Raw genomic sequence first — 46,040 nt, forward strand, 5'->3', positions numbered from 1 at the left:
CTATCGCTGCATATTTTCTTTGCTCTTTTTCAGATAAAGACTGATGATGTTTTCGCATTAAATCAGTAATTTCGTCTGAGTAACACATAAATTAATTAGTAACAAATGATTTAAATCAAAAAATCCTGGGCGACATAAGAAGAACCAAGTAGGTATAATATTTGACATCTCTACCGCAACATAAACCTATTCATATTCACTCATTTATTTATTATACATCGCTGATGTTATTAAATTTTCATTCCTTAGAAAGTCCTAGTTACGAAAGCAGGCAATCTCTCAGAAACTTATTGAGAGACATTGATGGGTTGCAAGGGGATGACTACCGCAATTTTAGGTGGACGACGGTGCGCTTTGTCCGCAGCGGAGATTTACTAAAGCTAGAGTATGCACTGCGGTGTTTCGTAGAGCCAGATTTTCCCTATTGGGCTTACAAACTAGCTAGAGAATATGTAGAAGGTTATGGATTGCAGTCTGGTTCGGGTATCGTTGCTGAATCCGTTCGCCTTGGCGATTTGGCGAGAAAATAACCGATGCTGGTTTTTTTTTGATGGGCGGGTGACAGACGGCGCAGAGTCAATACCCTTAAAAAGGTTGTTCTACTTGTTCGAGATTACTAATAATTCCTTCTAAGTATTCTTCATTGAGAGACCTTAATAAGTATCCGCTAATTTTTCCTCTTTTTTTATAAATTTCTGCTAGTAATAAACTTTGAAGCTCCTTCAGAAAATTTAGCTCATCAACTAAAATTTTCACAAAATTTGGGCTGCTATATCTGTTTCTTAGACAGTAAAAAATATAGCTCATATCCTGATAAGGCAATATCAAAAATGTTTTTATAAAATCTTCGGGAGGTAAATATTTCAAGATGGGATAATCATAATAAGATTTTTGCCCTAAACTATCGAAATTGCTGCCAGCATTAAAAAATATTGTATGTTGAAACATAGCGATGTTATTTTGCATCATATCTAGTATCTTTTTAGCTTCATTGGGCATATTTTGAATCCTTACTTCTTCTTGACATTGCTTAATATAATTATCAAATTCTTTAAAGCCTGGATCGTCTTTACTGTTAAATTCAATACTCATATAAACATCTCCGAATGGATTAGAACGATACTCTGTATCTAGCCTGCCAGAATTCTTTAGTTGATCAATATATTCTTTAGCTTCATCAATAATAGATTTTTTGTCCTTGTCGTATACCTTAATATCAGAAAATAGTAAGAATAATCCGGTAATATGCTTGATTATTCCGATATCTTCAAAAGCCCTATTCAGATACTCTGATTTAACTAGATCAAGTGTTTTATCGAATTCTCGATCGGTAAGCATAGTATAACGCAACAATTTCATCCAATTGGGTGCGTTTTCCTCTTGGAAAAATTTGGAATTTGGCAGTGATTCTTCAAAATATTGCCGATCGATCAGACCTTTGTCAAAAAAAGCTTCCCACCATAATAAGCTAGGGTACAGTCCAGAAAAAGGTAGCAATACATTAAAGTAAGAGAATTTATAAAGGTTTTGATACTTTTTGAATATAGAATCTTTATGTTCAGCATTAGCATTATTTTTTTCTGTTAAATTACTATGGTTATTGCTTCTTCTCTCTGACATCATTTCTTTAGCTAACTCCTGATCTATTCGACTGATTTCTTGGGGATGAAGTCTTGCACAAGCAATTTCAATAGAAAAAATTATTAATAGTTCTAAGACTTCTTCTACTAATTTTGATTTATTCTGAGCTTTTTCTGGTAAGCCTTCAAAGATTCGTTGAAAATCTAAGATTACTTGGTTCAAAATTTTTAAATTTTTACATTCTGCTTGCAGGTACAACTCTTGAAGGAGAGCCAAGTTTTTTGTCAAAATTTCTTTGACTTGCGAATTAGATATTTGATTGATGGTTATATTTAATGCCCCTGACAAATCAGGAAAAACATCAAAAGTTTTCCCAATTAGTTTTTCCTTGGTTTTGTTGTATTTTTCTTGTTTGTCTCGATCGTTATTTATTTCATCTTCATTTGCAATTATGACTACTTTTAAGTCTTGGGAATCTACAAAATTATTGATATATCCCAATATATTTTCAATATTTATGCTACAACGTTCTAAGTCATCAAATATTAAAAGGCTAAATTGAGAATCCTTAAATTTTTTATCTATGTCTATATCTGGAATAGAAAAACTCCATCTTCCATCTTCTTGACCATCATTGTCTAAATCAATTTTTAATGCGCCTTTTAGTAAACCTTTACAGATTTTACCCACTATCACCATCTCTTTAGATGCAAGTAAATGATTCAAAGGATTCAATTGTTTGAAAAGACTGTCTTCTATTTCTGAATAATTAGTGATGCCATATAGGCTAATATATAAAGATTTTTTACCTTTTGTTTTTAATTTTTCACGATACTGATTTATAAACCATGTTTTGCCACAACCCCATTTTCCTTTAAGCAAAATAGCGAATTTAGGGGACTGAGGTAATTCACAGTAATAGTCTAAGTATTGTTGGATATGCTGATTTGGCTCATAAATATACTGATTATTTGTGCTAGTTATTTGGTCTGGCATAAGTTTTTTTGTTGGTAAAATGAATAAGGTCAAGAAGTATCAATCATTTAATTCGATCGACCGTCCTGCAATAATCTTTATTTTATCAGTCGCCGTAAAGAATTGTACGATCGCCTATTTTGCTTAACGATCGGCTATTATATCACTATCACTGCATTAGTCTTCAACATCATTGGCCAGGAAGTAGGCTGATACCGCGAGTCAAGAAAGAGCGATCGCCACCAAATGCCAGCAGTACCCCAGACATTCCACCAGGAGGGCAAAACCGAAAATGCAACGATGCCATCGCATCGACCTAATTCGCCCGCCACCCTCGCCATCACCTTCAGCAGCAGCTAGAGGGTCAAACCTTCAAACTGAAGTACAAGCAGCAGATAGATTTTGGGTGCATATCTCCAGCAAAACCATATCCAAGCTAAACTGATAATCACCCTAATTTTTAGAATTATCTATGGGACAAGAAAGCGCAATATGATATCTGGGGAAATCAAAAGTCAAATAGATAAAATCTGGGATGCCTTCTGGTCTGGTGGTATCTCCAATCCCCTCGAAGTCATCGAGCAAATTACTTATTTGCTGTTTCTGCGTCGTCTCGACGATTTACAGACTCTGGAAGAAAACAAAGCTAATCGGCTCAAGCGCCCAATGGAACGCCGGATTTTCCCAGAGGGGGAAGATATCAAAAAACGCTCCTACGAGGATTTGCGTTGGTCGAGGTTCAAGAATTTTGCACCGAAGGAGATGTTTGAGGTCGTCAACGATCATGTTTTCCCTTTCCTGCGGACTTTGGGAGGCGATGGTTCGACTTACGCACACCACATGAAGGATGCCCGCTTCACAATTCCGACACCGGCCCTGCTTTCTAAAGTGGTGGATTTGCTCGATGGTGTACCGATGGAAGACAGGGACACTAAAGGCGACCTTTACGAATATATGTTGGGCAAGATTGCCTCCGCTGGACAAAACGGACAGTTTCGCACACCGCGCCACGTTATTCAGTTGATGGTGGAACTGACTGCACCCAGCCCAGGCGATGTGATTTGCGATCCAGCTAGTGGGACTTGCGGTTTTCTGGTGGCTGCTAATGAATATCTGCGATCGCATCACCCGGAAATTCTGCGCGATACCAAGATGAAGCAACATTTTCACCATCAGATGTTTCACGGCTTCGATTTTGACAATACCATGCTGCGGATTGGCAGTATGAATATGCTTTTACATGGCGTAGAAAACCCGGATGTTCGCTATCAGGATTCGCTGGCACAGGAACATTCTGGTGATGAAGAATCTTATAGCCTTGTCCTCGCTAATCCACCCTTTGCTGGTTCATTGGACTATGAGAACACGGCTAAAGACTTGCAGGCGATCGTCAAAACCAAGAAAACTGAATTACTATTTTTGGCTCTGTTTTTGAGATTGCTCAAGCCTGGGGGACGGGCGGCAGTTATTGTGCCAGATGGGGTGCTTTTTGGTTCTTCTAAGGCACATAAGGAATTGCGACGCTTGTTGGTGGAAGAGCAGAAGCTTGATGCTGTAATCTCTCTGCCTGGTGGTGTATTTAAGCCTTATGCGGGTGTTTCTACTGCGATTTTACTATTTACTAAAACTAACTCAGGTGGAACTGATTCTGTTTGGTTCTACAATGTGAATGCTGACGGGTGGAGTTTGGACGATAAAAGAGCGCCTTTGCTTTCTGAAGATAAATTAGGTGCTGTACCGACTGCCCCGCTAACAGCAGAGGAACATACTAAAAATAATCTACCGGATGTGTTGACTCGTTGGCAACTGCGGAATACTACAGAACGAGAGCGACCGCGCACTGCTCAGAGTTTTTGTGTACCGAAGGCTGATATTGCTTCTCAGGGGTATGACCTGAGCCTGAATCGTTATAAGGAAGTGGTGCATGAAGAAGTGGAACATCGCGCACCTAAAGACATCCTTGCTAATTTGGCAAGGTTAGAGGTGGAGATTCAGCAGGGGATGAAGGAACTAGAGGGGATGTTGGGATGAAGAATCTCTCTACATCATGGACAGAGGTTTCACTAGGTGAAATTTGCGAGTTTAAGTATGGTAAAAGCTTACCTGAACTCAAACGAACTGGAGGTAATATTCCAGTGTTTGGCTCAAACGGGATTATTGGGCAGCACCATGAAGCAATTACAGATGGATCTACCATCGTGATAGGACGTAAAGGTTCGTTAGGTGAGGTTAATTTCTCCAATGTTTCCTGCTGGCCAATTGATACTACTTACTACATTGACAAAAGCGCTACAGAAACTGATCTCAAATGGCTTGCTTACCAGTTGTCGGGTCTCGGTCTAACAAAACTTAACAAGGCGGCGGCAGTCCCAGGGTTAAATCGTGAAGATGCTTACCGCCAGCGACTCTTACTTCCCCCCTTGGAAGAACAGAAGCGGATTGCAGAGGTACTCGATCGCGCCGAAGAACTCAGGTCTAAACGTCGGGAGGCGATCGCACAACTCGACACCCTCACCCAAGCCATCTTCATAGAAATGTTTGGTGATCCAGTTACAAATCCTAAGAATATAAAAACTCTACCTCTTGCTAAAGTATGCAAACGAATTACCGATGGAACTCATCAACCGCCAAAATGGAGTACATCAGGTTATCCATTTCTATTTGTAAGTAATATTATTTCTGGCGAAATAACTTTTGATACTGCAAAATTCATCTCTAGTGAAACTCACGAAGAATTAACACGGAGATGTCCAATTGAAGTCGGCGATGTTCTCTATTCCACAGTTGGATCATACGGTGTTCCTGTAATTGTCAAGACTCAGCGTAAGTTTGCTTTTCAGCGCCACATTGCACACATTAAACCTGATTCAAATCTCATAGATTCACAATTTTTATGTGCGATGCTTGCTTCACCATCTTTAAAGCGTCAGGCTGATCGATCTGCTCGTGGAGTCGCGCAGAAAACGGTTAATCTTGAAGAAATCAGAAAATTTATAATTTTTTGTCCATCCATTTCTCTGCAACAAGAATTTGCCCGCCGCGCCGAGGCCGTAGAAAAACTCAAAGCAGCACACCGCGCCTCACTGTCAGAACTCGATGCCCTCTTCGCCTCCCTCCAACATCGTGCATTCCGAGGAGAGTTATAGTTATGCGTAGAGAATTCCTTGGAGTTTGGTTTGCCTCTAACTATCCAGGAATCAGGCATGGAGGCAATTCTAATGGTGTAATTAAGGACATTGAAATGCGCGATATGGTAGCGGTGTCTATTCTTGTTGCTGGTTTTACCCTATCTAACAGACAAAATCAACGCCGATATTATTTACCGAGGAGAGTTATAACATGAAAGCCACCGAAGCCAAACTGCTTGCCTTTATCAAGAAGTCCCCGCAGTTCGTTATCCCCATTTACCAGCGTACCTACTCTTGGACAGAAAAGGAATGTCGGCAATTGTGGGATGACATCCTGCGTACTGGCTCCAACGATGACATTACTACTCACTTCTTTGGCTCTATTGTCTACATCGAAAAAGGACTTTACCAAGTATCAAGCCAGTCACCACTGCTGGTAATTGACGGACAGCAACGCCTAACAACAGTTACATTATTAATTACAGCACTGGCTAATGCCCTTGATGATACTGAGCCAGTAGAAGGTTTTTCACAGCGCAAATTACGAAACTATTATTTACTTAACCCTGAAGAAGATGGAGAACAGCACTTCAAACTGATTCTTTCGCAAACAGATAAGGATTCACTTATAGCCATTCTCAATAAATCCGAGCAACCCAAAGACTATTCCATCCGCGTGACAGAAAACTTAAAACTTTTCGACTCGTTGATTAAAGATTCTAAGGATAAGCTAGCGACTATATGCAAAGGACTAGCAAAACTGTTAGTTGTAGATGTTGCCCTTAGCCGAGATCAGGACAATCCACAACTCATTTTCGAGAGTATGAACTCAACTGGTCGCGAGCTAAGTCAAGCCGATCTAATCCGTAACTACATCCTCATGGGACTCGAACCTCAGCTCCAGACTAAGCTTTATGAGCAATATTGGCGACCTATGGAAGTAGAGTTTGGACAAGAGGCTTATGGTACACAGTTCGATAGCTTCATGCGCCATTTTTTAACGGTGAAAACTGGTAATATTCCTAATCAGGGAGAAGTTTATGAAGCATTCAAAGCTCACGCGCGATCGCCGGATGTAGCTAAGGCTGGGGTGGAGCCAATGGTAGCGGATCTTCGCACGTTTGCCCGTTACTACTGCGCCATGACATTGGGCGCTGAACCAGACCCTGACCTTAGATTAGCCTTCCAAGACCTGCGAGAGTTGAAGGTGGATGTAGCTTACCCTTTCCTCTTGGAGCTTTATCACGATTACGCTTCGGGTGATTTTCCCAAGGCGGACTTTTTGACAGCAGTACGGCTGGTTGAATCCTATGTATTCCGTCGTGCCATCTGTGCCATCCCTACTAACTCGCAAAACAAAACTTTCGCTACCCTCACAAAAGCTGTTAAGAAAGATCGCTACATCGAAAGCATTCAAGCTTACTTGCTTCTATTGCCATCATATCGGCGCTTTCCTAACGATGAGGAGTTTAAGCGCGAACTGCAAACCAAAGACCTCTATAAATTCCGCAGTCGCAGTTACTGGATGCGTCGTCTGGAAAATCACAAGCGCAAGGAACAAGTGTTGGTGGACGAGTACACCATCGAGCACATTCTGCCCCAGAACGAAAACCTTTCTTCAGCCTGGAAGACAGCACTGGGCGTAGAGTGGCAGCGAATTCAGCAGACTTACCTACACACCATCGGCAACCTGACTCTTACCGGATACAACTCGGAATACAGTGACAAAACATTTGCTCAAAAGCGTGATATGCCAGGAGGCTTTAAAGAAAGTCCACTGAAGCTAAATCAGGGGCTTGGAATGGTAGAACAGTGGGATGAAGAGGCCATCCGGCAACGGGCAGACCGACTTTCTACCATAGCACTCGATGTCTGGGCAGCCCCTAAGTTAGAAACCAGCGTGCTTGAGTGCTATAAATCCAAGCCCGCCCAACTAGGCTATACCATAGTAGATCACCCATATTTGGTTTCGGGAACAATGGCAGAGGTGTTTAAAGTCTTCAGGAAAGAAGTTCTGGCGCTTGATGACTGCGTGACCGAGGAATTTCTCAAGCTTTACGTTGCCTACAAAGCAGAATCCAACTTTGTGGATATAGTACCCCAAACCAAGCGGTTACGCATCTCGTTCAATATGCCATTTCCCGAAATCAATGATCCCAAAGGCGTTTGCAAAGATGTATCGAGTGTAGGGCGCTGGGGTAATGGTGATGTAGAGGTTGGTCTGGCATCGCTTGATGAGTTACCTTATGTGATAGGGTTGGTGCGACAGTCACTTGAGAGACAGATGGGAGGCATAGAGTAGTCCAATGAGTAACTTTGCTTTCCTCCAAGCTGAATTCCCTACAATTTATGAATCCGCCACCAAAGCAGTTGATGCAGTACATCCCGACCCTCGCACTGCCTGCTTTTATGCGCGTCGAACTTTGGAGTTAACCGTAAATTGGTTATATAAGTACGATAATTCCCTAGAACTGCCCTATCAAGATAATCTAAGCGCTTTAATTCACGAACCTACTTTTAAAACCTTAGTAGGTGAAGGAATATTTAACAAAGCAAGAGTCATTATCAAACTAGGAAATCCGGCAGTACACAGCGCCAGACCTATCCCTGTTAATGATGCTATAAATGCTGTACGAGAGTTGTTTCATGTTACATATTGGTTAGCCCACACCTATGGACGCAGTAGCAAACCAAATGCGGGGCTTACCTTCAACTCTGACGCATTGCCCAAGACTGCACCAGTTCCTAAGCAAACCATTGAACAACTTCAGAAACTAGGAACTCAACTACGAGATCGCGATGAAAAGCTCTCAATACTTCTAGCAGACAAAAACGCAATTGATGAAGAACTGAAACAACTACGTGCAGAATTGGCAGCAGTCAAACAAGCCAGTGTCACCCAACCCGATACCCATGATTATTCAGAAGCAAAAACCCGCGATATTTTTATAGACCTTTTGTTAAAAGAAGCAGGATGGAACTTAGATCGACAACGCGATCGGGAGTTTCCGGTTACAGGGATGCCCAATTTATCAGGTCAAGGTTTTGTTGATTACGTCCTCTGGGGCGATGATGGTAAACCTCTGGCAGTCGTAGAAGCTAAGCGCACCCGAAACGACCCCCGCATCGGGCAACAACAGGCTAAGCTATATGCCGATTGCCTAGAAAACCAATTTAATCAGCGTCCAGTTATTTTCTACTCTAACGGTTACGAGCATTGGCTGTGGGATGATACTAATTACCCACCGCGACAGGTGCAAGGATTTTATAAAAAAACTGAATTACAATTACTTATACAGCGCCGAACTACCCGTAAATCTTTAGCAGCAGCCACCATTAACCCTAGCATTGCCGAACGATATTATCAAACTCGTGCCATCCGTCACATTACCGAAGCCTTAGAGACTGATAAAGACCGCAAAGCCCTGATAGTTATGGCGACTGGTGCAGGCAAAACCAGAACCGCGATCGCTTTGGTCGATCTGCTGATGCGTTGTAACTGGGCGAAACGGGTTCTATTTCTAGCGGATCGTGTAGCTTTGGTAAATCAGGCAATCAATGTATTTAAGAAACATCTCCCCGATGCCGCGCCAGTAAACTTAGTCACAGAAAAAGATACTGAAGGACGAGTATTTGCTTGCACCTATCCCACCATGATGGGATTAATTAATGATACCCGTGACGGTCAGCGTCGTTTTGGGGTAGGGCATTTTGACCTAATTATTATTGATGAAGCTCACCGATCGGTTTTTCAGAAATACCGCACAATTTTCAACTACTTTGATTCTGTCCTGCTAGGGCTAACCGCTACACCAAAGGATGAAATTGACCGCAACACTTACGGACTCTTTGACTTAGAGAATGGCGTACCTACCGATGCTTACTCGCTTGAAGATGCCGTAAAGGATGGTTATCTAGTCCCGCTTAAAGCTGTATCAGTGCCGCTTAAGTTTCAGCGACAAGGCATTAATTATGGTGAACTCTCTGAATCCGAAAGAGAAGAATGGGATGCGCTTGAATGGGATGACGAAGGTAATGCCCCTGAGCGCGTAGAAGCAGAAGCAGTCAACAAGTGGTTATTCAATAAAGATACCGTGGATAAGGTGCTAGAGCATCTGATGACTAGGGGGTTAAAGGTTGCTGGGGGCGATCGTCTCGGCAAAACCATTATTTTCGCTAAAAATCAAGATCATGCAGAATTTATTGCTGAGCGGTTCAATGCCAACTACCCACACCTTAAAGGTGAGTTTGCCCGTGTCATTACCTTCAAAACCTCCTATCCTCAAAGTCTGATTGATAACTTTTCCCAAAAAGATAAAGAACCTCATATCGCAATCTCGGTGGATATGCTCGACACTGGGATTGACGTGCCAGAGGTAGTTAATCTGGTGCTGTTCAAAATTGTTCGTTCCAAAACTAAGTTCTGGCAGATGATAGGACGAGGTACGAGGCTATGTCCTGACTTATTTGGGCTAGGGCAAGATAAAGAATTTTTTTACCTGTTTGATTATTGCCAAAATTTAGAGTTTTTTCAACACAACTCCGAGACGGTTAATGCACCAATAACTAAATCATTGGGTCAGCAACTGTTTACCGCTCGATTAGAATTAATCGGAGAGTTAGATAAAAAAATACCTGAAAATCAACCCATTAATTCAGCAAAACTGAATCAGCTTCAAGAGTATCAATCTGCCTCTAAAGAACCCAAGACCAATGCAGAATTGCGCCAGGAACTAGCCAATTTACTCAATACCGAAGTGGCGGCTATGAATCCTGAAAACTTCATAGTGCGACCTAAACAACGATTCGTAGAGAAATATGCTAATTCCGCAGCATGGGCGTCGCTATCGATCGATGATTTTCTGGAACTTAGTCAAGAAATAGCTGGTTTGCCTTCCCAATTGGAAACAGAAACAGAAGAAATAAAAAGATTTGATGTTCTGATGCTGAAGTTACAATTAGCAATCCTGCGCTCTGACTCTACGTTTAAGCGTTTACAAGAACAGGTAAAGTCACTTGCAGGACTGCTAGAGGAGAAATCTGCCATTCCCTTCGTGCAAGAACAGTTAGCCCTGATTCAGGATGTACAAACCGATGAGTGGTGGCAAGATGTGACATTACCAATGCTGGAGGTGTTACGCAAACGCCTACGGGGGTTAATCAAGCTAATTGAGAAACAAAAACGCCAACCTATTTACACCGACTTTGAGGATGTAATGGGGGATGAAATAATAGTAGAGTTGCCTGGTTTTACAGCATTAGATAACTTTGAGAAATTCCGTGCAAAAGCCAGGGCTTTTTTGCGATCGCATCAAGATCATGTGGTCATTTTTAAGCTGCGAACTAACAAACAGCTCACTCCATCCGATTTATCTGAGTTAGAGAAGATATTGCTAGAAAACAAATTAGGCGTAGAGGAGGATATAGACCGTGCAAAAGAAGAGTCACACGGGTTAGGCTTATTCGTCCGTTCCTTAGTAGGACTCGATCGAGAGGTAGCCAAGCAGGAATTAGCGAGGTTTATATCTGGCAAAAATCTTAACTCCAATCAGATTGAGTTTGTGGATATGATTGTGAATTACCTAACCGCACATGGCGTAATGGATGCAGCAATCCTCTATGAATCTCCATTTACCGACATTACGCCACAGGGGCCAGAGGGATTATTTACCTCGACTCAGCTAGATGAATTATTTTCTATTCTTGAAGAAGTTTCTACACGGGCTGCATAAGACACAGCAGTAAAACCTGGGGCGTTACAAATAATCTTGGCTGAAGGACAATTGTGATTGCAGTGAACCCTGGCTTTTGGTGTTGAGGAACACGGGAAGTGGCAGTTTTCCTCGCTCTTGAATGTTTAAAACCAAAAATAGCTAACCTCCAGATTGTAGGAAAGACCTCAACGGACAATTATTTTTCTGTTCTTCCAGGTGAATACAAATAGGGATCAGAAACGATCGCTTACCCTGCTAAACTAAGCTAGATTATCGATTCCAGGCTTGTTACCATCCTTGCATCTGTGCGATTTCAGCGCTCTGAGATGTGATGATTGACTGAGCCAAAGTACGGATTTCTGGATGAGAAGCACACTCAGATGCCATCTGAGCCATCATCACCCCCATTTGATGATGGGGAATCATTTGTCGCACAAATTCCTTGTCAAAGTCCGGGGCTTTCTTGAGCGCGTCGAGGTCGGTTTTCATGCTCATCATGCCCTGGCCCTGACCCATCATGCCCTGACCCATCATGCCCTGACCCATCATGCACTGACCCTGACCCATCATGCCCTGACCCTGACCCATCATGCCTGAGCCTGTGCCCTGCCCTTGGTTGTGGTGGTCTCCCATCATGCCCATGTCATTCATTGAATGGGCAGGGACTTCTTTGCCGAACCACTGTTTGTACCAGCTACGCATCTCTTGAATTTCACGAGTTTGGTCTTTTTTAATCGCTTGGGCTAATTTTTTAACTTCTGGGCGTTTGGCGCGACTAAAAGCAAGATCAGCCATTGCGATCGCATCTTGGTGATGCGGGATCATCATTTCGATAAAATGCCGATCGACTCGAACCGATCTGGGTTGTTGAGGATTTTCTGGTGCAGGTAATGACTGAACTTGTTCGCTGTTGATAAGGACAAATCCAGTAATAGCACCACTACTAAGTAGCCCGACTAAGCTGTACACCAAAAACTTCTTATTCATAACTCCACCTGATTTGAAGAATAACTAGGTTTCAATACTGGCTGCTGCAAAGCAAGACGCGATCGCTCATGCAACAGCCACTGCGCTAAATAAATGGTTTTATGCCGTTGCTTTAGCCATCTGACGGCAAGATTCAGCACAACGACGGCAGGCTTGAGCGCACTTCTTACACGGCTCGTGGTCGTGCTTCTCACATTCAGTCGCACAGCGATCGCACGCTTCTGCACAAACCGCACACATTTGAGCGTGCAGGTCAGAATTACGAGCCATGAACCGAGCGCAGAGGGCGCAGGTATCAGCGCAATCGCGGCATAGCTTAATACATTGAGCCATCATCTGCACCATGTCACTGGTTAAGCAAGCGGTTCCGCATTGCTCACACTCACGAAGACAGTCGAGGCAATTCTGAATGCAGGTTTCTAGCAGAGATTGATGAGATTTAGTAGTAGTAGTAGTCATAGTTTTAAGCTCCTAAAGAATCAACACAACGAAGAACAGATTGTTATGCCCTTCACCTTGGTTAGGGGATGACTAAGTTCTTATATCTCTCAAGCTACGCTCAGACTATGAGAAACCTATGAGCGATTCAAGGTTTACGTCTTTAGGAAGATTTTTCCAGATTTTTGGCGATGAGCAATTCTTTTCATCCTGATTTCATTATTTCCCATTATTATTGGAGGATTCCGACCACCTGACCCAGCCTGTAAAGGAGTTAGACTGATGAAAATTTTGGTGGTAGAAGATGATGAGGCAATTGCCGACCTACTTACTTATATGCTCTCCAACCAAAATTACGTGGTTGAAGTTGCTAACGATGGTGAGGCAGCTTGGGAACTGATTGTTATTTATAACTATGATTTACTGCTGATAGATATTACGCTCCCTCGTTTAGACGGAATAAGTCTCTGTCGTAGAGTCAGAGCGCACGACTATAAAATGCCAATTCTGGTGGTAACAGGGCGAGGCAGTGGTCACGATCAAGCGATCGGGCTAGATGCAGGTGCCGATTCGTACCTGGTGAAACCGCTCGATCAGGAGGTATTGATTGCTCGAATTCGAGCCTTGCTGCGTCGCACAGGAACGGCTTTTCAATCTGTGCTGGAGAAGGGTAATTTGCGGCTCGATCCGACAAGTCGTGAAGTTACTTACGCAGGGCAACTTCTATCCTTAAGTCCCAAGGAGTTTTCGATCCTAGAGTTCTTTTTGCGGAATGGTCGTCAAGTCTTTACCTACAGCGTAATTTTGGATCAAATCTGGGCTTATGGAGAGACTCCTAGCGAAGATGCCGTGAGAACTCATATTAAGGGGCTACGGCAGAAATTTAGAGGGGTCGGCGCTCCCACAGATTTGATTGAAACGGTTTATGGACTGGGTTATCGGCTTAAACCCTTGGAAGCGATCGCTGATTCAACCAAGACGGCTCAACTCACGTCTCATGAAGCGACTCAACCGATTCAACCACAAACCATCAGCGCCTTATCCAAGCGTCAAGAAATCGATCGCGCCTCAAACGACTTAACTACAGAACGAATCGAGCCGGAAGAGTCTCTGTTTGCGGATGAGCGTCCTTTGTTATTGATCGTCGATCCCGATCGCCAACTGGCCCAACAGTTGATGAATGAAGCAGTGGACTGGGGATTTCGGAGCGCGATCGCCACGACACTTTCCGAAGCCGAAACGAAAATTGAGCAAGATGCGCCTACCGTTGTGCTACTCGATCCCGACATTACTCATCCCACAACAGATAGTTTAAGGCTGCTGGCAAAGCTCAGTCATCAAACTCCTTCTGTGCCAGTTCTAGTTTTAACCAGTCACGATCAATTAACCGATCGCCTAGAAGTTGCCCAACTCGGCGGACATAGTTTTTTACACAAACCTTTGCCCCCGGCTCAAGTGCTGAAAGCGATCGCACAAGCGGCACAACAAGCAGAGACAGCAAAGCAACGGGTGATGGTCGTCGATGCTGATCCCCAGATTCTCGCAACTTTAAAAGAGTTCCTAGAACCCTGGGGATTGAGCGTAACAACGCTGAACAATCCTCAACAATTTTGGGAAACGTTGAAATCCTGCTCGCCGCATCTGCTAATTTTAGATGTGAAAATGCCTGCTGTGAGCGGCGTTGAGCTTTGCAAAATTATCCGCAACAATTCGCGCTGGGGGCGCTTGCCGATCATTTTTTTGACGGCGCATACCGATGCTGCGATCGTCAATCAAATGTTTTCAGTGGGTGCAGATGACTTTGTGAGCAAGCCGATCGTAGGGCCAGAATTGGTCAGTCGCATCATCAATCGCCTAGAACGGATCAAACTCCTTCAGAATGCTGCTGAGACAGATTATTTGACCAAACTCTCTAACCGCCATAAGTCAACCCAAGACTTAAACAAATACCTTCAACTTGCAAATCAACAGGAGCAGCCGCTCTGTCTAGCAGTTCTGGACTTAGACAATCTAAAAGAGATCAACGATCGTCACGGGTACAATACTGGCGACATGGTGATGCGTCAGTGGGGACAGTTGCTCCGGCAGACTTTTAGGCAAAATGCAGTCGTTGCTCGCTGGGAGAGCGATGAATTTGTGGTTGCCTTATCTAGCATGATTAAGGCAGATGGTATTCAAAGACTCGCTCAATTATTAGCAACGCTCCACCACAGAAAATTTGTTGCTCCCGATCAAACTCAATTTCGGATCGCATTTAGCGCTGGCATTGCTCAATATCCAGATAATGGAACGGATTTGCATTCTCTTTATCAAGCCGCATCCGAAGCCTTGCATCAGTCTAAAATTGCTGGGTGTGCCTGTATTTTTTCTGCGGGAGACTCTAGGGCTGTTCTCAAACAAACGAAGTCTTAATTCATTATTAAAATTCTCAAACTCAAACTTTTTTTAACTCCTTATAAGTTCCTCAGATTGTTTTATTACAGTCAAATAGGAGTAACCACTCGGTAAATCAGGCTCTATTGGCGAACTTTTTGCGCTACCAATAGCATAGTCAAGATTTTCACAACAGAACGCGATCGTCAACCCCGACGAAAACTGCATGGTCGGTCACTACCCATCCAAAGCATCCTACGTGGGAAATATCTATGTTTGAAACGCTATTTACGCCCAATCCCAGTGTTGAAGCTAAAGTCAGTATCCGTCCTCGCAAAGGTGTCATTATTGGTGCCGGGCAGGTGGGAATGGCGTGTGCCTACTCAATGATTATCCAGAACTGCTTTGATGAGTTGGTTCTTCAGGATATTCAGACAGAGCGGCTTCAGGGAGAAGTCATGGATCTGATACATGGCACTCCCTTTATCGGTTCTGTCAATATCAAAGCTGGAACCGTTACCGATGCAGGGCAGGATGCAGACCTGGTTATTATCACGGCTGGAGCTAGCCAGAAGCCGGGAGAGAGCAGACTGGATCTGGTTGAGCGTAACGTAGTCATCTTTAAAAGCTTGATTGCAGATGTGATCAAATATTGTCCCAATGCCACCCTACTGGTTGTGAGTAATCCAGTAGACATAATGACATACGTGACCCTTAAACTCTCTGGATTTCCTGCGGCCAGGGTAATAGGCTCTGGAACAGTTCTTGACTCTGCCCGTTTCCGTACCCTGCTGGCAGAGAAGATGGGAATTGATGCACGAAGCGTTCATGCTTACATCATTGGCGAACATGGCGACAGTGAAGTACCCGTCTGGAGCAAGGTGAATGTTGCCGGAATGCCTCTCTATAATGAGCAGGGTAGCCCATCGCCAGACAACGCCAATCTAAATGAGATTTTTGAGCACGTCAAGAACGCTGCCTACGAAATCATCAAACTCAAGGGGTGCACTTCCTATGCGATCGGGCTGGCAACGACCGAAATAGTCAAGACCATTCTTCACGGTCAGGAACGCATCCTTACGGTTAGCAACCTTGTAAATGGGTTCTACGGCATTCACGATGTATGTCTCAGTCTACCCTCTGTTGTCAATGAAAAAGGTGTGATTAAAACTGTCAACCTCACCCTTAACGACACGGAGCAACAGCAACTCATTCATTCTGCACAAGTCCTACGTGACATTTTTGACAAGCTGACGCTTTAGTGCCGCGCCAGCTTTGTATGAACGAAACACTTGATGAACAACCTCTCTTAACTCCTCATAAGTTCCTCAGATTGTTTTATTACAGTCAAAGTGGGTATGTAAGGACTGTTGCATACAAGCACCTCCAAATTAACAAACTTGTCCATCGTGCGGACAAATTGCAACCAAGGAAACCAACTCATGGCATATACACATACGATTGTTGCTTCTTTCCCATCCCATGCAGAAGCAGAAAGGGTGGTATTGGAGTTGCAAAAAGAAGGCTTCGATATGGAAAAGCTCTCGATCATTGGCAAAGACTACCAGACTACTGAAAATGTGCGCGGATTTCTAACCTGGAAAGATACAGCGAAAGCTGGAGCCGCAGGAGGTGGTTATTGGGGTAGCTTCGTGGGAGGTTTATTTGGCATTTTAGCAGGGGCTGGAGTGCTGTTTATTCCCGGAATGGCTCCGCTCATTATTGCTGGCCCCGTTGCTGGAGTGTTGGCGGGTTGGTTGGAAGGAACGCTTGTTGGTGGCGCTGGTGCTGCTGCTGTAGGAGGACTAGCGGGTGCCTTGGGAGGATTAGGAATCCCGAAGAACGAGGTACTGAAGTACGAGACTAAAATCCAAGCAGGGGAGTTCACGATCCTTGTGACAGGCAGCGAGGATGATGTCAGTCAGGCGAAGCAGAGACTAGAGAGAATTAGCCATGAAATCAATATGTCTGTGGCTGTTTAAGGCTTTGAACTAACAGCAATAAAATAGTGAAACTTAGCAACTATTGTATTGCTCTTTTTGTTTTTAAGATTTTTTCACAAGGAATGATAATGACATGACAAATAAAATTGACATCAACAAATCTGTGCCGAGCGAGCGATGGGGTGAATTTTTCGATCAGTTTTCAGATGGTAATCGCGGACGGCATATTTCCATCGAAATCCTCAATTCAGAACTCGGTGATGCAGAACTGATTCAGGACGCACCTCTTCATGCGATGGTTTACGATCGCCCTGGCAAGGGGGATGATTTGGTGATTGAAGTGGGTAAAGATGAGGTGACTTATGCTCACACGATCGATTCACCAACTGAAGTCTTGACGGGACAGGACTCAAACGGCGTGATGATGGCGGTTCGGATTAGTGACGTTGCTGGTGCACAAACATTGATTAAGCTACAAGCTAGTTGAGCTGATTGAATAATGCTGAGTTTAACTGATTTCAGCATCCAATGTTTTATGACCCACACTCAATAACCCGCAGCAGTCAATATGTCTGAAATTCAAAACAAAGTGGTAATTATCACCGGAGCCAGCAGTGGATTAGGTGAGGCGACAGCACAGCGACTTGCTGCTAGTGGAGCCAAACTGATGTTAGCTGCCCGCCGCGAAGATCGGCTCAAAGAATTGGTTGACGCGATCGCCCGATCGGGGTGGACTGCAACCTACCAAGTGACGGATGTGACCGATCGCGCACAGGTGGAAGCATTGGCGCAAAAAACTTTGAGTACATACAGCCGGATCGACGTACTCATCAATAATGCCGGCTTGATGCCACTCTCTGCCCTCGACCAAGTAAAGGTGGAAGAATGGGATCGGATGATCGATGTCAACATCAAGGGCGTTCTCTATGCGATTGCTGCCGTATTGCCGATTATGTGTCAGCAAAAGTCGGGTCACGTCATTAATTTATCGTCTGGCCGGACATAAAGTGTTTCCGGGGTCAGCGGTCTACTGTGCTACTAAGTACGCAGTGCGAGCGATCTCTGAAGGGTTGCGGCTAGAGTCAAACGGCGAAATCCGTTCGACTAATATCTCACCAGGAGCCGTTGCTACTGAATTGACCACCATGATTACCGATGAAGATACAGCAGCCAGAATGAACGCATTTTATAAAATAGCGATTGATGCAGATTCTATTGCTCGTGCGATCGCCTTTGCGATCGAGCAGCCCAGTGATGTTGATGTGAATGAAATGATCGTCCGTCCGACACTTCAGTAATTTGAGAATCAAAGAACATGATGAAACAGCGAAAACGAAGACACGATCGAAATTGCGTAGATCGCAGTAATTAAAGGAGTCACCATGAAAGGTTTTGTGCAACACATCGAGAGTATCGCGATCAAAAATGAGGATTTTCGCCGAGTCCTTTACACAGCAAAGTATTCCCAGCTTGTCGTTATGGCCTTAAAACCTGGGGAAGAGATCGGCGCGGAAGTCCATAAGCTCGACCAGTTCTTTCGTATAGAGGAGGGAAGAGGTGAGGCAGTTCTTGATGACGTGCGATCGCCTATTAGCTCGGGCTTTGCGGTAATCGTACCCGCTGGAACGAAGCACAACATCATCAATACCGGCGATATGTTGATGAGGCTCTACACGATCTATTCGCCACCGAATCATCGGGACGGCGTAGTCCACCGCAACCGCAGCGACGCGGATGCCGATCAGGAACACTTCGACGGCAAAACTACGGAATAGAAAGCGTTTAAATGAGTTTTGCACCATTTGAAATAAGCCTTTTATGAGCTGGCTAGAAGCAACGACTCACAATAAAATTAACTTTTTGGGAATAGGCATTTTGCCTGTTCTTGAGAAGTTATTCCATCTCATTTTAAATCAGTTTTGACGGTAATTTAGGATAAAATTATGACAGATATCATGAGTCGCGAAATTCACCTAGTCTCCCGCCCCAACGGAATCCCAACCGCAGCTAATTTTACGATCGCCCAAACCGAAATCAAGCCGCTGCAAGACGGACAAGTGCTCGTTCGCAATCTCTACCTTTCGGTAGATCCGTATATGCGCGGTCGCATGAACGAGGGGAAATCCTATGTTCCGCCCTTCGAGTTGGGCAAAACGCTCGAAGGCGGTGCAGTCGGCGAGGTCATCGAGTCCCGCGCCCAGGAATTCAAGTCGGGTGATGTTGTCACTTCTAACTATGGCTGGCGTGAATACTTCATAGCTGCACCAAAAGATTTACATCAGGTCAGCCGCGATATTCAACCCCCCTCGGTTTACCTCGGTGCCCTCGGTATGACGGGTATGACTGCTTGGGTTGGATTGAATTTGGTAGAGGTCAAAGCCGGCGATGTTATTTTTGTTTCGGGAGCCGCAGGCGCGGTGGGAAGTGTGGCTGGACAACTGGCAAAATTGCGCGGCTGCCATGTCATCGGCTCAGCCGGTTCAATGGAAAAAATCAAATTTCTGCGGGAAGAATGCGGATTTGATGTCGCCTTCGATTACAAGGCCGGCCCTATTCTGGAACAACTAAACCAAGCAGCACCCGACGGAATTGATGTCTATTTCGATAACGTCGGAGGCGAAACGCTGGAAGCGGCGCTCTCGGCATTGCGCGTGCACGGCCGGATTATCGCTTGTGGCAGCATCTCCGGTTATAACGATGAAAAACCGCAGCCGGGCCCTTCCAATCTATTTAATATGATTGGCAAACGCTTGACGATGAAAGGGCTAATCGTTAGAGATTGGCTCGATCGCCAGAGTGAATTTGAACAAGAAGTGGGCGGCTATTTCCAAGCTGGCAAACTGAAGAACCAGGAAACAGTGGTGGCAGGAATCGATCGAGCAGTGGATGCGTTCATCGGTCTTTTTGAAGGCAAAAATGTTGGTAAAATGGTGGTAAAATTGGATTAGGTAGCCGCTAATTGAGTGGGTAATTGCTTCATTAATTCGAGCAGGTTGAAACCCTAGCTCGCTTATACATTAATTGGTTTAAGAAAGTATGGATCTCCAACTATCAGATCGGATTGCATTGGTCAGCGGTTCCACTGCCGGAATTGGACTCGCGATCGCCACGACACTTGCCCAGGAAGGAGCAACTGTCATAGTCAATGGCAGAACGCAAGAGCGCGTAAACGATGCCCTCAAAAGCATTCAGCAAAGCGTCCCCAATGCCAAACTTCAGGGAATTGCTGCCGATTTGGGAACAACCGCAGGAGCTGAATTGTTGTTTCAACAAGTGCCAGAAGTCAATATTTTGGTCAACAACTTGGGAATTTATGGCGCTAAAGCATTTGAAGATATCTCCGATGAAGAGTGGATGAACTTTATGGAAGTAAATGTGATGAGCGGTGTCAGGCTCTCCCGTCATTACTTACCGCTGATGCTAAAAAAAGATTGGGGACGAATTATTTTCATCTCTAGTGAATCTGGCTTGAATATTCCCGTTGAAATGATTCACTATGGCGTTACCAAGACTGCACAAATAGCCGTGAGTCGTGGTTTAGCTGAAACAACCGCAGGCAGTCGTGTCACGGTGAATACCGTATTGCCAGGGCCAACTCGTTCCGAAGGAGTGGAAACTTTCATCGAGGGACTCGCCAAGGATCACAATATTTCACCCGAACAAGTTGAGAAAGAGTTTTTTACCAAGACTCGTCCATCTTCACTGATTCAGCGATTTGCTTTAACGTCTGAAGTTGCTGCATTAGTTGCATTTGTTGCTAGTCCTTTAGCCTCTGCAATTAATGGTGCTGCCTTGCGAGTCGAAGGTGGAGTGGTGCGATCGATTGTTTAATGAATTCGCCTATTGAACCTAGATTGTAGGGTGCGTCAGTCCCAGTTATTGATTGATAAAATAGGGTTTTACCTCTGACGCACCCTACAAATGTTCGCTCGTTTCCCACTTACCGAACTTTTTTATGATTACTCATCCATCTCAATCGATGCAGCCCGTCGCGCCACTTGATGACAATAGCGAAATGCTGCTACAAGAAAATCGCGTTGCAGTATTGCTTGCAGGGTATGGTGAAGTAGAATCTTATCGCGATCTGAGTCGTTATAACCAAGCTGCAACTAAGTACATTGCAGCTCAGTTTGTGTCGATTCCAGACTGGCTATATCCTCTTGCTGGTTGGTTTCTCACACTTCAAGATTTATACAATTTTGGAGTGAAACACGATCGTTTCATGTCACCTGAAAATAAGATTTTTGAAAAACAACGTCTTGGTATTGAGGAAGAGTTACAAGAGAAATGGGGAAATCGCGTACAAGTATTCAAAGGCTTTTATTTCTGTCAACCTTTTGTGCAAGAAGTTGTAGCAGATATCATTGAGCAAGGCTTTGAGAATTTGCTAATTTATCCTTTGCTTGTAGTCGATTCTGCATTCACGAGCAAAATAGCTGTAGAACAAGTCAATGAGGTGATTGCAGCAAAATCAGCTCAGAATGAGTCTCAACATTCGACCTTTAAGAAAATTCGATATATTCCAGCCTTTGCGACTGAACCTAGCTACATTGATTTGATGGTAAGTCAGATTAAGGAAAGTCTAAAACAGCCCCTCGCAAGTGGCTTTTTTGAGTCTCAGATTGGCATTATATTAACGGTTCACGGCGGCCCAGAAAAAGCGCAAGGACTGTTAACTGGAGTGATTGATGGACAAGTTCTTTACGATCGCGTACAAGCGCAGTTGCAGCATCAATATCCGCTAGTCTCGATCGGCTGGATAAATCATGACACGCCTTTCATGAATTGGTCACAGCCTAATCTGAAACAAGCTGCTAAAAGCCTGATCGAAGCAGGTGCTAAAACCATTCTGTTTAAACCCCTCGGCTGGGCAACTGAGAATTTTGAAACCATTCTCGATGTGGATGATGTAATTCAATCTTTGCAGCGTAAGTATCCAACGGTGACTTACACGCGGCTCGATTGTGTTAATGACGATCCTGATTTTCTGAAAATAGCAGCAGAATGGGCAAATCCTGACATTGAAGCAATGCTGTCAGTGCTGAAACACCATGAGCACATTCAAACTAGAAGACTTGATTTTGACTGAACTTTATAATGATTGATCTAAAAAAGGGGTTACAACGATCCAGCGAAATTGTCCATCAGACTAAACAGATTTCTCTCAATACGCTATGGGATTCAGCAACATCTAACGATCGCATATTCCACTCAGATCAACTCTCTCACCTGCCAGAAACAGCAAGACGATATCTCGAACACGCGATCGCACCTGGAACTAAGCTCGCATCTGCGGTTCGATTGCAGATGCACGGTGAAATCAAATTGAAGAGTTGGATTCCATTCAAAGCAGAGCAAGTAATTTGTTGGGATCATGGACTAATTTGGAGTGCTACGGCATGGATGAATGGCTTACCAATTATGGGTTCCGATCGCCTCATAGACGGCGTAGGTTCTATGCAGTGGAAGCTTTTAGGAATTTTCCCGGTGATGATAGCTTCAGGTACTGATATTACGCGATCTGCTGTTGGTCGTCTTCAGTCTGAGTCAATCTGGTTGCCATCTGCATTGTGTGGTGATGATGTGTCATGGACAAGCATGGATTCATCACATTTACATTCTAGTTTTGTAGTGCAAGGTGAGAGAGCCGAACTAGATTTTACCATCGATCGAACGGGTCGGCTCAAGACCTGCAAGCTACCGCGCTGGAATAACCTTGATGGCTCTGAGTTTCATTATATGGACTTCGGTGGAATTATGGAGGAAGAACGCACATTCTTTGGCTACACTATTCCGACTCGTCTGCGAGTTGGATGGTATTTCGGTACCGATCGGTTTGAGTCAGAAGGCGAATTTTTCCGAGCCACAATCGATGATGCAATCTATCGATAGGCTCATACACCGGGCGACTGGAAGTCGCGGCTACACAGGCAAAACCCGGATGTGCGCGGGTTTCAAACCCTTAATTTTGAGTTAGTCCGCGCACCATCCAGACTTGGTTTGTATAGCCGCGATTTCTAATCGCTAGGGCTAGGTGGAATCTATCGGTAGAACGATCGAATATCAAAGAGTCTGTTACGGCTAGCGGAGCCTGATTTATGCAGCAGGAATTTCTATTTGCTCTAACACTATCAGCTTTGCCCGTTGTCAGCAACTTCATGGGAGCAATGATTGCTGAAGCCTTGCCGACATCAAAACAAACATTAGGACTTGCACTGCACGCTGCTGCTGGCGTACTGCTGGCGATCGTATCTACCGAACTGATACCTAAAGTCGTTATCGCTAAACCTGTTTGGGCAACGGTTCTAGCATTGTTTTTAGGTGGAGCTTTTTTTGTATGGGTTAATCAACTTCTCAACTTAAGCAAAAATCGACTGCGTGGCATCGATCTCAATACTGTGAGTTTGGCAATTTTTCTGAGTATTGCGATCGACTTATTTGGCGATGGATTAATGATTGGCACCAGTCTGACGATCTCGCCTCATTTAGGAGTAGTGCTGGCATCGGGGAGAGTTGTAGCTCACATTCCAGAAGGATTTGTCACTAATGCAGCGTTTAAGAGTCAAAATATGCAGCGAACATTGCGATTTTTGTTACTTGCGGCATTTATTATTCCTGTTTGGCTGGGCACGACGCTGGGCTATTGGGGATTGCGCGGACAAGCCGAGCTTCCCAAGCTAGTTGTGCTTGCATTTACAACAGGCACTTTGATGGTGGCGATCGCTGAAGAAATTATTCCTGAAGCGCATCAAACTCAAGACACAAACTGGTCTATCTTGACATTTATCGGGAGTTTTGCACTTTCAATACTGTTCTCGTCTTATCTTGAATAGCAGAGCAACTCTACGCCTTTGATTAAACAAATTAAACTTAAGAAGGACACTGATTATGAACAGAATAAGATTTATCGGTATTGCTGGTGGTACAATAATTGCAATCGTGACAACATCTTATTTATTAAGCGATAAAAGTAATCTTTTAAGGACGGATGTGAAACAGTCAAACGATAACAATGAAACTCTCAAGCCGGACGAAAAAGAGATTTTGTTTCTCGCCTCACTCGCGCCAAGCGGTCACAATACACAACCTTGGTTTGTCCAATATCTCGAACCTTATCACTGGATTATCGGCAACGATAAAAGTAAATGGTTGCCTGCTGTTGACCCAACTCAGAGAGAAACGATTTTATCTATCGGCGCTTTCATTCAAAATCTGGAATATGCTGCTGGTTCTTTTGGCTACGTTTGCCATTGGAATTTGTTAGCTACAACCAATCAAGACGAACAGATAATGGAAGTAAAACTGATCGAAGAAGCATCAAAAAAAGATTTTGATATCGCCAAAATTAAAAATCGCCGAACTGTTCGTTCCGATTTTTTAAGTGCTGTGCTGAAAAAAGAAGATTTGGAATATATTGTCGATTCTGAATCGGAATATATTCATTATCTGCCTACTACCAGCAAAGAAAGTCAATTTATAAACGAACAAACTATTGAAGCAAATCGCATTCAATCCGATCGCAACCCAGCGCAGCAAGAGTTAGCCAACTGGATCAGATTTTCCACAAAGGATGCCGATAACTATCGTGACGGGCTGACAACAGCAAGTATGGAAATAGAAGGATTTTCTGGATGGGTGGTGCGGAATTTCTACAGCAAAGACAATGTGATGACAAAGGATTTTCGAGAGACAGGGCTTGATAAAGTTAAAAAAGAAGTATCGGCATCGGCAGGTTGGATTCTAATTACTAGCAAAGATAATTCAGTAGCGACACTGCTAGAAACTGGCAGACGAATGCAAAGACTTTTCCTGAAAGTGCGGGAAAAAAGTATCGCCATTCATCCGATGACTCAGATATTGGAAGAATCATCAACGAGGCAACAACTGAATCAATCAATTGGGATAGATGAAAATATTCAATTTATCTTGCGAACAGGTTATTTGAAGAATTATCCACCGTCGGTTTCACTACGCCGTCCAGTTGATTGGTTTATGAGGAAATGATGTATTCACTCATGTATGTCTAATTAGAGATGACATTTTAATCAAAACTGTTCCAATTGATAGATGATATTTAAAATTTTTAATTATAATATAAATAGGACTTACCCAAAATCACAGTACGGTCGCCATCTTGGCGGTGAAGGAACCGCCAAGATGGCGGCGTTAAGTAAACCGTGCGTTAGTCCTGATAAAAAACAGCTAAAAATTAATAATAGGGTTCAAATTCGGTATCAACAAATATTTGTATAAGCACTTTTGCAAAATAATTCCCATAATTACTAACGCTACATCAAAGCTTTTGATGGGTAATATTAAAAATCTGCCCTTACTAGCAACCACAAAATAACCAGCAATTGAGAGGTCAGTAATGCCAACGGCAACGGACTTTAAAGACTATTATGCCATCCTGGGAACGAGCAAAACGGCAACCCCTGAAGAAATCAAACGGGCTTACCGCAAACTGGCCCGCAAGTATCATCCTGACCTCAATCCTGGGGATAAAGATGCAGAGGCAAAGTTCAAAGACTTGAACGAAGCAAATGAGGTACTTTCCGATCCTGAGAACAGGCAAAAGTACGATCGCTTTGGTCAACATTGGAATCAGCCGGGATACACTGAAGCACCAACCTCTAGAGGAACTAATGTTTCGGCGGAAGACTTCGATCGCTACGAGGACTTTGATTCATTTATCAACGATTTGCTGGGGGGAATGAAAGGTGGATCGAAACGTAGAACCCAGACCTATCAAACTGCGACCAATGGTTTTAATGATTTTGGGGACGGATTTCGTTCTCAAGCGCCCGCGCCGGATACCGAAGCTGCGATCGCACTCACATTTTCCGAAGCTTTTCACGGTGTCCAGAAACGGCTACAACTCGACGATGAAACAATCAACGTCCGCATTCCCGCAGGCGCAAAACCCGGTAGTCGCATTCGACTCAAAGGTAAAGGTCGTCCTAGTCCATTTTCTCAACAGCGCGGCGATTTGTATTTAACTATCGAGATTTTGCCCCATTCCTTCTTTCGATTCGATGGTGATGACCTAGTTTGTGACATTCCAATTCGCCCCGATGAAGCCGTTTTAGGGGCAGAAATCAGCGTGCCAACTCCCGATGGTAGTGTCACAATGAAAGTACCCAAAGGAGTGCGATCGGGACAATCGCTCAGACTGCGCGGCAAAGGCTGGACATTGCAAAAAGGGGGACGCGGTGACTTACTCGCCAAACTTCTGATTGTCACGCCAAAAGACTTAAGTGCGATCGAGCAAGAATGCTACGAAAAAATCCAGGCAAATACGAGTTTTAACCCGCGTACTCAGTTAGAGGAAATTAAGTTATGAGCTTTAGCCTTTCAAAAATTGTGGTTTCACCCGAAGGTGAGCAACTCTATACCTTTGAATATGCTGCATTGCTAACAGAGACTTCGATTACGCTGGTGAAGGTTTATGTTGAGTTAGGGGTAATTGAGCCGATCGGCGACCTGCTGCATCCCCGCGAGATTGCTCGAATTGCTCAGATTCAGCGGTTGCGTCAAGACTTGGGGCTGAACTTAGTCGGAGCCGCAATGGTGCTCGATATGGCTCAAGAAATTGCTCAATTACGGGCACAGCTCAAGGCGCATCAGTCTCGGTCACGGAACGAGTTATGAGGTGTCTAAAGCAACCAGAATCGGCGTTCGATCGGGAGATGTAAAGTTTTGACACAAATCTTTGTTGCTTGCTTTTAGACTTATCTTGACCTATAATTTGAACTATGAACTACCGAAATTACATTACGCTCGAACCCAATAAACGCAGTGGCAAACCTGGTGCGCGCGGCTTGCGAATTTCGGTTTATGAAGTGCTTGAGTATTTGGCTTCCGAGATGACCGAAGCAGAGATACTTGACGACTTTCCTGATTTGACACGGGAAGATTTAAAAGCCTGTATTGCTTATTAGACCAGCCGAAAAAACGAATTATGAGCTATCAGAAGCAACCCGAAAAATTGGCGTTTGATAGAGAGCGCAGCGAGGTGCTGCAACAGTGGGAAGATTGGCTAGAAACACCAATGGTGGTGCTAAGCTTTGCTTGGTTAGGACTGTTTATCGTTGAGCTAGTTTGGGGACTAAATCCTCTATTAGAAGCGATCGGCATTACCATTTGGATTGTCTTTATTGTGGATTTTAGCATCAAATTTCTCCTCGCTCCTCGCAAACTTTCTTACCTCAAGCACAACTGGTTAATTGCCTTCTCACTGTTCATCCCAGCGCTACGAACCCTTCGGATTGTGCGATTCATACAGTCTTTGCGATCGGTTCATGCGGTTCGAGGGTTACAGTTGTTGGGAATGATGACACGAACCAACAGAGGAATGCGATTACTCGCTGTAAGTGTTCAGCGTCGAGGGTTTGGCTATGTGATGGGATTAACTGCGATCGTTATCTTAGTTGGAGCGGCTGGAATTTATACGTTTGAGCGCGAACTTCCTAATAGCAATATCACCGACTATGGTACTGCGCTGTGGTGGACGGCAATGCTGATGACCACGATTGGATCTGATTACTTTCCGAAAACACCGGAAGGGCGGCTGCTATGTTTTTTACTGGGATTGTATGCGATCGCAGTATGTGGTTATGCGACAGCAATGTTAGCAACATTCTTTGTAGGTCAGGATGCCGAGGATGATGAAGCAGAACTAGCAGGTGCAAAATCAATTCAAGCCCTGCAAGCAGAAATTGCGGCATTGCGAACTGAGGTTCAAGCCTTAGCAAAACGAGATTTAAACCAATAACTTGCTAAGACTAGCAAGTTAAATATAACCCGGATTTCATAAAAACTATTCCTTAAGAACGATACCCTCGCCAATGATAAAGGGTAGGCTAACGATAAAATACATTGCGGTGGCAATAACGAGCGCCATATTAGTCACTTCAACTTGTTCTTTAACAAGCTTAGTCCAATAATAATTGAAGTTAAAGGGTGAAGTGTATTTACTTAAACCCATTCATAAGCACAAGCAAAATTATTGTCACAGCTCATTTGCTTCTGTGCCTAATCAAATCAAGAATACAGAATTTAAGAATGCGAAATTAATTTTGCATAGTACACATTAGGTGAAACTCGTTAACAAAGGAGATATAAATGAAAACAAAAGTAGGGCTGTGGATTGACCATAGGAAAGCTACTGTCGTGGCAATTACAGAGAAAGGAGAAGAGATAAAAGAGATAATTTCTGAGGTGGAAAAACAGCCTCGGCGTTCTGGTGATTCACCTCTTAAGGGTACTTATGAATCGCGTCAGATTCCCGCTGATAATACACGCCAGAGAACTTTTACAGGAGAACTCAATATTTACTACGATCGGGTAATTGCGTATATTCGTGATGCAGAGTCTATTCTAATATTTGGGCCGGGTGAGGCAAAAGATGAACTAAAAGAACGTCTTGAAAAAAATAACCTCAGTGGCCGCGTTGTAGGTATTGAAACAGTTGACAAAATGACTGATTCTCAGATTGCGGCGAAGATTCGACAGCACTTTGCCGAGTAGCGATCGGCTGTGATAGAGAACCCACGCAGTCAAGGCTTTTATCAAAATTATTGGGCTAAGTTTGCTCCTGATTTCTGTGCTTGTAGAAACGCCGAAAAAGAAAGCGAACCATTCCGATCGGGAGTGATAAAATGATTTACTTTCCTTAGTTTTTCCATCTCAATTAACTAAGCGCGATCGCAGGTTGACAAAGAATTCCCTCAGCTTCCGATAGAATTCTTTGTCCTAGAAATTGAATCTAATTACCCGGCAGCAGGCCCATTCATCGAAGTCAAAATCTTCTGTACAATTTGCACCCCTGTCACGGCTTGCCAACCAAACAATCCCAGTAGAATCATGTTCAGCAAAATATGGATGCTGCGAACCCAGTCATGCTTCTGCATAAAGGGAACCAGCGCAGCAGAAGTGGAAATTAACCCCACCATTCCTAAGCCTGCAAATAAATGAGGGCCGATTATAATCTTGCCATTATTAAGGTAGGTAACAGTGATTCCCCCGATCGCCCCAATTACCATCAATGCTAGGAGAATAGAGCCAATTTGGTGATGGCGGATAGCAAACCGACCTTTAACCATTTCTTTCTTGAGATCACCTTCTGCTAGTCTCGTCCGTCGAACTTGCACACCCAAGTACAGGACATAGAGGGCAACAACCAGCAATATCCACATAGTAATGGGGTGAAAAAAGCTGAGATAGGGCTTGAGAGCCGCTAAATTTTCCAAATTCATACGGTTATATCCAAAGTTTTCGTATCTATTAAATTTATCTTGGCATTGTATATAGCAATTTCAAGTTACCCATAAGATAGATTTTGTTTAAATTTTATCCATAAACATCATTTATTATGACAACTTAGAGCGGCTTTCTGTAAAAAATTTGTTATAATAAAAAGAGTTAGAAAATAAAGTGTTGCAATATTTTTAGAGTCGCTTTTTACATGACTGCACCAGTTTTTTTGCAATCAGTTTTACATTGGAGATTACAGCTATGAAAACGAATGTTGGTTCCCTCGATCACCTGATCCGCCTGTTGTTGGCTTCGGTGTTATTTTATCTAGGACTTTTCCTTTACAGCGGTACAGGATTGGGGATTGGTCTAGTCGTTGCAGGTAGCGTATTGCTGGTGACGGCTCTGGTCGGTTTTTGCGGTCTTTATAGCCTTCTGGGAATTCGTACCAGCCAGACGAAAGAGCAACTTTAGAAAAATTCATTCATGAACTCTTAAAGAGTTTCATCATGGACAATAGTCTTCCTCTCGAAAGTCCATCTCTATCGCGGTGGCAACTACTCAATTTCATCACCGGAGCCGCCGTCGCCGCTACCGCAGGTGCCGCGCTCTATCCTGTTAGCAAATTCTTCATTCCGCCGGCAGAAACGGGAGCGGGGGGAGCCATTCTTGCTAAAGATATTTTAGGAAACTTAATTCCAGCCTCACAAATCCTGGCAGAACCGCCGGGAACCCGTGCCCTGGTTGCAGGTCTAGCAGGAGAACACACCTACCTGATTGTCAAAGAAGATCGCACCCTAGACAGCATCGGGATTGTTGATAATTGCACTCACCTCGGTGGTGCGTGGCCCTGGAACCCAATGGATCGGCAGTTTCAATGTCCCTGTCATGGTTCCCGCTATGCCCCTGATGGGACGGTGGTGCGTGGCCCTGCTCCTCTACCGCTGAAGATTGTCCAGGTTGTGGCGATCGATAACAGCATTTTGATCTCACCTTGGACGCAAAACGATCCCCGCACTGGAGAAAAACCCTGGTGGGTTTGAGGATGAAGTGATATCGAGAAAATCCATTTCAGGAGAAATCCATGAGCTTTAAGAAATCAATTCAGACCATATTGCTGGGATTTGCACTATGTTTTTGCCTCTTGGTTAGTATTGGGCAAAACCCGATCCTCGCAGCAACTCTCATAGAAACTAAACCAATTTTTCAAGAAAAAATGCAAACAATGTCTGAAAAAACCGTGAATCTGGAATCGGGAGTCGATCGCTTTCTCACGTCGATTCCAGCAGGCTATTACACGATCGCCAATGTCAAAGGGTTGAAAAGCCTCTTAGAGAACCCTCAAACCCTGTTGGTGGATGTGCGAGAACCATCTGAGTATCGATCGGGACATATCGCTAATGCGATCGATATTCCGCTCCGAACACTAACACACAATCTGGATCGAATTCCGCGCGATCGCCCCATAGTTTTGTACTGTTCAACGGGCTATCGATCGGCAATGGGAGTAATGACATTGCACCTATTAGGCTATGAAAATGTCCAGGGATTTCCGCCAAGTTTTGCAGGCTGGAAAAACGCAGGAGAGGCGATCGCCTCTAGTTAATGCACAAAAAAATGAGGATTAAAATCCTAATTGTTTACTCTGGAATTGCAATACATTTTAACTTTCTGAGGACTTTTGTGATGAACTCTATCTACTTTAACGGGTCTAAAATTCGCCCGATGCGCTGGCTGCTGGCTGCTTTGATCTGCATTTTACTGATTGTCTGTATTCCCTTACCTGCTTTTGCTACTGTGACGCAAATCGAAGAATATCCAGGGCAAATGCTTTATCAATCCCGACAAAAACTGCAAGATCAGAACGGAAATTCCTGGCAGGCGATCGCCTTCAAGCGCATCCATCCTGAAGGTAGTTATACTGTCTCTCTGCGCGTCGTGGGCTTTCCTGGTGCGTTGGAATTCGATCGCACTCAACCGCTGATTCTGACAACATCTATGGGCGAAACTCTAACCGCCAAGGATATTTCTAGCGAAATTTCTAAGGACACACCAACCCCAGCGAATGTCGCAGAATATGACATTAAAACTGTCCTACCGCAGTTGCAGGCTGAAATTCCCCTTCAGCTAACTTTACCAGTGGTAACTGGCTCAGCGATCGAGTTACAAATCCCATCGACGGCGATTCAAGAGTGGCAAACAATTTCTGCTCATTAACTAACTCCAAAAAATCAAACCGATGAATTACGATATCTTTGACGAACAATACTACCTCTCGCAATATCCTTGGGTCAAACCAGCCATTGATGCCGGAGTCCTCAAATCCGGCAGAGAACACTTTCAAAAATACGGTCAAGCCGCCGGCCTCACAAAAATATCGCGTTATTTTGACGAAGCTACCTACCTTGCCGACAATCCAGAGATAGCACCCTTCGTCAGCACAGTCAACCCAAACGCGCCCTTTGCGACCGGACTAGACCACTTTATCCAATACGGTTACGAACAGGGTCGCAGCCAAGTATCGCCTGAGTATGACGAAGCCTTTTATGTAGCAAATAACCGAGATTTACTGCCGTTTATTCAGAATGGAACTTTTAAAAATGGCTACCAGCACTTCATTCAATTCGGAATCAAAGACGGTCGGTTTGGAACTTCATTTTTGGAATCGGAATACTTACAGAAAAACCGCGATATTGTGCCGTTTGTCAACTCTGGAGCCTTAAAAACTGGTCGCGAACACTACTTCAAGTTCGGAAGTTCCGATCCAAGCCGCTCTGCGACTTTTGTTGGAACTTCGGGCAATGACATTATAACTGGTTCCGGGGTGGGGAATGCCGAATTATTTGGAGTTGAAGTAGGTATAGAACCTCATTACGGCGCCCGATTGTATGAAAGTGATGGCAGCAATGAATTTGATACTCTCATTGGCGGTATCGGTCGTGATAAATTTGTGTTAGGCGAATATCAAGCATTCGCCCGTAATGTGTCATTGCGTGGAGTACAGTATTACATCGGGCCGGGTTTTGCTACAATTCGGAACTTTACCCAAGGTCAAGATAGCATCCAGCTATTAGTGGATTCCTCAGATCAGTTATTGGTGTTTCCCATCAACAATAATCGAGATTTAGCTATCCAAAGGAAAGGCTATCCCACCTTTGAGAATGGAGTTTCTGTTCCCTCAACCAGTCCATTTGATACAATTGGTGTTATTGAAGGTGGCGGAAATCTCAGTTTGAATCTATCACCAGGATCTGGTTTCACACGTTTACTTACGTAGAAATCTCGAAGCTATTCAGGATTTGCCTGATTGCTGCTGTCGCTGCGATCGCACTTTTTTATTGGCTTGGGTGGAACAGAAAGATGGCTTGTTTATCCAATTGTGCTATGGATAACAGGCTTAGGCGGTTATTTGATGAACATAACAACAACCAAAAAAATTGGCGATCAGCACCTATAAAATAATTTTGTAAAAAGTTAAGGAGAGATAAAAATATGAAACAAAAGAAGCGATCGCTAAAGCAAATTAGATTTTTTCTACTTTACACTTTTGCCATCACATGGTTGTGCTGGATAATTATCATCATTGGCAACAGATATTTTAATGCTCTTTGGTATGGTGAGCCTTTATTATTGATACCTTACTCAATCGGTAGTTTTGGGCCAGCCATTAGTTCTTATATTATTTATCGACAGTTCACTGAAGATTTTGGTGAAGAATCTTTTGTTAAGTATATCTTTGGTGAAAAAATTGATAAAAAAGTATGGCTGATATTTGGATTATTTTTAATGTGGCGTCTATTTATGGTTTGGATTGGCTTTGGAATCAATAAGCCTATATCAATTCTTTCTGTAATTATTAATCTACCACTGCTTATTCTTTTAGGTGGATTAGAGGAATTAGGTTGGCGTGGAATTTTGCAACCTAAATTAGAAAAGGTAGTTAATTATTTACCTTCTATCCTTATGGTAGGAACTATATGGAGCATATGGCATTTGCCGTTATGGTTTATAAAAGGGACAATTCAAAGTTCATTTCCATTTGGATTGTATTTATTCTCAGGCATAATTTTAACTTCCAGTTTTACAACTCTGTATAAATACACAAGCAATTTATTTCTCTGTGTATTAAGTCATGCCTGGTTCAATGGATGTATTGGCTTAGCTTTGTATATAGGTAATAACGGAGCCTTGCAGCTAAATTTGAATGGGAAAGTAATTTTTGTTTTTTCCATCGAGCTAATAGTATCCGTTATTTTAGGAATAGCATATAGTCGTAAGAAAGCCCTTCTGTGTTAAGCAATACTTTCAATTGAAACAATTACTAACGTATTTCCGACTTGCATACTTAATCCCTTGGATGATTTGGTCAATTATAAGTCATCTCATTCAAACGTTATTCACAGTTTCTTCATTTTTGTTCACTATCATGAGAGATAGTTAATTTTTTGGTTTTTGACGAGGATGAAATCTATGAAATGGCAACAATTAATTCTGGCTTTTATAGCTACCATTTGCTTAATATTTGCAGGCAATGCCCTGGCGCAGACTGATATCAATATCAACAATACCAACCTCATCCGCTTTGGTGGAAGCGTAACCGTACCAGAGAACCAAGTTGTCGAAAATGCCCTTGCTTTTGGCGGGAGTGTTACGGTATCCCCTAATGCCAAAGTTGTAGATACTGCGATCGCGTTTGGCGGAGATGTCATCCTGCAAAAAGGAGCGCGGGTAGAAGGGGATGCTTACTCATTTGGCGGCAAAATCGTACAGGAACCAGGTGCCATTATTGGTGGTGAACGCGCTACATTCAGCGATCGACATGGCATGATGTATGGCTCCGATCGAGGCAGAAGTAGCTTCTTCGCGCAATATTTCTTCAGTACCATTTTTAGAACTTGTTCCGCTGTAGTAGCAGCTATTCTCGGACTGATCATCTTACAAACCAGCCCACAGTTCCTGCCAAATTTGGCGACAAAATTGGGTCAACACCCCGGTTTGACTGCTCTATGGGGAATAGGGGCGATCGTTTCCTTTGTCTTTGCTACCGTGTTTTTAGCGATTACGCTCATTGGTATTCCTCTGATTCCACTCCTGAGTCTGACTGCGGTGATTACTGCTCTAGTGGGATCATTAGGCGTAGCACTTTTTGTCGGTCAACGCCTATTCCGTAATGGTAATTGGTCTTTACAGCAGCAGTTCTTGGTGGGTTTGGCGATCCTGACAGTTATGACACTAATTCCCTTTTTCGGAGGGTTAGTAGTTTTCCTAGTCAATCTGTTGGGCTTGGGTATCATCTTGCTGTGGCAATTTGGTAGAGAAAAACCCCAAATAGCTACTTAGTGAGTAGGGCGGTATAAATGTTGATCGGGGTGAACAAGGTTCTGACGAAGGCAACGGCCAAAAATGTTGAAGGTAAATTTTAAAAATGAGAAATCCCCAGAAACCTTTCTCGCTCAGAACATATCTATTGATTGTCGTGGCGATATCTTGGCCATTTCAAATTGCGTATATGCTGTGGGCAAAGACGCCGTTTATGCGCTATGCCTTAAGCTCATTACCAATGATTATGGTCACAGTTGCTACTTATATCGCTGGTCGATATATATTTCATGATAGCTTCTCAAAAGCTGGTTGGGATTGGGGTAAATCAAAACACTATTTAGCCGTCTTTTCAATAGCGATCTTTGTCTGGGTTGTTCCTACAATCCTAGAATTAGTCTTAGGAATGCGGAGTATTCCTAAAGGCGTTATCGTTCCAGAAATTCTCGGAAATTTTCTACTTCGTTTTATCGCAACCTTGATTCCAGCCTTGGGCGAAGAGTTTGGTTGGCGCGGCTATATGTTACCGCACTTGGTAAAACGATACAGATTAAGAACAGCACTGCTGCTTCATGGATTTATTTGGTGGGCATGGCATTTGCCTGTGATTGTTGGAATGGGCATGGCTGAAAAACTTACTGATAATATGGGTACTTCAATAGCCATTATGCTTGCAATCACTTTAATTCCTAGCATGATGCACGCGATGATTTATGCCTACATTTGGACAGTTACGCAAAGCCTTGCTGTTGTAACTGTTTATCACGCTGCATTTGATGAGATTCGTGATGCGATCGAAACTACGATCGGTTTTTGTTCTCTGGTTGAAATCTGGCAGATGCTTACCTTGACAGTATTAGGCGGACTGCTGCTGTGGAAGGGAAATTGGAAACAGTTAACTGCGAGGAAAACATGAGCAAATCACTCTGGGCAAGGTGTCAGGGAACTTTATGAAATCAAAAACAGAACGAATGGCACGATTTAACGCCGAAAATGGAGAAATTATATTGACACAATATGAAAATTGAAACCAAATTAACTCTAATTAAAGCTATTCACACTTTGATATGGATATTCTTTAATTTTGTTATTTTCTATATGCTTTATGCCGCCATCGCCAATAAACTCGATCTTTTGCTCTGGATTGGTTATGGATTTGTATTTTTAGAAGGTATAATCTTACTAACCTTTCGCTTCGTCTGCCCGTTAACTCTGATTGCACGGAAGTATTCAAATTCAACAAAGGACAATTTTGCGATTTATCTTCCTAATTGGCTATCTAAGTACACGTTTTCAATCTATACAGCTATTGTAGCGATCGTTCTGATCATCACAATCTATCAAATTCTGAATTAACAAACATAGGTAAGTATCATGTGGATTAAGTGGATTGCAATTATTGGTGTTTTAATCATAGTCAGCTTTGGAATTGCTGCCATTTATGGTAGCTATCGCTGGGAGTCAGATACCGATCGCCTACGAGCAAAATTAACAAATGGACGGCGAACAATTAAGCCCAAAATCTACGACCAAAAAGAGATTGAAGGCTTGCCAGAACCCGTACAGCGATTTTTTCGGACGGTAATTAAGGACGGACAAGCGATCGTGGCGGCGGTCAAACTCTCTCAGCAGGGACTGTTCAATATGAGTGAAACTGAGAACAAGTGGAGTCCGTTTACTGCCACTCAATTTGTGATTACTCAACGTTTGGGTTTTGATTGGGATGCACGCATCCAGATGGCTCCAGGAGTTAATGCCTTTGTTCATGATACCTATCTCTTAGGAGAAGGCAGCTTACACGCATCATTACTCGGTCTTTTTACCGTTGCAAAAATACCCAGTACGCCTGAAGCGAACCAAGGTGAATTATTGCGGTTCTTTGCTGAGGCTCCTTGGTATCCCACTGCACTATTACCCAGTCAAGGTGTGCGCTGGGAGGCGATTAATGACACCTCTGCTCGCGCTACTTTGACGGATGGTGCAACCACTGTCTCCGTCGTATTTCAGTTTAATGCTGAAGGGACGATCGATAGGTTTCGGACTGAAGCTCGTTATCGTGACAAGCTGACTGCGATGCCTTGGGGCGGTCGATTATGGGAATATTCAGTTCGTAATGGGATGCTGATTCCTTTAGAAGGCGAGGTGGGATGGGAGTATCCAGAAGGCACTCGGCTATATTTTAAAGGAAGAACTACAGAGATTAGCTATGAGTTTGTGCTGTAGCAAAATCTTGGGATTGTAACCCTTGCCAATTTTTTTTACGATCGAGGTCGATCGCCCTAGTCACGGTTTGTTTAGTTGTGGCCAGCGTAGCTGCGGGCAAAAAAGCATCAATTAAGCGGGCAGAAGATTTGTGAGGCTATCGCTTTCTCAACAGGCTATTGACTCCGATCATTGACTTTCAGATATCGACTCCATCCAACGACAGATGTAAAGCCGGGATTATTTCTGTTCAATACTACCAATCAACTAAATTTTTAAGAGAATAGTAATGTTAGATATTGATGAAATGGGGCAAAAAGAAATACACGAACTCCTACACAAAGTAGGATACGGTCATCTGGGCTGCATACACGAAGGCAAGCCCTACGTGATACCAATGAACTATTATCTCGAAGAAGAGGACATTTACCTGTTTACAACGATCGGCATGAAGACTCACGATCTTGATGCAAATCCAGAAATTTGTTTGCAGGTTGAAGAAAAACGCGATCCGCGACCTTGGCGCAGCGCGATCGTCAATGGTCGAGCTTCCCGCCTGACTGAGCAACCAGATATCGCTCGGGCTATGCACTCGATCGAAGAGCGCAATCCAAACCTGTCACCTGCGATCGATCGAACCTGGATTGATGCTCAGGGACGTTCAGAAGCGATCGCAATCTACCGCATCCACGAGACTGAAATGAGCGGACGCACGACTGATGGAGTCAGCAGTAAGAACCCATAGGAGCGCTCTCGTCAACCGTGCAACTGCAAACTTATGAGGCAACTTGTTGATTCTCTATGGCACCTCATGCACCTGTTTGGACACTATCGACCCAGCAAGTCTACGAAACTTTGTCAACTTCAGAAAAGGGACTTTCAGAGGCAGAAACAGCAATTAGAATCAAGCATTACGGCTTTAATGAACTGCCCGAACCAGCCAGAAGATCGCTATTACTCCGCTTCACCGATCAGTTGACCCATTTCATGGCACTCTTGCTCTGGGTTGCAGGTGCGCTGGCTTTTGTGTCCGGTACACCAGAACTCGGCTGGGCAGTCTGGGCTGTAATCTGGATTAATGCCGGTTTCAGTTTTTGGCAAGAATTCCAGGCAGAACAAGCGTTAACAGCACTCAATAAAATGTTGCCCGCCCGCGCTAAAGTCTATCGAGATGGGAAGCTAGGTGAGATTCCCGTCAGGGAGATGGTTCCGGGAGATGTCATGCAATTGGAAGAGGGCGATCGCATCTCTGCCGATGCCAGACTGGTTTCGGCTCAGTCTTGTTATGTCGATGTTTCGGTGCTGACTGGAGAATCGCTGCCGGTTGCCCGATCGGCGGAACCTGTAGCCACTGAAAAGATGCGTGCCTCCGAATCAAGCAATCTGGTTTTTGCGGGTTCTACCGTTTCGGCAGGGCGTGGATTAGCTGTCGTGTACGCTACAGGAACTCAGACCGAGTTTGGTCAGGTTGCCCATCTCACTACAACTGTGAAGCGAGAACCTAGCACCCTGGAAGTTCAAATCAACAGCGTGGTGCACGTCATCACCACGATCGCCGTTGGGCTGGGTGTTGTGGTGTTTTTGCTGACTAACCTGTTGGTGGGCATGGAACTCAAGGAAAGCTTCATTTTTGCGATCGGGATTATTGTGGCATTTATCCCAGAAGGACTGCTGCCAACGGTGACTCTGGCTCTGGCTATGGGTGTCAAGCGCATGGCAAAGCGTAATGCTCTGGTGCGTCGGCTCTCGGCAGTGGAGACATTGAGTGCCACAACGGTCATCTGTACAGACAAAACAGGGACGCTGACCAAGAATGAGATGACGGTTTGCCGACTCTGGATTCCGACATCTGAGATTACAGTAACTGGAATAGGGTACGACCCGACGGGAGGAGAGGTACAAGTTCCTGCTGGGCGAATGGAATCACAGGTAAAGCTGCTGTTGGCGGGTTCGGCGCTCTGCTCCAATGCCCGCTTGAACCATCCAGCAGGTTCCAGTCAGTGGCAGGAGATTGGCGATCCCACTGAAGCGGCTCTGCTGGTGGCTGCCCTAAAAAAGAAACTGAATTTTGAAGAACTACAGCGTCAGCTTAAGAGAACGCAGGAAGTTCCTTTTGATTCGCGCAGACGGATGATGAGTGTCGTGCTGCAAAGAAGTTCGGATAATTCAGGTTTAGGGTTTGAGTTAGAAGGGCAATCGGACAATCTCAAACCGCTAACGGCTCCCTATCTGATTTTTACAAAGGGATCGCCATTAGACGTGCTGCAACACTGTAAACAGATTTTGAAAGATGGACACATAGAAGAATTATCAGCAGCAGAACGGGCAGAGGTGACTGCTGTTAATGATGGATTTGCAAGTCGAGGTTATCGAGTTCTGGGAGTTGCCACGCGGCAGAAAGAGGAGCAACCGCAAGACGCCCAGGAATTGGAGCAAAATCTGATCTTCGTTGGGTTGGTGGCAATGATTGACCCGCCGAGAGCAGAAGTTGCGGACGCGATCGCCAAATGCCATCAAGCAGGTATCCAGGTGACGATGGTAACAGGAGATTATGGACTCACCGCAGAAGCGATTGCCCAGCAAATTGGCTTAGTAGATGGTAAAGCCAGGGTAGTTACGGGCGAAGAAATGGGACATCTTTCGGATGCCCAGTTGTGTCAAATATTGCAGCAAAAATCCGGGTTAATCTTTGCTCGCATGCAGCCGGAACAGAAGTTAAGGCTGGTTCAGGCTTACATCGGGATGGGTCATACCGTAGCGGTGACGGGTGATGGGGTGAATGATGCTCCAGCCTTGAGAGCCGCCAATATCGGCATTGCGATGGGGCTCAGCGGCACGGATGTGGCGCGGGAAGCCGCTGATATTGTGCTGATTGATGATAACTTCGCGACTATTATTAGTGCGATCGAGGAAGGACGAGCGGTTTATCAGAATATTCGCAAGTTCATCACCTATATCCTGTCCTCGAACATACCAGAATTGCTCCCTTTTCTGGCGATGGTGTTTTTTAAGATTCCGCCGGCTTTAGTCATTCTGCAAATTCTGGCGATCGATCTAGGCACAGATATGGTTCCCGCCCTAGCGTTGGGCGCAGAAGAACCGGAGGCAGGCATCTTGCTTCAACCGCCGCGCAAAAAGTCGAAACCGTTACTGGATAAGTCTTTAATGCTGCGTGCCTTTTTGTTTCTAGGGTTGCTCGAAGGTGCGGTAGGAATGATCGGTTTCCTGCTGGTTTGGCGGTCAAATGGTTACGGGATTACCGAGTTGCAGGCGATGACTTCGGCGATTCTTGCCCGATCGGGGACTGCTACTGAGATGGCAATTTATCATCAAGCAACAACTGTGACGCTGGCGGCGATCGTGGCTTGTCAGGTTGGAAACGTTTTCGCCTGCCGAAGTGAGCGCACCTCAATTTTTCGCTTGGGCTTTTTTAGCAACCATTTGATCTGGTTAGGCATTGCGGTTGAGTGGGCACTGATTCTATCTATTATCTATTTCCCACCTTTACAAAAAGTCTTTGCGACCGCACCCCTATCTCCCTGGCAATTGTCGCTGCTAATCTTCTGTCCACCATTGATACTAATCGCTGATGAAATACGAAAGAAAATTGTTCAGGCAGGGTAAACGCATTTTAACTTTAAACCACAATATGCTACAGTTAAATCCGACTAAATTTCAATAAGGCATTTGAGGTTAAAAATCTTTGTATATGACGACGGCTATTTTCTTGTATTGGTAACGGCCGGTTGGCAGCTAATTTTTATATCCTTACTTCGCGATAATTCTGTAGTAGCTACACCCGCATTTTTAGAGTAATTAACTGTCTATTGCTCAGTTTTTTTGCAGGACTGTTTGATAGAATTGTGATAGCATTTATGGTTGTGGTCTTGTTATTTGGACGAAACCATTCTTTTCTATCATAAAACAGTCCCTCACAGATAGCTGTCTAATAACCTCACGGTTTATTCTCAATAAGCACGGTTTTTTTTCTCCATTTTTTTCAGGGGGTCTGTTGCTTGAACAGCTTTTCCTATCTAGGTTTTACCTTCCTTGTCGCCCCCTCAAGCGATCGCCATCGATCCTATTGGCACACTCAATTCGATTGTTACTTCATAACCTCAAATTCGGAGCTGTTCCAGTTCCGCAATAATTCATACCTTCATTCAGCAACGCCGAAATTTGATTTCCTTGATCGGCATTGCAACGATCACAGACGCTCTCGCCCTTAAGACACCGTATTAGGGTCTGCTCTTAACCTGTCCTCATACCAACAGTTTAGCTGATTGCAAAGTGCGCGCCCGACAACAGCAATTTATGCAACTGTTAAGGCTGACATAACGGCTGCTACGCTGCCAATTTTTTCGCACTTCTTAAATTTGATTTTTACTTCAACTTACCATACCGTAACTTGACTATTAAATCAATCCAGTCTTTGTTAAAAACGCTAAAAAATCACTAATTTTTGTGGATTGCTAAAGTCAGGCAAGTGCCGTATAAAGTCAGGTATTTGCTGTACAAAAACAGGTAGAATTCAGGCTTTTGCAGGGACTGCATTCTCTCTGATTGTATCGGAAAATATACAGCAAACGCCTGAATTCTTAGGTCAAATTGCTGCTTTTTTGTGCTGTTCGCGCCTTTGTTTGTTGAGACTGATTATGGCTGTTCTCTCTCGGTAGCAAGCAATGTTTTTGCGATCGCAAACCATGACTAATGCGTGCAGACAAAAAATAATGCACCCTTATGAATGGGGAATCCTAGGTGTCAAGGCGCTTGATTTTTACCCGATATTCGACTCTGCCGATTACTCACATTGCTCCTGCTGTTGTGGCGGCTGTTGTAGCAGCACAGGCATCAATTGCCGCAACTTTCCCATTGCACTTGGGTAGTGAGCGATCGACTTGAGGGACAGCTCGATCGCCCACGACGGAGCTCATAGAATCAAACAAGTGATCGGCTACCCATCTCGCGCCGTAGCTTCAGCTATTGAGGAGGATTTTGCGGAGGCAACCGACGCGGGTCTTTGTTGCATCCACCGATGTTTTGGCGATCGTCGGCGGCTGGTGGAATTGGCCCAGTTCAAACAGCTTGTGAGTTCTCCGGCAACAACCGGAAAAGGCATAAAAGCTAACAATTTCTAACAAAAGCTAATAAAGCCGATCGCCCATAGCTTCTGTCAGTGGTTGCCTCTTCCGTTTCAGAATTGAAGAGATAACCAGGGGCGAACACATAATTAAGCATAATTAAGCATAATTAAGCATATTGCTGTTCGATTTTTCGGTCTAGTCACGGAGAAATTGGGGGCGATCGGCTTGTTGGGCAGCCAGATCGCTCCTGGTTGATTCCTCGGTAAATCGATAGTGAATAAGGAAGCCACTATTTCTATAAAGGGATAGGCGGAGATACAAGCCATTTACCTCAAATTGGCTTGCTGGCTGATTTAGCTTAAATCCTTGCTAAGCTGGGCTTTCAGCCCTGTTCGCAAGTTTCTGCACAATTGTTAATCAAACCTCTCTCACTGCTCTGCTTCAGGTTTAGATTCCTTCGGTTTTTTCTCAAAGACTTGAATATTTGGCTCTAATAGCACAAAGCCGTTAGAGGTTGATTCACCCATCTTGCCACCGATAGCAGCCACCCACATGGGGTAGTTGGCAGCATCCTCCTCAAGCTTCTTCCATATTTTGGGCTTAACAGTAACGGACACTACCCGACTGTCACAGTCAAGCTCAAAGGTTTTCCAGTTGTCTTTGTTAGTCTCTACGTTATTCGGGAGTTCGTTAATTTTAATGATGAGTTCGAGCTTGCCCATTGTCATAGGTAGTTTCGTTGGTTTTCTGGTACTTTGTCAGCTTTGTTATATTCTCCAGCCTAGGGGATGAAGCTGTAACAGTTTCATCAGAACGGGCATACCCTTTCCTACGTCAGGAAACCAAAATATCCTGATTCAAAGCCTCAAACATCTATAAATTAAGCTAGGCGGGGATACCTACTTTCCTCGCCTAGGGCTTACAACGGCTACAGCTTCCCGAGCCTATTCGTATATTGTCAGGTTCGGCAATTGTTTAACCACTTTGGGGATAAAAGTGGAAGTAATCGAATTTCCTGTGATCCGAAGCTCTCTCAGATTAAACAGTTGCCCTAGCGCCTCTGGAAGGGAGCTAATTTTATTTTCATTGAGATCAAGTTTTTCCAGATTAGACAGTTGTCCAAGCGCTTTTGGGATGGAGCTAATTTTATTTTCACTGAGAAAAAGCACTTCCAGGTTTGACAGTTGCCCGAGCACTCCTGGGATGGAGCTAATCTGATTATTGCTGAGGGAAAGGAATTTTAAGTTGGAAAGTTGCCCGAGCGCTTCTGGGATGTAGGTAATCTGATTGCCAATGAGGATAAGAAATTTTAGATTAAACAGTTGCCCGAGCGCCTCTGGGATGGAGCTAATTTGATTGCCAGTGAGGTGAAGCAATTTCAGGTTGGACAATTGCCCAAGTGCCTTTGGGATAGAGGTAATCTGATTACTAATGAGGTCAAGCTTTGTAAGATTGGACAGTTGTCCGAGCGCTTCTGGGAGGGAGGTAATTTGATTGCTCGAAAGGTCAAGTTCTGTCAGATGGGTACACTTGACAATTTCCGATGGTACTTCTTCTAACTCCAGACCCGACAAATCCAGTTCCATCAATTTTTCCTCGGCGGCCCGTTCAATTCGTTGTACTGCTTCTTCTCGCGTCATGTCCTTTATCTCTCAGTAGGATTCATTTTATTATGACCATAAGTTTAGCCTGTTGAAAAAAACGACAGGAATCAGGAAACGGTAATTTTCCCATCTACGACTCGAAACTGCTACGGCAAGGTCAGAATATAATAAATAACTTGTTGCGCTAGCAGGTTTTTCGTGCTGGCAACTGGTTGGTAGAGGAAAGAAGAGCAACAGCAAAGGTTAGTAAAATGGATGAACTCGTCAAAAAAATAGCTGCCTTGGGTTTACCAGGTATCATCCTGGTAGTAACGATGGCTGCGACAGGTTTTACAGGAGCGGCTGCAATCACAGCAGCTTTAGCATTTCTGGGAGGCCCTGCGGGAATGTTAGGTGGCATTGCCGTGCTAGGTTTGACAGGATTGATTGCAGATGCTTTGACAAAAGTGGGGCTGGAAGACTTGCTAACAGCGATTTATTGCCAAAGGCGCTTATCCGAACCGCACGGGAAACTTTTAGAAGAGATTGAGCAATTATCCCTCTTTGATGGCGATATCAAAGAAAGGCTCAAGCAAACTGTGACAGATGGATGTGGCTGTTCAGCAGCCAGCGCTGCAAACATTTCAGATGTTACCAGGGAAGCTCGCGCCATTTTAGAAGCTGTCCCAGGAATGACACCAGCACACCACAGGGATTTTAACAGTTCCAATCCAATTATGAGACTTAGGGATGGAACAGCGGTCAGGGCTTGGAAAAACCCCCTCGGCGTCGATCACATTTTTTTAGCCGATCCCGATGGCAAAATGATTTACGGTGGCTTCGTAGGCTGGATTCACAGCGAGGGTTTGAATCGAGCTATTTCGCAGATGAGAAGAGACTTGACGTAAAGTAGATAGGATAGAAAGCATATTGTAAATAAAAGTTAAGTTTTCCAAACCACTACCATGCCCTTATTAAGAGCTAAGGAATGAAAAATAAATAACTTAATGAATTACTCAGGTTGGGGTACGGCTCGATAATTCCATTTGGGCAAATATTCGTCAAAAACAATTTGCATAGTATTTTTGAAATTATCAGCCACCTTTCGACCAGTTTTATAAACTTTATTAAGGATATTTACAGCTACAGATAGTCCCGTTTTAGTTTGAGTTTTTTCCACGAGAGCTTTGACTAATTCTAAACTTGTAAAAATTACTCCTTGACAAGACCTAGTAATATGAGGAAAAAGTCGATGTTCTATGGGATTATATTTAGATGTATAAGGAGGATAATGAGCAATTCTGATCTCAATTCCTATTTCATTAACTAATTTCTGCAAATCTTCTTTGAAAATATAATGATTAGCATTATTACTACCTCCACCATCACATTTAGCCAAGATCGAATTAGCGTTAGGATAGGTAGCTTTTCCATGATTATTCCACCATTTCTTTAAAGACTCGCAGGCGAATTCACTGGTATCTTTACTATTTCCTAATGTTATATATCCTCGGTTTTGTTGAGAATCATAAATCCCATGTGGAATCACTTTTCCGTGACCTAAACTCCAAAAATCATGATCTAAAGTAGTAACAGGTTCCTTTGTATAGAGAGTTCCCGGACGATACAAATTTCCTAAAACTTCTTTCTTTTTGGTGTCAAAACGTAGGATAGGATTGCTGGCTTCTCTATACTCTGTATCCAGTCTCGCAATATTTTTAAATTGAGCGTCCCGATTTTCATTAATTCCTATTGTTTGTTTTTTTTGGGCTTTTCGTTTCACATAGCCATGCTTTTTTAATAGTTTTGCAACTAAGGGGAGACTAATGGTAAAACCTGCCGCTCGTAGTCCAGAAGCTATTTCTTTATGCGTCAAATTAGTCCATTTGATTAACTCATTCATTGGGTCTCCGGCTGTGTGATTTTTTAAAACTTCTAAAAATGCTGCATCAATGCCGATTTGAGTAGACAGAATACTTTTTCTTCCCCCTCCTTTCTTTCTGATCCTGGAACTATTGAGTGTCTGTTCGTCCATTTTTTCTAAATCTTCCAATCCCTTGATGATGGTATTTCGACTGCATCCCAAAAGTTGCATTACATAGCTAATTCCACCCCATCCTAATTTTTGAGCTTCTATAGCTGCATACCTTCTTTTATCCTTTTCTGATAAAGATTTATAAAATTTTTTCATTTCTGACTCAATTAAATTAGAATAAAACATGGATTTAAAAGGAAATTAGAAGAGTTAAGTAGAAAAATCTGTTGTGAGTCGAGCTCTGTAGGAGTGAAAATTGTAATCCACACTTTTTTCATTATAACCGATAACTCATCAACTTATTTATTTTTCATTCCTTAGTATTACAAGTAAATTAAAACTACTCTGGGGTAGTAGGGGTCGTGGGTTCAAATCCCGCCGCTCCGATAGATGGAATCCTTATTTTATAAGGGTTCCATTATT

General features: G+C 43.8%; 42 protein-coding genes and 1 pseudogene. 35 read left to right on the forward strand and 8 right to left on the reverse strand.

The window, feature by feature from the left end:
* Window positions 1-224 precede the first annotated feature (224 nt).
* The gene (locus QUA02_RS24300; protein ID WP_333031589.1) at window positions 225-530 is read left to right on the forward strand and encodes a hypothetical protein; all 306 of its coding nucleotides are present in this window, start codon (window positions 225-227) and stop codon (window positions 528-530) included.
* Between the two features lie 55 nt (window positions 531-585).
* On the opposite strand, the gene QUA02_RS24305 is transcribed toward QUA02_RS24300, so the two are convergent.
* Window positions 586-2,577, reverse strand: a complete 1,992-nt coding sequence (locus QUA02_RS24305) for a P-loop NTPase fold protein (protein WP_333031591.1) — start codon at window positions 2,575-2,577, stop codon at window positions 586-588.
* Window positions 2,578-3,048: 471 nt separating this feature from the next.
* Here QUA02_RS24305 and QUA02_RS24310 point away from each other — a divergent pair, with 471 nt between their 5' ends.
* From QUA02_RS24310 to QUA02_RS24325, 4 genes are all read left to right on the forward strand, one after another.
* A complete protein-coding gene (locus tag QUA02_RS24310; RefSeq protein WP_333031593.1) occupies window positions 3,049-4,587 on the forward strand; it encodes a type I restriction-modification system subunit M in 1,539 nt (512 codons plus the stop codon).
* A complete protein-coding gene (locus QUA02_RS24315) occupies window positions 4,584-5,702 on the forward strand; it encodes a restriction endonuclease subunit S (RefSeq protein ID WP_333031596.1) in 1,119 nt (372 codons plus the stop codon). The genes QUA02_RS24310 and QUA02_RS24315 overlap by 4 nt, the downstream gene beginning before the upstream one ends.
* 193 nt (window positions 5,703-5,895) lie before the next feature.
* Window positions 5,896-7,986 carry a GmrSD restriction endonuclease domain-containing protein gene (locus tag QUA02_RS24320; protein WP_333031598.1) on the forward strand — a complete coding sequence of 697 codons (2,091 nt, stop codon included), beginning with the start codon at window positions 5,896-5,898 and terminating at the stop codon, window positions 7,984-7,986.
* 4 nt (window positions 7,987-7,990) lie between these two features.
* Window positions 7,991-11,416, forward strand: a complete 3,426-nt coding sequence (locus tag QUA02_RS24325) for a DEAD/DEAH box helicase family protein (protein WP_333031600.1) — start codon at window positions 7,991-7,993, stop codon at window positions 11,414-11,416.
* A 270-nt stretch (window positions 11,417-11,686) separates the two neighbouring features.
* Here the strand turns inward: QUA02_RS24325 and QUA02_RS24330 are convergent, their stop codons facing one another.
* Both QUA02_RS24330 and QUA02_RS24335 read right to left on the reverse strand, forming a co-directional pair.
* Entirely contained in the window at window positions 11,687-12,385 is a 699-nt protein-coding gene (locus tag QUA02_RS24330) for a DUF305 domain-containing protein (RefSeq protein ID WP_333031602.1), read from the reverse strand.
* A gap of 99 nt (window positions 12,386-12,484) precedes the next feature.
* Complete coding sequence (locus tag QUA02_RS24335) at window positions 12,485-12,844, reverse strand: four-helix bundle copper-binding protein (protein WP_333031603.1); 360 nt, start codon at window positions 12,842-12,844, stop codon at window positions 12,485-12,487.
* Window positions 12,845-13,105: 261 nt separating this feature from the next.
* On the opposite strand from QUA02_RS24335, the gene QUA02_RS24340 reads away from it, so the two are divergent.
* The 17 genes and pseudogenes from QUA02_RS24340 (at window position 13,106) to QUA02_RS24420 (ending at window position 28,668) form a co-directional block, all read left to right on the forward strand.
* Complete coding sequence (locus QUA02_RS24340; RefSeq protein WP_333031604.1) at window positions 13,106-15,235, forward strand: response regulator; 2,130 nt, start codon at window positions 13,106-13,108, stop codon at window positions 15,233-15,235.
* Window positions 15,236-15,468: 233 nt separating this feature from the next.
* The gene (locus QUA02_RS24345; RefSeq protein ID WP_333031606.1) at window positions 15,469-16,458 is read left to right on the forward strand and encodes an L-lactate dehydrogenase; all 990 of its coding nucleotides are present in this window, start codon (window positions 15,469-15,471) and stop codon (window positions 16,456-16,458) included.
* A 180-nt stretch (window positions 16,459-16,638) separates the two neighbouring features.
* Window positions 16,639-17,178 carry a general stress protein gene (locus QUA02_RS24350; protein WP_333031608.1) on the forward strand — a complete coding sequence of 180 codons (540 nt, stop codon included), beginning with the start codon at window positions 16,639-16,641 and terminating at the stop codon, window positions 17,176-17,178.
* Window positions 17,179-17,272: 94 nt separating this feature from the next.
* On the forward strand, window positions 17,273-17,626 hold the full coding sequence (locus QUA02_RS24355) for a DUF5335 family protein (protein ID WP_333031610.1): 354 nt from the start codon (window positions 17,273-17,275) through the stop codon (window positions 17,624-17,626).
* An 81-nt stretch (window positions 17,627-17,707) separates the two neighbouring features.
* Window positions 17,708-18,437: pseudogene (locus QUA02_RS24360) on the forward strand (SDR family oxidoreductase).
* Between the two features lie 84 nt (window positions 18,438-18,521).
* The gene (locus QUA02_RS24365; protein ID WP_333031612.1) at window positions 18,522-18,914 is read left to right on the forward strand and encodes a cupin domain-containing protein; all 393 of its coding nucleotides are present in this window, start codon (window positions 18,522-18,524) and stop codon (window positions 18,912-18,914) included.
* 168 nt (window positions 18,915-19,082) lie between these two features.
* Window positions 19,083-20,087 carry an NADP-dependent oxidoreductase gene (locus tag QUA02_RS24370; protein WP_333031614.1) on the forward strand — a complete coding sequence of 335 codons (1,005 nt, stop codon included), beginning with the start codon at window positions 19,083-19,085 and terminating at the stop codon, window positions 20,085-20,087.
* A gap of 88 nt (window positions 20,088-20,175) precedes the next feature.
* On the forward strand, window positions 20,176-20,970 hold the full coding sequence (locus QUA02_RS24375) for an SDR family NAD(P)-dependent oxidoreductase (protein ID WP_333031616.1): 795 nt from the start codon (window positions 20,176-20,178) through the stop codon (window positions 20,968-20,970).
* A gap of 124 nt (window positions 20,971-21,094) precedes the next feature.
* Window positions 21,095-22,228, forward strand: a complete 1,134-nt coding sequence (locus tag QUA02_RS24380) for a ferrochelatase (RefSeq protein WP_333031617.1) — start codon at window positions 21,095-21,097, stop codon at window positions 22,226-22,228.
* An 8-nt stretch (window positions 22,229-22,236) separates the two neighbouring features.
* On the forward strand, window positions 22,237-23,031 hold the full coding sequence (locus QUA02_RS24385) for a DUF6920 family protein (RefSeq protein ID WP_333031618.1): 795 nt from the start codon (window positions 22,237-22,239) through the stop codon (window positions 23,029-23,031).
* A gap of 206 nt (window positions 23,032-23,237) precedes the next feature.
* Window positions 23,238-23,972 carry a ZIP family metal transporter gene (locus QUA02_RS24390; RefSeq protein WP_333031619.1) on the forward strand — a complete coding sequence of 245 codons (735 nt, stop codon included), beginning with the start codon at window positions 23,238-23,240 and terminating at the stop codon, window positions 23,970-23,972.
* 55 nt (window positions 23,973-24,027) lie between these two features.
* Window positions 24,028-25,143 (forward strand): Acg family FMN-binding oxidoreductase, encoded by a 1,116-nt coding sequence (locus tag QUA02_RS24395; RefSeq protein WP_333031620.1) that lies wholly within the window; start codon window positions 24,028-24,030, stop codon window positions 25,141-25,143.
* Between the two features lie 367 nt (window positions 25,144-25,510).
* On the forward strand, window positions 25,511-26,482 hold the full coding sequence (locus tag QUA02_RS24400) for a DnaJ C-terminal domain-containing protein (protein WP_333031621.1): 972 nt from the start codon (window positions 25,511-25,513) through the stop codon (window positions 26,480-26,482).
* Complete coding sequence (locus QUA02_RS24405) at window positions 26,479-26,790, forward strand: chaperone modulator CbpM (protein WP_333031622.1); 312 nt, start codon at window positions 26,479-26,481, stop codon at window positions 26,788-26,790. The genes QUA02_RS24400 and QUA02_RS24405 overlap by 4 nt, the downstream gene beginning before the upstream one ends.
* A gap of 104 nt (window positions 26,791-26,894) precedes the next feature.
* Window positions 26,895-27,080: a DUF433 domain-containing protein gene (locus tag QUA02_RS24410; protein WP_333031623.1), complete on the forward strand. Its 186-nt coding sequence runs from the start codon at window positions 26,895-26,897 to the stop codon at window positions 27,078-27,080.
* Window positions 27,081-27,100: 20 nt separating this feature from the next.
* The gene (locus tag QUA02_RS24415; RefSeq protein WP_333031624.1) at window positions 27,101-27,913 is read left to right on the forward strand and encodes a potassium channel family protein; all 813 of its coding nucleotides are present in this window, start codon (window positions 27,101-27,103) and stop codon (window positions 27,911-27,913) included.
* Between the two features lie 350 nt (window positions 27,914-28,263).
* Entirely contained in the window at window positions 28,264-28,668 is a 405-nt protein-coding gene (locus QUA02_RS24420; protein WP_333031625.1) for a hypothetical protein, read from the forward strand.
* A 242-nt stretch (window positions 28,669-28,910) separates the two neighbouring features.
* Here QUA02_RS24420 and QUA02_RS24425 read toward each other — a convergent pair whose 3' ends face one another.
* Complete coding sequence (locus QUA02_RS24425) at window positions 28,911-29,396, reverse strand: DUF4079 domain-containing protein (RefSeq protein WP_333031626.1); 486 nt, start codon at window positions 29,394-29,396, stop codon at window positions 28,911-28,913.
* Between the two features lie 259 nt (window positions 29,397-29,655).
* Here QUA02_RS24425 and QUA02_RS24430 point away from each other — a divergent pair, with 259 nt between their 5' ends.
* The 11 genes from QUA02_RS24430 (at window position 29,656) to QUA02_RS24480 (ending at window position 40,539) form a co-directional block, all read left to right on the forward strand.
* Window positions 29,656-29,868 (forward strand): YgaP family membrane protein, encoded by a 213-nt coding sequence (locus QUA02_RS24430; protein WP_333031627.1) that lies wholly within the window; start codon window positions 29,656-29,658, stop codon window positions 29,866-29,868.
* 35 nt (window positions 29,869-29,903) lie between these two features.
* The gene (petC, locus tag QUA02_RS24435; protein WP_333031628.1) at window positions 29,904-30,437 is read left to right on the forward strand and encodes a cytochrome b6-f complex iron-sulfur subunit; all 534 of its coding nucleotides are present in this window, start codon (window positions 29,904-29,906) and stop codon (window positions 30,435-30,437) included.
* 41 nt (window positions 30,438-30,478) lie between these two features.
* Window positions 30,479-31,000: a rhodanese-like domain-containing protein gene (locus QUA02_RS24440; RefSeq protein ID WP_333031629.1), complete on the forward strand. Its 522-nt coding sequence runs from the start codon at window positions 30,479-30,481 to the stop codon at window positions 30,998-31,000.
* Between the two features lie 80 nt (window positions 31,001-31,080).
* Window positions 31,081-31,611, forward strand: a complete 531-nt coding sequence (locus QUA02_RS24445; protein ID WP_333031643.1) for a DUF3122 domain-containing protein — start codon at window positions 31,081-31,083, stop codon at window positions 31,609-31,611.
* A 22-nt stretch (window positions 31,612-31,633) separates the two neighbouring features.
* Window positions 31,634-32,671, forward strand: a complete 1,038-nt coding sequence (locus tag QUA02_RS24450; protein ID WP_333031630.1) for a calcium-binding protein — start codon at window positions 31,634-31,636, stop codon at window positions 32,669-32,671.
* Between the two features lie 215 nt (window positions 32,672-32,886).
* The gene (locus tag QUA02_RS24455; protein ID WP_333031631.1) at window positions 32,887-33,690 is read left to right on the forward strand and encodes a CPBP family glutamic-type intramembrane protease; all 804 of its coding nucleotides are present in this window, start codon (window positions 32,887-32,889) and stop codon (window positions 33,688-33,690) included.
* A 174-nt stretch (window positions 33,691-33,864) separates the two neighbouring features.
* Entirely contained in the window at window positions 33,865-34,734 is an 870-nt protein-coding gene (locus QUA02_RS24460; protein WP_333031632.1) for a DUF8173 domain-containing protein, read from the forward strand.
* 85 nt (window positions 34,735-34,819) lie between these two features.
* Window positions 34,820-35,629, forward strand: a complete 810-nt coding sequence (locus tag QUA02_RS24465; RefSeq protein ID WP_333031633.1) for a CPBP family intramembrane glutamic endopeptidase — start codon at window positions 34,820-34,822, stop codon at window positions 35,627-35,629.
* Window positions 35,630-36,087: 458 nt separating this feature from the next.
* Complete coding sequence (locus tag QUA02_RS24470; RefSeq protein WP_333031634.1) at window positions 36,088-36,936, forward strand: DUF6920 family protein; 849 nt, start codon at window positions 36,088-36,090, stop codon at window positions 36,934-36,936.
* Window positions 36,937-37,204: 268 nt separating this feature from the next.
* Window positions 37,205-37,660 (forward strand): pyridoxamine 5'-phosphate oxidase family protein, encoded by a 456-nt coding sequence (locus QUA02_RS24475; protein ID WP_333031635.1) that lies wholly within the window; start codon window positions 37,205-37,207, stop codon window positions 37,658-37,660.
* Between the two features lie 56 nt (window positions 37,661-37,716).
* Window positions 37,717-40,539, forward strand: coding sequence for a cation-translocating P-type ATPase (locus tag QUA02_RS24480; RefSeq protein WP_333031636.1), 2,823 nt, complete (start codon window positions 37,717-37,719; stop codon window positions 40,537-40,539).
* 1,181 nt (window positions 40,540-41,720) lie between these two features.
* Here QUA02_RS24480 and QUA02_RS24485 read toward each other — a convergent pair.
* The gene (locus QUA02_RS24485; RefSeq protein WP_333031637.1) at window positions 41,721-41,849 is read right to left on the reverse strand and encodes a hypothetical protein; all 129 of its coding nucleotides are present in this window, start codon (window positions 41,847-41,849) and stop codon (window positions 41,721-41,723) included.
* Window positions 41,850-41,861: 12 nt separating this feature from the next.
* On the opposite strand from QUA02_RS24485, the gene QUA02_RS24490 reads away from it, so the two are divergent.
* The gene (locus QUA02_RS24490; RefSeq protein ID WP_333031638.1) at window positions 41,862-42,053 is read left to right on the forward strand and encodes a hypothetical protein; all 192 of its coding nucleotides are present in this window, start codon (window positions 41,862-41,864) and stop codon (window positions 42,051-42,053) included.
* 374 nt (window positions 42,054-42,427) lie between these two features.
* Here the strand turns inward: QUA02_RS24490 and QUA02_RS24495 are convergent, their stop codons facing one another.
* Together QUA02_RS24495 and QUA02_RS24500 are read right to left on the reverse strand one after the other, a co-directional pair.
* The gene (locus QUA02_RS24495; RefSeq protein WP_333031639.1) at window positions 42,428-42,727 is read right to left on the reverse strand and encodes a hypothetical protein; all 300 of its coding nucleotides are present in this window, start codon (window positions 42,725-42,727) and stop codon (window positions 42,428-42,430) included.
* 216 nt (window positions 42,728-42,943) lie between these two features.
* Window positions 42,944-43,585: a leucine-rich repeat domain-containing protein gene (locus tag QUA02_RS24500; protein ID WP_333031640.1), complete on the reverse strand. Its 642-nt coding sequence runs from the start codon at window positions 43,583-43,585 to the stop codon at window positions 42,944-42,946.
* A 269-nt stretch (window positions 43,586-43,854) separates the two neighbouring features.
* On the opposite strand from QUA02_RS24500, the gene QUA02_RS24505 reads away from it, so the two are divergent.
* On the forward strand, window positions 43,855-44,490 hold the full coding sequence (locus QUA02_RS24505) for a hypothetical protein (protein WP_333031641.1): 636 nt from the start codon (window positions 43,855-43,857) through the stop codon (window positions 44,488-44,490).
* Window positions 44,491-44,594: 104 nt separating this feature from the next.
* On the opposite strand, the gene QUA02_RS24510 is transcribed toward QUA02_RS24505, so the two are convergent.
* Complete coding sequence (locus QUA02_RS24510; protein ID WP_333031642.1) at window positions 44,595-45,803, reverse strand: ISAzo13 family transposase; 1,209 nt, start codon at window positions 45,801-45,803, stop codon at window positions 44,595-44,597.
* Between the last annotated feature and the right edge of the window lie 237 nt (window positions 45,804-46,040).

This window comes from Microcoleus pseudofavosus SVA1_A4 (assembly GCF_036700565.1).
Classification (GTDB): Bacteria; Cyanobacteriota; Cyanobacteriia; order Cyanobacteriales; family Microcoleaceae; genus Microcoleus.

Excerpts from the sequence above, each read along its gene's own strand:
- QUA02_RS24300 (WP_333031589.1), top strand. The coding sequence starts at position 225 with ATGTTATTAAATTTTCATTCCTTAGAAAGTCCTAGTTACGAAAGCAGG.
- QUA02_RS24305 (WP_333031591.1), bottom strand. The coding sequence starts at position 2,577 with ATGCCAGACCAAATAACTAGCACAAATAATCAGTATATTTATGAGCCA.
- QUA02_RS24310 (WP_333031593.1), top strand. The coding sequence starts at position 3,049 with ATGATATCTGGGGAAATCAAAAGTCAAATAGATAAAATCTGGGATGCC.
- QUA02_RS24315 (WP_333031596.1), top strand. The coding sequence starts at position 4,584 with ATGAAGAATCTCTCTACATCATGGACAGAGGTTTCACTAGGTGAAATT.
- QUA02_RS24320 (WP_333031598.1), top strand. The coding sequence starts at position 5,896 with ATGAAAGCCACCGAAGCCAAACTGCTTGCCTTTATCAAGAAGTCCCCG.
- QUA02_RS24325 (WP_333031600.1), top strand. The coding sequence starts at position 7,991 with ATGAGTAACTTTGCTTTCCTCCAAGCTGAATTCCCTACAATTTATGAA.
- QUA02_RS24330 (WP_333031602.1), bottom strand. The coding sequence starts at position 12,385 with ATGAATAAGAAGTTTTTGGTGTACAGCTTAGTCGGGCTACTTAGTAGT.
- QUA02_RS24335 (WP_333031603.1), bottom strand. The coding sequence starts at position 12,844 with ATGACTACTACTACTACTAAATCTCATCAATCTCTGCTAGAAACCTGC.
- QUA02_RS24340 (WP_333031604.1), top strand. The coding sequence starts at position 13,106 with ATGAAAATTTTGGTGGTAGAAGATGATGAGGCAATTGCCGACCTACTT.
- QUA02_RS24345 (WP_333031606.1), top strand. The coding sequence starts at position 15,469 with ATGTTTGAAACGCTATTTACGCCCAATCCCAGTGTTGAAGCTAAAGTC.
- QUA02_RS24350 (WP_333031608.1), top strand. The coding sequence starts at position 16,639 with ATGGCATATACACATACGATTGTTGCTTCTTTCCCATCCCATGCAGAA.
- QUA02_RS24355 (WP_333031610.1), top strand. The coding sequence starts at position 17,273 with ATGACAAATAAAATTGACATCAACAAATCTGTGCCGAGCGAGCGATGG.
- QUA02_RS24365 (WP_333031612.1), top strand. The coding sequence starts at position 18,522 with ATGAAAGGTTTTGTGCAACACATCGAGAGTATCGCGATCAAAAATGAG.
- QUA02_RS24370 (WP_333031614.1), top strand. The coding sequence starts at position 19,083 with ATGACAGATATCATGAGTCGCGAAATTCACCTAGTCTCCCGCCCCAAC.
- QUA02_RS24375 (WP_333031616.1), top strand. The coding sequence starts at position 20,176 with ATGGATCTCCAACTATCAGATCGGATTGCATTGGTCAGCGGTTCCACT.
- QUA02_RS24380 (WP_333031617.1), top strand. The coding sequence starts at position 21,095 with ATGATTACTCATCCATCTCAATCGATGCAGCCCGTCGCGCCACTTGAT.
- QUA02_RS24385 (WP_333031618.1), top strand. The coding sequence starts at position 22,237 with ATGATTGATCTAAAAAAGGGGTTACAACGATCCAGCGAAATTGTCCAT.
- QUA02_RS24390 (WP_333031619.1), top strand. The coding sequence starts at position 23,238 with ATGCAGCAGGAATTTCTATTTGCTCTAACACTATCAGCTTTGCCCGTT.
- QUA02_RS24395 (WP_333031620.1), top strand. The coding sequence starts at position 24,028 with ATGAACAGAATAAGATTTATCGGTATTGCTGGTGGTACAATAATTGCA.
- QUA02_RS24400 (WP_333031621.1), top strand. The coding sequence starts at position 25,511 with ATGCCAACGGCAACGGACTTTAAAGACTATTATGCCATCCTGGGAACG.
- QUA02_RS24405 (WP_333031622.1), top strand. The coding sequence starts at position 26,479 with ATGAGCTTTAGCCTTTCAAAAATTGTGGTTTCACCCGAAGGTGAGCAA.
- QUA02_RS24410 (WP_333031623.1), top strand. The coding sequence starts at position 26,895 with ATGAACTACCGAAATTACATTACGCTCGAACCCAATAAACGCAGTGGC.
- QUA02_RS24415 (WP_333031624.1), top strand. The coding sequence starts at position 27,101 with ATGAGCTATCAGAAGCAACCCGAAAAATTGGCGTTTGATAGAGAGCGC.
- QUA02_RS24420 (WP_333031625.1), top strand. The coding sequence starts at position 28,264 with ATGAAAACAAAAGTAGGGCTGTGGATTGACCATAGGAAAGCTACTGTC.
- QUA02_RS24425 (WP_333031626.1), bottom strand. The coding sequence starts at position 29,396 with ATGAATTTGGAAAATTTAGCGGCTCTCAAGCCCTATCTCAGCTTTTTT.
- QUA02_RS24430 (WP_333031627.1), top strand. The coding sequence starts at position 29,656 with ATGAAAACGAATGTTGGTTCCCTCGATCACCTGATCCGCCTGTTGTTG.
- petC (WP_333031628.1), top strand. The coding sequence starts at position 29,904 with ATGGACAATAGTCTTCCTCTCGAAAGTCCATCTCTATCGCGGTGGCAA.
- QUA02_RS24440 (WP_333031629.1), top strand. The coding sequence starts at position 30,479 with ATGAGCTTTAAGAAATCAATTCAGACCATATTGCTGGGATTTGCACTA.
- QUA02_RS24445 (WP_333031643.1), top strand. The coding sequence starts at position 31,081 with ATGAACTCTATCTACTTTAACGGGTCTAAAATTCGCCCGATGCGCTGG.
- QUA02_RS24450 (WP_333031630.1), top strand. The coding sequence starts at position 31,634 with ATGAATTACGATATCTTTGACGAACAATACTACCTCTCGCAATATCCT.
- QUA02_RS24455 (WP_333031631.1), top strand. The coding sequence starts at position 32,887 with ATGAAACAAAAGAAGCGATCGCTAAAGCAAATTAGATTTTTTCTACTT.
- QUA02_RS24460 (WP_333031632.1), top strand. The coding sequence starts at position 33,865 with ATGAAATGGCAACAATTAATTCTGGCTTTTATAGCTACCATTTGCTTA.
- QUA02_RS24465 (WP_333031633.1), top strand. The coding sequence starts at position 34,820 with ATGAGAAATCCCCAGAAACCTTTCTCGCTCAGAACATATCTATTGATT.
- QUA02_RS24470 (WP_333031634.1), top strand. The coding sequence starts at position 36,088 with ATGTGGATTAAGTGGATTGCAATTATTGGTGTTTTAATCATAGTCAGC.
- QUA02_RS24475 (WP_333031635.1), top strand. The coding sequence starts at position 37,205 with ATGTTAGATATTGATGAAATGGGGCAAAAAGAAATACACGAACTCCTA.
- QUA02_RS24480 (WP_333031636.1), top strand. The coding sequence starts at position 37,717 with ATGGCACCTCATGCACCTGTTTGGACACTATCGACCCAGCAAGTCTAC.
- QUA02_RS24485 (WP_333031637.1), bottom strand. The coding sequence starts at position 41,849 with ATGAGCTCCGTCGTGGGCGATCGAGCTGTCCCTCAAGTCGATCGCTCA.
- QUA02_RS24495 (WP_333031639.1), bottom strand. The coding sequence starts at position 42,727 with ATGACAATGGGCAAGCTCGAACTCATCATTAAAATTAACGAACTCCCG.
- QUA02_RS24500 (WP_333031640.1), bottom strand. The coding sequence starts at position 43,585 with ATGGAACTGGATTTGTCGGGTCTGGAGTTAGAAGAAGTACCATCGGAA.
- QUA02_RS24505 (WP_333031641.1), top strand. The coding sequence starts at position 43,855 with ATGGATGAACTCGTCAAAAAAATAGCTGCCTTGGGTTTACCAGGTATC.
- QUA02_RS24510 (WP_333031642.1), bottom strand. The coding sequence starts at position 45,803 with ATGTTTTATTCTAATTTAATTGAGTCAGAAATGAAAAAATTTTATAAA.